The organism is Streptomyces sp. yr375, assembly GCF_900110755.1.
GTDB lineage: Bacteria > Actinomycetota > Actinomycetes > Streptomycetales > Streptomycetaceae > Streptomyces.
Genome location: NZ_FOFF01000016.1, coordinates 1 through 57,671, shown reverse-complemented (window position 1 = coordinate 57,671; position 57,671 = coordinate 1). Strand labels below are relative to the sequence as shown.

The window sequence follows — 57,671 nt, the reverse complement described above, 5'->3', positions numbered from 1 at the left end:
CGACGCGAACACGCTCTACCTGCCGACCGAGGCGAAGAGCGGTCCCAACGAGATCGTGGCGATCGACCTCTCCACCGGCAAGGAGAAGTGGCGCGTCAAGTCCCCGACCGAGGAGGCGATGGTGCCGGTCAAGGTCGAGGGCGGCAACCTCGTCGCGTACGTCGAGCCGTCGTACGACGGGCCCGGCCGGGTGGTGGGCATCCCCACGGCCGGCACCGCCCACACACCGGCCACGCTGCTCCAACTCCCCGAGAGCACGGCCGACATCGAGGACGGCTTCTACTCCCGCGACATCGACTGGGTCGGCGGCCGCTTCTACCTCTCCTCCACCCGGCTGACGGGCAACGACGACACGAAGGAGAAGTTGATGCTCGCCTACGGCAAGTGACTCGCCTGAACGGCCAGTGACCCGCCTACGGCAAGTGAGGCGATCCCGCCACCTTCTCCGCCCGTCGTCCGCCGCCGCCGCGGCCCGTTCTCCCGAGGTACCCACACCATGACCCAGCCGCCTCCGCCACCCCCGAACCAGCCCCCGTCGCAGGGCGGTTTCGGCCCGCCGACGCCCCCACCGCCGCAGGGAGCGCCGCCGCAGCCGGGCTACGGCTACCCGCAGGCCCCGCCCGTGCCGCCGCAGCCCCAGCCGGGCTACGGCTACCCGCAGCAGCCCCCGGCCCCGAACCCCGGCTACCCGACCGCCCCGTACGGCCAGCAGCCCGGGTACGGCTACCCGGGCCAGCCCACGATGCCCATGCAGCCGCAGCCGCACGTCGGCGGGACCGGCGGGGTCGGCCGGAAGATGAACGCGCAGATGGCGATCATCGTCGCCGCCGTCGTCGCGGTCGCGCTGATCATCGGCGGCGGGGTCTGGTACTCGACGTCCGGTGACGGCGGCAAGGACGACGAGAAGAGCACCGCCGGTCCGACCGGCGGCGGCGACACGGGCGGGACGGGCGGCGGCACCGGCGGTACGTCGTCCGGCGGCAGCGAGAAGGTGCCGGCCGACCCCGCCTCCGACGTCCTCTTCAAACTCGCGATGCCCGTCGTCAAGAAGGACGCCAGCGTCAACGTCCGGGGCTCCTGGGTGACCGACAAGGCGTATGTGAAGACCGGCGTCGACGAGATCACCGGCTACGACCTCGCCAAGGGCACCAAGCTGTGGACGGTCACGCTGCCCGGCCCGGTGTGCGAGGCCAGCAAGTTCGCCACCGACGACCACCGCACCGCGATCCTCTTCCAGGCGAGCACGGCCGAGACGTCCCGCTGCGACCAGATCGCGGGCATCGACCTCGCCGCGGGCAAGCAGCTCTGGACGAAGACCGTCACCTCCGGCGACTACGCGATCGACTTCGACAACATCACCGTCAGCGCGAACACGGTCGCCCTGGGCAGCACCGACGGCGGCGCCGCCTTCGACATCGACTCCGGCAAGGTGCTGTGGTCGCCGAAGCCCGCCGACACCTGCTTCGACGCAGGCTACGGCGGCGGCCCGAAACTGGTCGCGGTGCGCAAGTGCGGTTCGTACGACAACCCCGAGCTGCAGATCCAGACCATCGACCCGGCCTCCGGGAAGGTGCTCTCCGAGTACAAGCTCGCCACGGGCATCGACTACGCGTCCGTCGTGTCCAGCGACCCCCTGGTGGTCGCCGCCGACGTCGGCGACAGCGCCGGTGACGGCAGCGGCATCTCGGACTTCTTCTCCATCGACAACAAGACCGGCAAGCTGCGCACCCGCATCTCCGTGCCGGGCGACGACTACGCGGCCGACTGCGAAGGCATCACCAAGGTCGAGGCCTGCACGGGCCTGGCCGTCGGCAACGACCGGATCTACGTCCCGACCGAGGAACACGACGCCGACGACTCCAGCCGCACCAACGAGGTCGTCGCCTTCGACCTCGCCACCGGCAAGCAGACCGGCCAGCGCGCCGACGCCGGCGCCGGCTACACGATCTACCCGCTGCGCATGGACGGCCCCAACCTGATCGCGTACAAGCGCCCACCGTACGACAAGGGCGGGCAGGTCGTCAGCATCGACGGCGGCTCCTTCAAGGCGACGACGCTGCTGGAGAACCCGGCCACGGAGTCGGTGCGCAACCTGGAGACCAGCCTGTCCCCGGAGTACTCCGAGGTCCTCTTCGCCCAGGGTCGCCTGTACATGTCCGAGGTGTACGCCGACGACGACGGCAGCGTGAGCGGCGACCCGCAGTACCTGGCGGTCGCGTACGGACTCGCGGGCAGTTGATCGTCTTAATCGCCGTACCGGCCCCGTCCCTGGTCAGGGGCGGGGCCGTGCGCTTATCGCGCATGACTCTCGCGTACGAGGATTTTCCGCGATCCGGGGCAGTTCTCGCCGGTAGGGGGAGCGCGACGTCGAACAAGCGTGTAGCTTCCGGGGGCATGAAGAACGGGGTGCCGGGGGGCACCCTTTGTTGGTCTTGTCGGTAGGTGGGGGACTGGGGGGTTGGTCGATGGGAGTGCGGCTGATGGTGGTCGACGACCACCGACTGCTCGCGGAGGCGCTGGCCTCGGCGCTCAAACTGCGCGGACACCGGGTGCTCGCCGCGGCGGCCCCGGCCGCGGGCGCGGCCGAGCTGGTGATCACCCGCGCCCCGGAGGTGTGCCTGATCGGCACGGCGACCCCGGCCGAGCCGGGCATCTTCGACCCGGTCGTCCGCATCAAGCGGGAGCGGCCGCAGGTCGCGGTCCTGGTCCTGGGCCCGGTACCGAACCCACGCGGCATCGCGGCGGCCTTCGCGGCGGGTGCCTCCGGGTACGTACGCCACGACGAACGCATCGAGGGCGTGGAGCGCGCCATCATGAAGGCGCGGTCCGGCGAGGCGGCGGTGGCCCCGCAGCTCCTGCAAGGCGCGTTCAGCGAACTCCTCAACCCGGCGGCCCAACCGGACGACGAGGGCCAACGCCTCCTCCAGATGCTCACCCCGAGAGAGGTCGAGGTCCTGGTCCGCGTGTCCGACGGCGAGGACACCCGCCTCATCGCCGCCGGCATGGGCATCGCCCCCTCCACGGCCCGCACCCACGTCCAACGAGTCCTGATGAAACTGGGAGTCGGCTCCCGCCTGGAAGCGGCGGCGCTGGCCGCGCGGACGGGCTTACTGGACCGGGCGGCCCGTTCGATCTAGCGGGCCGCGTCCTGACGTATGCCTGCGAGGAGGTGTGCGAGGGCGGTCGGGCAGGTGGTGAGCACCGTCGCCGGGGCGTCGCTCTCACGGAGGTGGAGGGTGGCGGGGGAGGCGGCCACTTCAACGCAGGTGTTGCCGTTCCCGCCGTCCGAGAACGTGGACTTCTGCCAGGAGACGGCGAGTTCGACGCAGGTATTGCCTTCGCCGCCGTCCGAGAAGGTGGACTTCTGCCAGCGCAGGGTGTGGTCCATGGGGTGCCTCACAGCTCCTTCGTCAGGCGGTGGATGAAGTCCCGTGACGTCACCGGGTCCAACGCCGCGTTCTCCACCTTACGGAAGAGCGTTCGAAGCTGGGTCAGTTGAGGTTCTGCGTCGATGAACGCGGTGCCGGTCGGGGCGTCGCGCAGGCCGGTGTCCAGCCGGGGCACCGGACCGCCCGTGTACATCATCGATGACCCTGCACCGGCGAAACCGTCCTGATCGGTCGGGATGACGCGCAGGGTGGCGTGCCCCTGCTCGATCTGGTCCAGGATGCGCAGGAGTTGAGCATGGGAGGCGCTGCGGTCGGCCACCCGGATGCGCAGGGCGAACTCGTGGACGATCGTCTCGTACGGGGTGGGGCTTTCGCCCTCGATGACGGCCCGCCGCCGCATCCGGTGTTCGACACGAGGCGTCAGCTCGCTCTCGGGCAGGCCGGGCATCATGTACGCGTACACCGCGCGGGCGTAGTCGGCGGTCTGTAGGAGCCCGGGAACATGAGTGATCACGATCTCCCGGAGGAACGTCGCGTGGTGCTCGACCTCGGCGGTGTCCAGGAACACCGGTTCCAGGACGCCCCGGTACTCCTCCCACCAACCCCGCGTGCGGTCGGTTGCCATCGCCACGAGGGCTTCGATCAACGACTCGTCCGTGCACGCGTAATGGGCCGCCAGGCGCTGTACGCGTTCCGCGCTGACTCCTGCGACGCCGGATTCGATCTGGCTCATCTGAACCGCGTCGGCACCGAGCAGCACGGCTGCTTCGCGCGCCTTCATGCCTGTTGCCTCGCGGAGTTTGCGCAGCTCAGCGCCTAGTCGCACCCTGCGAGCCGTGAGATGCCTCTTCGGCGGCAAGCGGCACCTTCCTCGTTTCAACTGCCCTGTCGGTGTACCTCGTTCGAGGGTCAGGATAGGCCAACCGCTTGCGGTTTCCTAATGTTAGGAAATACCGTCGGTGATGCACCGCACACGCTGCGAAGTGTGCATCTCCCCCCAGCCCTCGACTACTTGGAGCTGCCCCATGTCCGACTCCTGGGAGTACTCCCTCTACATCCCCACCGACCCCCGCGCCGTCACCGTCTGCCGCCGTACCCTCCGTCTCGTCCTCACCCTGCACGGGCTGGGCCGGATCGTCGACACCGCCGAGCTTCTGGGCTCGGAGTTGATGTCGAACGTCGTACTCCACACCAAGGGCCCCGCCTGCCTGCGCCTCCGCTTCCGGGACGGCATCTTGCAGATCGGTGCGTGGGACGCCGACCCCGAACCCCCCGCGCCCGCACCCGCGTTGGAGGAGCTCGGCGAGGCGGAGAACGGCCGGGGGATGGCACTCGTGCGGGCCTGTTCGGACCTGTGGCACTGGCAGCCGTTGTCGCGGATGGGGCATCGGGGCAAGTTGGTGTGGTGCGAACTCAACGCGGCGTAGTCCCTGTCCGCTGAAAGCGGGGTGAAGCCGTGGTGAAACCGCGTGGGCGCACGCTCTGGGGCAGAAGGAAAGCCCAGCCGGAATCCAAGGAGCACGCAACCATGTCACTCGCCAACACCAACACCAACACCAACGCCCTCACCCTGACCGACCAGGACAAGGCCACCCTGCGGACCGCCGCGTACGGCGCGGTCTCGCTGCTGGCCGCCGCCGACGCCACCGGCTCGCCGCACCGGATCGCCACCCACGGCAGCATCGCGCTGGCCTCGGCGACCGGCGCGATCGGGCACGTGCTCGCCGAGAAGTCGAAGATCACGGGCCTGGACGGCAAGTCCGTGGCCGAACTCGCCGACCACGTGCTGCCCGCCCTGACGGCCGCCATGAGCCTGCTCGGCAAGCAGGCTCCGGCGGAGGCCGACAACTTCCGCGCCACCGTCGTCGTCGCCGTCGAAGCGGCCACCCGGGCCCGTAAGGGCGAGCCCGGCCCCGTCATGGTTGAGATGAACCGCAAGATCACCGCGGCCCTCGACGCGGCCTGACGGGGCTCACTCCTCCCGCTTGTCCTCGACCGCCTCCGGCGGCAGCGTGGGGATCACCGGCGCGGTGGGCCGTAGCCACAGCCAGGTCAGGAAGAAGAGGCCCAGGGCCAGCATTCCCAGGCCCGTCCACAGGTTGATGTTGATGCCCTGGGCCTTGTCGATCTCCGCGTCGCTGTCCGTGAGGCCGGCGATCGTGACGATCACGCCGTACACGACGAACAGGCCGCCGATGATGCGGCGCAGGTCGAAGATGCTGGCCGCGGTCGCGGACTTCTCCTCCAGCGCGGTGACCTCCCGCTGGACGTCCTTCTCCGAGTACCCGAAATGTTCGGACATGGTCTCTCCATTCTCCCGCAGCGGTCGCTGCTCGTGGCTGCCGGGCTCAGAACGAGAACGGGATGTAGCAGACGGCGGCCAGGATCAGCGCGCCCCAGCCCAGCAGCGCGGGCCGCCGGTACCACGCGTCGTCGCCCGCCGCCGGCGCCTCGGCCATGCCGGGGGAGACCGTGCCGTAGACCAGGCCCTGGAGTTCGTCGGCCGGCTTCGGGGCCGTGAACAGCGACACCGCGACCATCACCACCGCGCCCGCGACGAAGCCCGCGATCGCCGAGACGAAGTTCGCGCCCTGGTCGGTGGGGATGCCGACGACGTCCTGCTTGTAGAGGACGAAGTAGTTGATCATCGCCGCCGTGGTGCCTGCCAGCAGGCCCCAGAAGCCCGACTTCTTCGACGCCCGCTTCCAGAACATGCCGACGATGAAGACGACGAACATCGGCACGTTGAAGAAGGAGAACAGCGTCTGGAGGTAGCTCATGATGTTGGAGAACGAGGACGCCAGGAACGCCGTGCCCACCGACGCCGCCACCCCGATCGCCGTGATCAGGCGGCCGAACCGGACGTAGTACGTGTCCTCCCGCCCCCGCACCACGTACTTCGCCCAGATGTCCGTCGTGAACACCGTGTTGAACGACGAGATGTTCGCCGCCATGCCCGCCATGAACGCCGCCAGCAGTCCGGTGACGGCGATGCCGAGGACGCCGTTCGGCAGGAGCCGGGACATCAGGTACGGGATCGCGTCGTTGTACTGGAGGTCCGAGTCGCTGGTGCCGATCTTCGGCACCAGCACCGCCGCCACCAGGCCCGGGATCATCACCAGGAACACGATGAAGATCTTCGGGTAGGCGGCGATCAGCGGCGTGCGCTGCGCCGCCGACAGGTTCTTCGCCGACAGCGCGCGCTGCACCTCCGCGAAGTTCGTCGTCCAGTAGCCGAAGGACAGGACGAAGCCCAGGCCCAGCACGATCGTCAGCCAGTTCGCGCCCAGCGGGTTCGCGCTGCCGATGCCGGTGCCGCCCCAGGCAGTCACGAAGTTGTCGCCGTGGGTCGCCGTCAGCTTGTCGGTCAGGCCGTCCCAGCCGCCGACCCGCTTCAGACCCAGCACCGACAGCGGGATCAGCGCCGCGAGGATCACGAAGAACTGGAGCACCTCGTTGTAGATCGCCGACGACAGGCCGCCCAGCGTGATGTACGCCAGCACGAAGAAGCCCGCCACCACGATCGCCACCCACTGCGGCCAGCCCAGCAGCGCCTCCACGACGATCGCCAGCGCGTACAGGTTCACGCCCGCGATCAGGATCGCCGCGAACGCGAACAGCGCCGAACTCAGCAGGTGCGCGCCCTTGTCGAAGCGCAGCAACAGGAACTCCGGCACCGACCGGACCTTGCTGCCGTAGTAGAACGGCATCATCACCAGGCCCAGGAACACCATCGCCGGGATCGCGCCGATCCAGTACCAGTGGACCGTGTACGCCCCGTACTGCGCGCTGTTCGCGGCCATGCCCAGGATCTCGGTGGCGGCCAGGTTCGCCGAGACGAACGCGAGACCGGTGATCCACGCGGGCAGGGAGCGGCCGGAGAGGAAGAAGTCGAGGCTCGTCTTCACCGACCGCCGGGCGGCGAAACCGATGCCCAGGACCACGACGAAGTAGATACCGAGGATCGTGTAGTCGAGCCAGTTCGTCGGCAGCCGCAGCTCGGCCGCCAACTGAGGTGCCGGGTATGCCGTATATGTGGGGGTTCGCATGCGCCGCTCACTTCGTTTGGTGTTCTTTGTTCGGTTGTGGGTCCGGTCGTGGGGGTGACCGCCATGGGGGTTTATGGTTTTATGTGTTCGGTTCTGTTTGAAGATTCGCTAGGTGTACGGATGGAGAGTCGCGCGGTGAAGAAGACCTCGACGCGCTTGGCCGACGGTCGTGAGCTGATCTACTACGACCAGCGGGACGACGCGGTGCGCGACGCGGTGGACAAGCGTCCGCTGGAGCCCACGGTCACCACTTCGGAGGTACGCCGGGACCCGCTGCTCGGCGATTCCATCGCCGTGGCCTCGCACCGGCAGGGGCGTACGTACCACCCGCCGGCCGACGAGTGCCCGCTCTGCCCCTCGCAGGGCGACCGGCTCAGCGAGATCCCGGACTCGTCGTACGACGTCGCCGTCTTCGAGAACCGTTTCCCCTCCCTGGCCGGCGACTCCGGGCGCTGCGAGGTGGTCTGCTTCACCTCCGACCACCAGGCGTCCTTCGCCGACCTCACCGAGGAGCAGGCGCGGCTCGTCCTCGACGCGTGGACGGACCGGACGTCCGAGCTGTCGCATCTGCCCTCCGTGGAACAGGTGTTCTGCTTCGAGAACCGCGGCGCCGAGATCGGGGTGACCCTGGGTCACCCGCACGGGCAGATCTACGCCTACCCGTTCACCACGCCCCGCACCGCCCTGATGCTGCGTTCGGTCGCCGCGCACAAGGAGGCCACCGGCGGCGAGAACCTCTTCGACGCCGTCCTCGCGCGTGAACTCGCCGGCGAGCGCGTCGTCCTGGAGGGTGAACACTGGGTCGCGTTCGTGCCGTACGCCGCGCACTGGCCGTACGAGGTGCACCTCTACCCGAAGAAGCGGGTCCCCGACCTGCTCGGGCTCGACGAGGCCGCGCGCACAGAGTTCCCCAAGGTCTATCTGGAACTCTTGAGGCGCTTCGACCGGATCTTCGGGGAGGGTGAGCCCGCCACGCCGTACATCGCGGCCTGGCACCAGGCGCCGTTCGGCGCGCTGGAGGAGTTCGAGGGCGTCAACCGCGACGACTTCGGTCTCCACCTCGAGCTTTTCACCATCCGCCGCACTTCCGGCAAGCTGAAGTTCCTCGCGGGCTCCGAATCGGGCATGAACGTCTTCATCAACGACGTGCCGCCGGAGTCCGCGGCCCGGCGACTGCGAGAGGTAGCGAGTTCATGAGCGGGAAGTACCTGGTGACCGGCGGGGCCGGTTATGTGGGCAGTGTCGTCGCCCAGCACCTGCTGGAGGCCGGCCACGAGGTCGTCGTCCTCGACAACCTCTCCACCGGCTTCCGCGAGGGCGTCCCGGCGGGTGCCGCCTTCATCGAGGCCGACATCCGCGACGCCGGCAAGCACCTCGACGACTCCTTCGACGCCGTCCTGCACTTCGCCGCGTTCTCGCAGGTCGGCGAGTCCGTCGTCAAGCCCGAGAAGTACTGGGACAACAACGTCGGCGGCACCATGGCCCTGCTCGCCGCGATGCGCGAGGCGGGCGTGCGCAAGCTCGTCTTCTCCTCCACGGCCGCCACCTACGGCGAGCCCGAGCAGGTCCCGATCCCCGAGAGCGCCCCGACCCGGCCCACCAACCCCTACGGCGCGTCGAAGCTCGCGGTCGACCACATGATCACCGGCGAGGCGGCGGCGCACGGGCTCGGCGCCGTGTCCCTGCGGTACTTCAACGTCGCGGGCGCGTACGGCGCGCAGGGCGAGCGGCACGACCCCGAGTCGCACCTCATCCCGCTCGTCCTCCAGGTCGCGCAGGGCCGCCGCGAGGCCATCTCCGTCTTCGGCGACGACTACCCGACCCCGGACGGCACCTGCATCCGCGACTACATCCACGTCGCCGACCTCGCCGAGGCCCACCTGCTGGCCGTCGCCGCCGCCGAGCCCGGCGAGCACCTCATCTGCAACCTCGGCAACGGCAACGGCTTCTCCGTCCGCGAGGTCGTCGAGACCGCCCGCACGGTCACCGGGCACCCGATCCCCGAGGTCATGGCCCCGCGCCGGGCCGGCGACCCGGCCGCCCTGGTCGCGTCGGCGGACACCGCCCGCGAGCGCCTCGGCTGGAACCCGTCCCGCGCGGACCTCGCGGGTATCGTCGCGGACGCATGGAAGTTCGCGCAGCACATCGCAAGCAGTGCAGCAGTAAGGGAGCAGTAGGTGGGGGCACAGCAGCAGGCCGTCCGGGACGCGTTCTTCACGCTCTACGGGGCGCAGCCCGACGGCGTCTGGGCGGCCCCCGGCCGCGTCAACCTCATCGGTGAGCACACCGACTACAACGACGGCTTCGTGATGCCCTTCGCGCTGCCGCACATCGCCGTCGCGGCGGTCTCCCGCCGGACCGACGGCGTCCTGCGGCTGCACTCGGCCGACCTCGACAGCGGCGTCGCCGAACTCCGCCTGGACGACCTCGCGCCCGGCTCCGACCGCGCCTGGACGGCGTACCCGGCCGGTGTCGTGTGGGCGCTGCGCGAGGCCGGGCACCCGGTCACCGGCGCCGACGTCCACCTGTCCTCCACGGTCCCGTCGGGCGCGGGCCTGTCGTCGTCGGCGGCCCTGGAGGTCGTCGTCGCCCTCGCGCTCAACGACCTCTACGACCTCGGCCTGGCCCGCTGGCAGCTCGCCCGCCTGTGCCAGCGCGCGGAGAACGTCTACGTCGGCGCGCCCACCGGCATCATGGACCAGACGGCGTCCGCGTGCTGCGAGTCCGGCCACGCGCTGTTCCTCGACACCCGAGACCTCTCCCAGAAGCAGATCCCCCTCGACCTGGCCGCCGAGGGACTGCGCCTGCTGGTCGTCGACACACAGGTCACGCACGCGCACAGCAGCGGCGAGTACGGCAAGCGGCGGGCCGGCTGCGAGAAGGGCGCCGCGCTGCTCGGCGTCGACGCCCTACGGGACATCCCCTACGCCGACCTGGACGCGGCGCTGGAGCGGCTCGGCGACGACGAGGAGGTGCGGCGGCTGGTGCGGCACGTGGTGACGGAGGATCAGCGGGTCGAGCAGGTCGTCTCGCTGCTGGAGTCCGGCGGCGACAGCCGTGCCGTCGGGCCGGTCCTGACGGCCGGTCACGCCTCCCTGCGGGACGACTTCCGGGTCTCCTGCCCCGAACTGGACCTCGTCGTCGACACGGCCCTCGCCGGGGGCGCGCTCGGGGCGCGGATGACCGGCGGCGGGTTCGGCGGCTCGGCGATCGTGCTCGCCGAGGCGACCGATGTCGAGACGTTGACCAAGGCCGTCGAAGAGGCGTTCTCTGCGGCCGGGTTCAAGGCACCCCGGGTCTTCGAGGCGGTGCCTGCGGCGGGAGCCCGCCGTCTGGGCTGAGGCCTGTTCTGGGGGCTGCCGCCCCCAGACCCCCGCTGTCGGCCCTTAAGGGGCCTCGTCCTCAAACGCCGGACGGGCTGGATTGTGCGGGCCGGCGTCGAGATCGCGCCCCCTACGGGTGGGTGGGGGTTAGGGACGGCATCTGTCGCGTCCTCAAACGCCGGACATGCTGGAATTGTGGGCCGGCGTCGAGAAGACATCCGTCTCGTCCTCAGGCATCCCCGGAGGCCAGCCGTTTTGTCAGGGTGTACTCCGTGATGCCCGGGGGGTAGTCCTCGATCGTGCAGATCACCTCGTAGCCGTGGCGGCGGTAGAAGTCCGGGGCCTGGAAGTCCCAGGTTTCCAGGCGGGCGCGGGTGCAGCCGCGTTCCTCGGTGGCGGTGTGTTCCGCCTGGGCGAGGAGGCGGCTGCCCAGGCCCGTGCCGCGGTGCGGGGTGTCGACCCAGAGGTGGGTGACGTGCAGCCAGGTCGTCCAGGTGTGGCCGACCAGGCCGCCGGCCAGGGCGCCGTCGGGGCCGGTCGCCCAGACGTGCAGCGGGGACTCCCGTCCGGCGGGTGTGCCGCGCAGGGCGCGCAGGGTCGGCGAGGCCTCGGTGTTGGTGTCGAGGAGCCGGGAACGGAGAAGATCGCGCCGGGTCCTGTCGACTTCTGTCTCAAGACGAAACATGCGGCACACCATAGACGCCCTGGCCAACCAGTTCTGCGTTTTCCCTTCCGCTGTCAGCCCGCGGCCCTACCCTGTGAACAGCGCCGGTGGGGGCCGGCGCCGATCAGGGGGCGAGACAGTCGGATACGGTGCCCGCGGTGGGGTGGCAGTCTCTGTACGGCGGCGGCCGTGCGGTCATGACACCCCTCCGGGCGTCGTGTCCGCGCCGGTCCCCGGAGGGGGTTTCGTGGTTCGCATCCGAGTTCTCGTCGTCGACGACCACCGTATTTTCGCCGAGTCGCTCGCCGCGGCGCTGGCGGCCGAGCCCGACGTCGACGTGTCCGCGGCCGGCAGCGGCCCGGCGGCCCTGCGCAGCCTGGAGCGCGCGGCCGCCGAAGGGCGCCGGTACGACGTACTGCTCGTCGACGCCGATCTGGGCGCCGCCCTGCCGGGCATACGGCCCGCCATACCCGTGCAGGAAGTGGGGGAGGACGGGCTCGTCGACGGCATCTCGCTGGTCGCGGGCGTGCGCGGCGGGCAGCCGCACATCCGGATCGTCGTCCTCGCCGAGAAGGACGACCCGCGGCGCGCCGCCCTCGCGCTGCAGGCCGGGGCGTCCGGCTGGGTCGCGAAGGACTGCTCGCTGTCGCGGCTGCTGACCGTCATCCGCGGTGTGCTGCGCGAGGAGACCCATCTGCCGCCCGCCCTGCTCACCGGCGTCCTGCGGGAGCTGACGGCCGCCCGCAAGCACCGCACCGAGAGCGAACGGCTCGTCGAGTCCCTCACCCCGAGGGAGCGGGAAGTCCTGCGCTGCATGGTCGCGGGGCTCGGCCGCAAGGCCGTCGCCGACCGGCTGTTCCTCTCCCCGCACACCGTCCGCACCCACATGCAGAACGTCCTCGGCAAACTGGGCGTCCACTCCACCCTCGCCGCCGTCGCCCTCGCGCGCCGGGCCGGCGTCGGACCGGTCGACCTAGCCGGGGATGTTGTCGAACGGGGCGGTCAACTGGCGTAGCAGGGCCGCCAGATCACCCCGCTGCACGTGTGACAGCTCGGCCAGGATCGCCCGCTCCTGGTCGAGCAGCCCGGCCAGCGCCTGATCGGCGCGGTCCTTGCCGTCGTCCGTGAGGCGGACCAGCACACCGCGCCGGTCACTCGGGTCCGGCAGCCGCTCCACCAGGCCCTTCTTCGTGAGCCGGTCGATACGGTTCGTCATCGTGCCCGACGTCACCAGCGTCTGCGTCAGCAACTGCCCCGGCGAGAGCTGGTAGGGGGCGCCCGCGCGCCGCAGCGCCGTCAGGACGTCGAACTCCCAGGGCTCCAACTGGTGCTCGGAGAACGCCAGTCGGCGGGCGCGGTCGAGATGCCGGGCCAGTCTGCTCACCCGGCTGAGTACTTCCAGCGGCTCCACGTCGAGGTCCGGGCGCTCCCGGCGCCACGCTGCGACCAGCCGATCGACCTCGTCCTCCATGACGATCAGTGTAGTGGTTGTGTCGACATGAAGTCTCTTGATGTCGAGTATCTTGACATCGAGAGATGTGGGGAGGGAGGGTTGGGGACCATGACGACGACCAACCCCTCGTGGGACCCCGCCCAGTACCTGCGGCACGCCGGGCACCGCGCCCGCCCCTTCACCGACCTCCTCGCCCGCGTCCCCGACCTGCCCGGCGACCCGCCCCGCATCGGCGACCTCGGCTGCGGCCCCGGCACCCTCACCGCCCACCTCGCCGACCGCTGGCCCACCGCCCGCGTCACCGGCTACGACAACTCACCGCGGATGCTCGCCGACGCGGCGGCGCACGCCGGCGCGCGCCTCGACTTCGCCCACGCCGACCTCACCACCTGGGCGCCCACCGAGACGTACGACCTGCTCGTGTCGAACGCCGCCCTGCACTGGGTCCCCGGCCACCTCGAAGCCCTCCCCGGCTGGCTGGACGGCCTCGCCCCCGGCGGCGCCCTCGCCTTCCAGGTCCCCGACAACCTCGACGCGCCGCTGCACGCGCTGATGCGCGAACTCGGCGACACGCTCCGCTGGAAGAGCCGCGTCGCCGAGGCGCTGCGCTCCGTGGACTCCGTTCACACCCCCGCCGTCTACCTCGACCGGCTCGCCCGCCTCGGCTGCGCGGCCGACGTCTGGACGACCACGTACCTCCACGTCCTCCAGGGCGAGGACCCCGTCCTCGACTGGGCCAAGGGCACCGGCCTGCGCCCCGCTCTCGACGCCCTCGCCGACGACCCCGAGGCCCGCGATGCCTTCGTCACCGAATACCGCGACCTGCTCCGCAGGGCCTACCCGCCCACCCCCTACGGCACGGTCCTCCCGTTCCGCCGCCTGTTCACGGTGGCGACGAAGGGCGTTTGAGCGGTCCGCTCAGGGATACCTGGGAGGCTCGCAGCCGATGTGACGGGAGTGACCCACGATGGCGAAGGACGAGAAGGCCAAGGCCAAGAAGGAACAGGCCAAGGGCAAGGCCAAGGAGATGCTCGGCAAGGCCGTCGGCAACGAGAGCATGGAGGCCGAGGGCCGCGCCGGCCAGGCGAAGGGCGACGCCCGCCAGGCGAAGGAGAAGGCCAAGGACACCTTCAAGCACTGACGGGCGCGGTCGACCGGACGGCGTGCCGGGGCCGGACCCTACGGTGTCCGGCCCGGGTGGGTGACGAGGATGTGGATCACCTCGTCGTCGATCAGGTAGAGGACGCGGTAACCACCGACGCGCAGGCGGCGGATGTTCACCCCATAGGTGAAGGAGTGAAGGGGGCGCGGCGACTCGGCGAGTGCGTCGACGGCTTCGTACACGGCGGCGAGGCCGGTCGGGTCGTCCTTGAGGAACCGTACGGCCGCGTCCGTCGCGGCCGGTTCCCAGACGATGCGATACGTCACGGACGCAGCCCCAGCATGCGTCCGACTTCCTCGTGGGGGATGCCCGCTTCCAGCGTGCCTTCCGCCTTGCGCCGCAGGTAGTCCGCGAGAGCCAGCGAGTCTTCGAGATCCTCTATCACCTGCGGCGAGACGAGCAGCGCGGCCACGTGCCCGTGGTCGGTGAGGGCGATGGTCTCGCGGCTGTGGGCGGCGCGCCGGACCAGGTCGCCGAGCTGGGCACGGGCTGCGCTGATCGTGATCTCAGTCATGAGTCGATGGTGGCACAAGGTTAATCTTGTGCGTGATTGCTTAACTCTTTTATGCGGCGTGAAGAACGTGTGTGCGGGTCACGCCTTGCGGTGGCCTATCAGGCGGGGTCTGGCCTCCAGACCGTCCAGGCCGTGCCAGGCCAGGTTGACCAGGTGGGCCGCCACCTCCGCCTTCTTCGGGCGACGGACGTCCAGCCACCACTGGCCGGTCAGGGCGACCATGCCGACCAAAGCCTGGGCGTACAGCGGGGCCAGTTTCGGGTCGAAGCCGCGGCTCTTGAACTCGCGGCCGAGGATGTCCTCCACCTGCGTCGCGATGTCCGAGATCAGCGAGGCGAAGGAACCCGTCGACTGGGGGATCGGGGAGTCGCGGACCAGGATGCGGAAACCGTCCGTGTACTCCTCGATGTAGTCGAGGAGCGCGAAAGCCGCCTGCTCGCACAGTTCCCGGGGGTGGCCCGCCGTGAGCGACGACGTCACCATGTCCAGGAGGCGGCGCATCTCGCGGTCCACGACCACCGCGTACAAACCCTCCTTGCCGCCGAAGTGCTCGTACACCACCGGCTTGGACACCCCGGCCTTCGCCGCGATCTCCTCCACCGACGTGCCCTCGAAGCCTTTCGCCGCGAACAGGGTGCGACCGATCTCCAGCAACTGCTGCCGACGCTCCGCCCCCGTCATACGGGTGCGACGCGCACGCCGCGGCTTCGCGTCACCGCTGGGACTGGAGGTACTGCTGGAGTCGGTCGCCACGCCGTCAATCATGCCGCCTCGGCGGTCGCCTTCCCCCGCCGGGAGCCGCCCTCACCCGTGTTCCGGCGCGAATCGATACGCGAGCGTGACGGCCAGCGCACGTCGTACGCCCATCCGAGCATCTCGAACCACCGGATGAAGCGCGCCGAGGAGTCCACCTGCCCGCGCTCCACCCCGTGCCGCGCCGACGTCGGGTCGGCGTGGTGCAGGTTGTGCCAGGACTCGCCGCACGACAGGACCGCCAGCCACCACACGTTGCCCGACCGGTCCCGCGACTTGAACGGCCGCTTGCCCACCGCGTGACAGATCGAGTTGATCGACCACGTGACGTGGTGCAGCAGCGCCACCCGCACCAGCGAGCCCCAGAAGAACGCCGTGAACGCGCCCCACCACGACATCGTCACCAGCCCGCCCACCAGCGGCGGCAGCGCCAGCGACAGCATCGTCCAGAAGATGAACTGCCGCGAGATCGCCCGGATCGCCGGGTCCCTGATCAGATCCGGCGCGTACTTGTCCTGCGGCGTCTGCTCCTCGTCGAACATCCAGGCGATGTGCGCCCACCACAAGCCCTTCATCAGCGCCGGCACCGTCTCCCCGAACCGCCACGGCGAATGCGGGTCGCCCTCCGCGTCCGAGAACTTGTGATGCTTGCGGTGATCCGCCACCCAGCGCACCAGCGGCCCCTCCACCGCCATCGACCCCATGACCGCCAGCGCGATCCGCAGCGGCCGCTTCGCCTTGAACGAACCGTGCGTGAAGTACCGGTGGAAGCCGATCGTGATGCCGTGGCACCCGAGGAAGTACATGAAGACCAGCAGGCCGATGTCCAGCCAGCTCACCCCCCAGCCCCAGGCCAGCGGCACCGCCGCCAGCACCGCCAGGAACGGGACGACGATGAAGATCAGCAGCGTGATCTGCTCGATCGAACGCTTCTGCTCGCCACCCAGGGTGGCCAGCGGCGCAGGGCTGTCGTCGGGCGCCTGCGAAGGGTCTTCGATCACGTTGGAGCCTGTGGTCATGCGCGTCCCCTGGGGGGTCTGGGATTGAGGGAGATGCCGTACCGCGGGAACCGTGCCGAAATTCCTACGGTTCCGTAACCTACGGCATCGTAAGTATGGCAGTGCCCGGCCGGGCGGCAAGAGCCCGCCCATCTGCGCGTCCCCGTGGACACCTATCCTTGGAGGCGGTCGGACAGCGCGGTCCGTTCTGTTTTCTTCCCGGATGCCCGGTCCTCATGCGACGACGTCCACGCGATGTCCGCCGCGCCGGACGGCCTCCGGGTTCCCTCCCGGACGAGCTTCAACACTGCAAGGAGCCGCACCTGTGAGCAGTGCCGACGACCTTGGCCAGGCCGCCACGACGACCAGCGCCGAGCTGCGCGCCGACATCCGCCGACTGGGTGACCTGCTCGGCGAGACCCTCGTACGCCAGGAAGGCCCCGAGCTTCTCGACCTCGTCGAGAAGGTCCGCCGCCTGACCCGCGAGGACGGCGAAGCCGCCGCCGAACTGCTGCGCGGCATCGAACTGGAGACCGCCGCCAAACTGGTCCGCGCCTTCTCCACCTACTTCCACCTCGCCAACGTCACCGAACAGGTCCACCGGGGCCGCGAACTGCGCGAGCGCCGCGCCGCCGAGGGCGGCCTGCTGGCCCGCACCGCCGACCGGCTGAAGGACGCCGACCCCGAGCACGTCCAGCAGACGGTCCGCCACCTCAACGTCCGCCCGGTGTTCACGGCGCACCCCACCGAGGCCGCGCGCCGGTCGGTCCTCAACAAGCTCCGGCGCATCGCCGCGCTCCTGGAGACCCCGGTCATCGAGTCCGACCGCCGCCGCTACGACACCCGCCTCGCCGAGAACATCGACCTCGTCTGGCAGACCGACGAACTGCGCGTCGTACGCCCCGAGCCCGCCGACGAGGCCCGCAACGCCATCTACTACCTCGACGAGCTGCACGCGAACGCAGTCGGCGACGTCCTGGAGGACCTCACCGCCGAACTGGAGCGCGTCGGCGTGAGGCTCCCCGAGAACACGCGCCCCCTCACCTTCGGCACCTGGATCGGCGGCGACCGCGACGGCAACCCCAACGTCACCCCCCAGGTGACCTGGGACGTCCTCATCCTCCAGCACGAGCACGGCATCAACGACGCCCTGGAGATGATCGACGAACTGCGCGGCTTCCTCTCCAACTCCATCCGCTACACCGGCGCCACCGACGAACTCCTCACCTCCCTCCAGGGCGACCTGGAGCGACTGCCCGAGATCAGCCCCCGCTACAAGCGGCTCAACGCCGAGGAGCCCTACCGGCTCAAGGCCACCTGCATCCGGCAGAAGCTGGAGAACACCAAGCAGCGCCTCGCCAAGGGCACCCCGCACCAGCCCGGCCGCGACTACCTCGGCACCAGCGAGCTCCTCGCCGACCTCACCCTCATCCAGACCTCCCTGCGCGAGCACCGCGGCGGCCTCTTCGCCGACGGCCGCATGAACCGCACCCTGCGCACCCTCGCCGCCTTCGGCCTCCAGCTCGCCACCATGGACGTCCGCGAACACGCCGACGCCCACCACCACGCCCTCGGCCAGCTCTTCGACCGCCTCGGCGAGGAATCCTGGCGCTACACCGACATGCCCCGCGACTACCGTACGAAGCTCCTCGCCAAGGAGCTGCGCTCGCGCCGGCCGCTCGCGCCCACCCCGGCGCCCGTCGACGCGGCCGGCGAGAAGACGCTCGGCGTGTTCCTCACCGTCAAGCGGGCCCTCGAGGTCTTCGGACCCGAGGTCATCGAGTCGTACATCATCTCCATGTGCCAGGGCGCCGACGACGTCTTCGCCGCGGCCGTCCTCGCCCGCGAGGCCGGACTGATCGACCTGCACGCCGGCTGGGCGAAGATCGGCATCGTGCCCCTCCTGGAGACCACCGACGAGCTCAAGGCCGCCGACACCATCCTCGAGGACATGCTCTCCGACCCGTCCTACCGGCGGCTCGTCGCGCTGCGCGGCGACGTCCAGGAGGTCATGCTCGGCTACTCCGACTCGTCCAAGTTCGGCGGCATCACCACCAGCCAGTGGGAGATCCACCGCGCCCAGCGCCGACTGCGCGACGTCGCCCACCGCTACGGCGTCCGGCTGCGCCTCTTCCACGGCCGCGGCGGCACCGTCGGCCGCGGCGGCGGCCCCTCCCACGACGCCATCCTCGCCCAGCCCTGGGGCACCCTGGAGGGCGAGATCAAGGTCACCGAACAGGGCGAGGTCATCTCCGACAAGTACCTCATCCCGTCCCTGGCCAGGGAGAACCTGGAACTGACGGTCGCCGCCACCCTCCAGGCCTCCGCCCTGCACACCGCGCCCCGCCAGTCCGACGAGGCCCTCGCCCGCTGGGACGCCGCCATGGACGTCGTCTCGGACGCCGCCCACAACGCCTACCGCACCCTCGTCGAGGACCCCGACCTCCCGCCGTACTTCTTCGCCGCCACCCCCGTCGACCAGCTCGCCGACCTGCACCTCGGCTCGCGCCCCTCGCGCCGGCCCGACTCCGGCGCCGGACTCGACGGACTGCGCGCCATCCCATGGGTCTTCGGCTGGACGCAGTCCCGCCAGATCGTCCCCGGCTGGTACGGCGTCGGCTCGGGGCTGAAGGCACTGCGCGAGGCGGGCCTGCGGAAGGAGGGCGACACCGTCCTGGAGGAGATGCACGGCCAGTGGCACTTCTTCCAGAACTTCATCTCCAACGTGGAGATGACCCTCGCCAAGACCGACCTGCGGATCGCCCAGCACTACGTCGACACGCTCGTCCCCGACCACCTCAAGCACGTCTTCGACCGCATCAAGGCCGAACACGCCCTCACCGTCGCCGAAGTCCTCAAGATCACCGGTGAGCGGGAACTGCTCGACGCCACCCCCGTCCTCAAGCAGACCGTCACCATCCGCGACGCCTACCTGGACCCCATCTCCTACCTCCAGGTGACCCTGCTCAAGCGCCAGCGCGACGCGGCGGCCGCCGGCGCCGAACCCGACCCGCTGCTCGCCCGCGCCCTGCTCCTCACCGTCAACGGAGTCGCGGCGGGCCTGCGCAACACCGGCTGACCCACGCGGACACCATCTAGCGGACACCATGTAAGGGGCGGCCTCCTTGGAGGCCGCCCCTTACGTTTCACCGACCGGCCCCGGACCAGCCCGGGACCGTAAGAGCGTCGGACCGTCAGAGCGTCACGAACGCCGCCGTCAGCAGCGCCATCCCCGACCCCGCCAGCACCCACCCGAAGCGGATCCGCCCCAGCCCGCCCGCGACCACCACCGACGCCAGCAGCAGCGCCCCGCCCAGCGGAACCCACGCGAACAGGATCCCCGCCGGACCCGACCGCACCGCCTCGACGCCGCCGGGCTTGAGCACCACCGGGTACGTCCGCCCCGTGCGCACCGCCACCGACTTCTCGAGCACCACGCGCGCGCGTGCCGTCGACCCCGCCGACACCGGCGTGTACGGGCCGGCACAGGTGTCCTCGCCGCACCGCGTCACCGCGACCGTGCCCTGCTCCCGCCCCTTCGTCAGCATCACCTGGTACGCCGTCCCCCAGGACCCCCACACCCCCGCCACCAGGAGCAGCCCGGCGACCGCGCCCATGGCGGCGAGCCGCCCGAACCGCAGCGCGGCGGCGGAAGCCTTCTGACTCCTGCCGGCTCTGCGAGCCCTGTGGGCCTTACGGGCCTTGTGCGAGGAGCCCCTACGGCGATGGGACGGGGATGCTGCTGTGGCAGGCATGGCCGGGATCATTGGCCACGGCCCGGCGGCGCGTCAACCTCGGCGGGCGACAAGGGGGGCGATACATCGGGCGACAAGGCAGGCGATACGGCGGGAGTCGGTCACGAGTTGTACGTGGTCTGCGCCCGTTCCAGGCCCTCCAAAACCAGCGCCTCCACCGCGTCGGCCGCCCGGTCCACGAAGTAGTCCAGTTCCTTGCGCTCGGCCGACGAGAAGTCCTTCAGCACGAAGTCCGCCACCTGCATCCGCCCCGGCGGCCGCCCGATCCCGAACCGCACCCGGTGATACTCCGCGCTCATCGCCTTCGTCATCGACTTCAGCCCGTTGTGCCCGTTGTCGCCGCCGCCCAGCTTCAGCCGCAGCACGCCGTAGTCGATGTCCAGCTCGTCGTGGACGGCGAGGACGTTCGACAGCGGCACCTTGTAGAAGTCGCGCAGCGCGTTCACCGGGCCGCCCGACAGGTTCATGAACGACATCGGCTTCGTCAGCACCACCCGCCGGCTGCCCGTCCCCGGCGGACCGATCCGCCCCTCGACGACCTGCGCCTGCGCCTTGCCCGCCCGCTTGAACCTCCCCCCGATCCGCTCGGCCAGCAGATCGGCCACCATGAAACCGACGTTGTGCCGGTTCATGGCGTACTCCGGACCGGGATTGCCGAGCCCCACGATCAGCCAGGGCGCGTTCGCGTCGGTCGTCACGTCCATGTCTCCTTGATACGCGGATACGCGCCAGCCGCCGCCCCGAAACCGAAGGGGCAGCGGCTGACAGAACTACTGAAGCCCGAGGATCAGGCCTCGGAGCCCTCGCCCTCGGCGTCCGCCGGGGCCTCCTCCGCCTGCGCGGCCAGGACCTGAAGGACGACCGCGTCCTCGTCGATCGCCAGCGTGGTGCCCTCGGGCAGCGGGATGTCCTTGGCGAGGATGGCCGCGCCGGCCTCGAGGCCCGCGATGGAGACGGTGACCGACTCGGGGATGTGGGTCGCCTCGGTCTCGACGGTCAGCGTGCTCAGCACGTGCTCGAGCAGGTACGCGCCCGGGGCCAGGTCGCCCTCGGTGTGCACGAAGACCTCGACGTTGACCTTCTCGCCGCGCTTCACGGTGAGCAGGTCGACGTGCTCCAGGGCGCGCGAGACCTTGCCGCGCTGCACGGCCTTCGGGATCGCGAGCTGGGTCTTGCCCTCGATCTCCAGGCTGAGCAGGACGTTCGGGGTGCGCAGGGCGAGCTGGAGCTGGTGGCCCGGCAGCGTGATGTGCAGGGGCTCGACACCGTGCCCGTAGACCACCGCGGGGACCTGGCCGGCACGCCGGATACGCCGGGAGGCGCCCTTGCCGAACTCGTCGCGGGTCTCGCCGGCCAGCTTGATCTCAGCCATGTTCACTCCTCGTAGAACTGGGGAAAGGTGGTCACCCGGCCAAACCATCGGCCTGCTACGAAGAGCGCGTCGATAACGGACCGCCGCACCCATGGGTACGGCCTCCCTCGCCGAGCAACTGGGGCAGTCTACTCGGCGGGGAGGCCGCAGAAAAATCGATCAAGCAACACGGTCAAGCACGGCCGCTAGAAACGACCGTCGCTCACTGCTCGTCGAAGAGGCTCGTCACCGAGCCGTCCTCGAAGACCTCGCGCACCGCGTTCGCGATCGTCGGCGCGATCGACAGCACGGTGATCTTGTCCACCTCCAGCTCGCCCGGCGTGGGCAGCGTGTTGGTGAAGATGAACTCGCTCACCTTCGAGTTCTTCAGCCGGTCGGCCGCCGGACCCGACAGCACACCGTGCGTCGCCGTCACGATGACGTCCTCCGCGCCGTGCGCGAACAGGGCGTCCGCCGCCGCGCAGATCGTGCCACCGGTGTCGATCATGTCGTCGACCAGGACGCACACCCGGCCCTTGACCTCGCCCACGACCTCGTGGACGGTCACCTGGTTCGCCACGTCCTTGTCGCGCCGCTTGTGCACGATCGCCAGCGGCGCGCCCAGCCGGTCGCACCAGCGGTCGGCGACGCGCACCCGACCGGCGTCCGGCGAGACGACCGTCAGCTTCTCGCGATCCACCTTGCTGCCCACGTAGTCCGCGAGGAGCGGCAGGGCGAACAGATGATCCACGGGGCCGTCGAAGAAGCCCTGGATCTGGTCCGTGTGGAGATCCACGGTCAGGATCCGGTGCGCACCCGCCGTCTTCATCATGTCCGCGATCAGACGGGCCGAGATCGGCTCCCGCCCACGGTGCTTCTTGTCCTGACGCGCATAACCGTAGAAGGGCACGATGACCGTGATCGAACGCGCCGAAGCCCGCTTCAACGCATCGATCATGATCAACTGCTCCATGATCCACTTGTTGATCGGAGCGGTGTGGCTCTGGATCAGGAAGCAGTCCGCGCCGCGGGCCGACTCCTGGTAACGGACATAGATCTCGCCGTTGGCGAAATCGAAGGCCTTCGTCGGGACGACCCCGACCCCCAGTTGGTGGGCGACCTCCTCGGCAAGCTCGGGGTGGGCGCGGCCGGAGAAGAACATCATCTTCTTCTCGCCGGTCGTCTTGATCCCGGTCACAGCACTGTCTCCTCAGAGGTGTTCAGCCAGGGTGTCGAGAGACCGCGCCACTGGGCGTGACGGGGCCGTGTCCTGGCTGGTGGGGTGCGGGTGTGTGCTTATCACGGTACGCCGTGTCCGACGCGCCTGTTTCGGGTCAGCTTCCGCTTTCCTCCGGGCGGGACGCGGGCTCCGCGGCCTTCGCCGCCGCGCTGCCCGGCCGCTTACGCGCCACCCAACCCTCGATATTCCGCTGCTGACCACGGGCCACGGCCAGCGAACCGGGCGGCACGTCCTTCGTGATCACGGAGCCGGCGGCGGTGTACGCGCCGTCCCCGATGGTGACGGGAGCCACAAACATGTTGTCCGAACCGGTCCGGCAGTGCGACCCGACGGTGGTGTGATGCTTGTCCTGTCCGTCGTAGTTCACGAACACGCTCGCCGCGCCGATGTTGGTGTACTCGCCGATCGTCGCGTCGCCCACATAGGACAGGTGCGGGACCTTCGTACCCTCACCGATCGCGGCGTTCTTCGTCTCGACGTACGTGCCGATCTTGCCCTTCGCCCCGAGCCGGGTGCCGGGCCGCAGATACGCGTACGGCCCCACGGTCGCGTGGTCGCCGACCCGGGCGCCGTCGGCGACCGTGTTGTCGACCCGGGCCCCCGCGCCCACGACGGTGTCCTTCAGCCGGCTGTTGGGGCCGACCTCCGCACCCTCACCGAGATGCGTCGCGCCGTGCAACTGCGTACCCGGGTGCACGACGGCGTCCTGCTCGAACGTGACCGTGACGTCGACCCAGGTCGACGCCGGGTCGATCACCGTGACGCCCGACAGCATCGCGGCGGTCAGCAGCCGGTCGTTGAGGATCCGGCGCGCCTCGCTCAACTGCACCCGGTTGTTGATCCCGGCGATCTCACGGTGGTCGGCGGCGACCGACGCCCCGACCCGGTGACCGGCCTCACGCAGAATGCCGAGGACATCGGTGAGGTACTCCTCACCCTGGCTGTTGTCCGTGCGCACCCTCTTCAACGCGTCGGCCAGAAGCTGCCCGTCGAACGCGAACACCCCGGAGTTGATCTCCCGGATCGCCAGCACGGCCTCGGACGCGTCCTTGTGCTCCACGATCCCGGTGACCGCACCGGACACGTCGTCCCGCACGATCCGCCCGTACCCGGTCGCGTCCGGCACCTCGGCGGTCAGCACGGTCACGGCGTTGCCGTCCGCCTGATGGGTCGCGGCGAGCCCGGCCAGCGTCGCGCCGGTCAACAGCGGGGTGTCGCCGCAGACGACCACCACGGTCCCGTCGAGAACCCCGCCGAGCTGCTCCAGCCCCATCCGGACGGCGTGCCCCGTGCCGTTCTGCTCCTCCTGCACGGCGGTGCGTACGGCGGAGTCGACCGCGGCGAGATGCGCGGTGACCTTCTCGCGCGCGTGCCCGACGACGACGACCAGGTTCTCCGGGTCCAGTTCGCCGGCGGCGGCCAGCACATGGCCCACGAGGCTGCGGCCGCAGATCTCGTGGAGGACCTTCGGTATGGCCGACTTCATACGGGTGCCCTCACCCGCTGCGAGTACGACGACGGCTGCCGGGCGAATGGCGCTCACGGAGTTGCCCTTCGGCTGTGGAGAGGTGGGGACACCCGAAGGATACCGGGGCGTTTCATGGCGGACATGAGTGCGGGCCCTGACTGTGCAGTCAGGGCCCGGTCAGCAGCTCCGCCGGCTGGATTCGAACCAGCGTCTCAAGGCTCCAAAGGCCTGCGGGATGCCGCTACCCCACGGCGGATTGCTGCCTCAAACCTTACCGGAGGCGAAGAGGGCATGATCCCGCCCGGCGGATTCCACGATCCCGGACCACCATCCTTCGATGCGGCGGTACAGCTCGGCTCCCTGTAAAACGCCGATCACAAGACAACCCCGGTAGTTCTCGCCCACATTCTTGCGGACGGTCTTGGGGTTGTGTTTCTTGATGGTCGTCCTCTGGAACAGGGAGACGTTCACACCGACGAGGTCGGCCCAGTAGCGATTGGCACCCTCGACGTCAGCCGTCATGTGGATCATCACCCGGTAGCGGAGGCGCTCGCGGTCCACTCCGAGCAGGTCCAGCCAGGCCATGTAGACCCTGATCACCCCAGGGTCACTGTTGACGAACTGCACGCTCTCACGCCTGGCGTATGGCTTGTCCTTGCCGCCCTCGGCCCAGTAGAGGGCGACGCCCGCCATGAACAGGTCACGGTCGGACATCTTGCCGATCTGCTCTGCCGCCGCCGCTTTGGTTTGCTGCCGGGCCTCGTCCCGTACCGCCAGTTCGTGCTCCCATCGCTTTCGGCCGGCCAGCCTGGCCTGCTCCGCAGAGTCCCGTCGCTCCGGCTTCGGCAGATCCCGTACCCAAAGCGAGATCGAACTCTTCGAGCACCCCAGCTCCACCTGGATCTGGTCGTACGTCAAGCCCTGGAGCCGTAGCTCCCGTGCCTTGTCCCTGAGGTCGTCCTTCGCGTTCGGGCGCTTCGTCCAGTCCGGAGGCGGCTCGCCTTCCAGGAGTCGGTTGAGGATGTCGTTGTTGTCGACGTAGAGCCGGTCGCGGATCTGCCGTCGGCTGAGGCCCTCGCGCCGCAGCGCGACCGCCTGTCCCCGCAGTTTCTCGAAGTCCCCGTACTTGCCGAGTGCATGTGTCATACGCATACCGTCCGGCCGGAATGGCGGGTTCCGGCCTTGAACGGGTGTGGTTCACCAGTTCGAGTGATATCGGTGGGTTTCGATGGTGTTCGGTTGCGGCGCGTGGTGTGGGGTGGTGGGGGAAGGTCGCCGGAAAAGGCGGGGGGCGCGCCCGTAGGCTGGGGGCATGACCACGACGGGGGAAGAGGACGCGGCGGCCCGGGGAGGGCCGTTGTGGTGGACCAGGTGGCGCAGCGCGGCGTTCGACTGGAGTTTGGGGGTCGTGTCCGCGGTGGAGTGCGCGGTGGAGGGGATCCCGTTCGCGCGGGACGCGGGGATCCCGACCGTGGTGGGGGTCGTGTTCGGGCTGCTGGCCGGGTCGGTGTTGGTGGTGCGGCGGAAGTGGCCCATCGCCGTGGTGCTGGTGGCGATCGCCGTCACGCCGGCTCAGATGGGCTTCCTGATGGGCATCGTCGGGCTGTACACGCTCGCGGCGTCCGAACTGCCTCGGCGGATGATCGTCTCGCTCGCGGGGATGCAGCTCGTGGGCACGCTGATCGTGACGTTCGTGCGGGTGCGGCAGAGTATGGCGCGGGGGACGTTGACGCTGGGGGACTGGTTCGTTCCGTTCGCCGCGATCGCGACGTCGCTGGGGCTCACCGCGCCGCCGCTGTTGCTCGGGCTGTACATCGGGGCGTGGCGGCGGCTGATGGAGAGCCTGCGGGAGCGGGCGGACAGCCTGGAGCGGGAGTTGCAGTTGCTCGCGGAGCGGGCGGAGGAGCGGGCGGAGTGGGCGCGCGGTGAGGAGCGGACCCGGATCGCGCGGGAGATGCACGACGTCGTCGCGCATCGGGTGAGTCTGATGGTCGTGCATGCCGCCGCGTTGCAGGCGATCGCGCCGAAGGATCCCGAGAAGGCGGTGCGTAACGCGGCTCTGGTGGGGGACATGGGGCGGCAGGCGTTGACCGAGCTGCGGGAGATGCTGGGGGTGTTGCGCAGCGGCGGTCCGCGGGAGCGGTCGGCGTCGGTGCCGTTGGTGGCGGTGGCGGTGGCCGCGGTGGCGGTGGAGGGGGACGGGCCTTCGCTGGGGGAGCTGGAGGAGTTGGTGGGGCAGTCGGCGGCTGCGGGGATGGTGGTGGAGCTGTCGGTGGAGGGGGAGACGCGGTCGTACGCGCCGGAGATCGAGCAGACGGCGTACCGGGTGGTGCAGGAGGCGCTGACGAACGTCCACAAGCATGCGGCGGGTGCGAAGACGCGGGTGCGGTTGGCGCACCGGGTGGCGGAGATCGCGATGCAGGTGGAGAACGGTCCGCCGCCGGAGGTGGGGTCGGCGTCGGCGGCGGGGCTGCCGTCGGGGGGGAATGGCCTGGTGGGGATGAAGGAGCGGGTGGTGGCGTTGGGTGGGGTGTTCGTGTCGGGGCCGACGGAGGCGGGGGGCTACCGGGTGTCGGCGGTGATCCCGGCGGCGGCGTAGGCCGGTTCTCTCGTGTGTGCGTGTGTGCGTGTGTGCGTGGGGGCTCAGCCGGCGGTCAGGCGGACGGGTTCGATGCCGGCGGTGAGGGCGCCGAGGGCCTGGTCGATGTCGGGGCCGAGGTACCAGTCGCCGGTGTGGTCGAGGGTGTAGACGCGGCCGGCGGCGTCGATGGCGAGCAGTGCGTGGGTGTCGGTCTCGGCGCCGAGGGGGCTGACGTCGGTGTCGAGGGCGCGGCCGAGGTCGGCGAGGGTGCGGGCGAGGTGGAGGCCGTGCAGGGGGTCGAGGTGCAGGGTGGTGGGGGCGACCTGGCGGCCGGGGCCGGTGGGGGTGATGGTGAGTCCGCCGAATTCGGCCCAGGCCTCGACGGCGGCGGGGAAGACGGCGTGCCGGTGGCCGGCGGGTGAGGTGTGTTCGCGGAGGGTGTCGGCCCAGATCTCGGCCTGTTTGATGTCCCAGCGTCCGGGTTGCCAGCCGGCGGCGCGCAGGGCGGCGTCGACGGTCACGGGGAAGCGCGTGGTGGAGGTGCGGTCGGGGTGCATCTGCCCTTCGTTCGTCGAGCTGGTGGTGCGGGGCCCGGCGGGGGGCCGTGGTGCTTGAGAGAGCGGGGGGCGGAGGTCAGTCGTTTGTCGTCGGGTTGACGATGCGGACGCCGAAGTGGTCGCTGAGGGCGGTGCAGGCGCGGCAGGGGGTGGCGAAGCTGCCGTGCAGGGGGTCGCCGTCCTCGCGGATGCGGCGGGTGGTGAGTTTGGCTTGTTTGAGGGTTTTACGGGCCTCGCCGTTGGTCATCGGTCGGCGGGCGGCGCGTCTGCTGCGGGCGGCGTCGGCGGCGGCGATGTGACGGGAGATGAGCAGCGCCTCCGCGCAGCGGCCGGTGAAACGGTCGCGCTGGGCGCTGGTCAGGGTGTCCAGGAAGTCCTGGACGAGGGGGTGCAGGGGCGGTGGCTGGTCGCCGCGCGCGGCGGTGCCGGTGAGTGTGGTGGCGCCGCGGACGGAGAGGGCGGCGGCGACGGTCGGGAGTATGCCGTCGCGGCGGTGGCGGAGCGTGGGGGCGTGCGGGGTCTCGGTGGCGGACCAGCCGATCCGGGGGTCGCCGCCGGGACCCGCGTACGGACCGGCGGCGACCGTGCCGACGTACGGGCCGGTGTGCGGGTCGCCCGTGGTGGTGCCGTGGTGCGTGTTGTCGGACCTGCCGGTGTGTGGCCCCGTCTGTGTCGCGTTCATGTTGGTCATCCCCTCCCGAGCATCCCCCGGACGTCACAGGGTGCCAAATCCCGTGCCGGGTGCGGTAGCTGGGGCGGTGCGACACGCCCTGGATCGGCCGGGCCGTCACGGCGGGGTGACGGCTGGTCACGGAAGCGGAGCGCCGATGACCGCCGTCGTCGTACCGCATAGGCTGTCGGCACCGTGAGGCGCGCGGTTGACGCGCGTCCGAGATTGCTGGAGACAGTCGATACGGGCGTGGTGGGTCGGGACCGGAAGCGGAACCGGCCGCTGCGGGCCGTACAGAGTGCCGCAGGGGGCAACCGCCATGACGACAGGTCGGCTCGGGCAACAGGCCGCGCCGCCGAACGCCGCCTATGCCGGGCAGGTCGTGCATTTCCCGGATCCGGTCCGGGCGGCACGGCACCCGAGGGGCGTGCGGGTGGACGAGCGGGGCTACCCGGATTTCTCGCCGTACGCGCGGGCGGTCGCGGAGATCGCGGATCCGCCGGAGGGTTTCGGCGTGGACGAACTGCGGTTGACGGACTACGTGTCGGCGAACGCGGCGCTCGCGGCGTCGGGGCACGAGCTGTGGGACACGGTGCCCGCGGTGGCGACCCCGCACGGCTGGACGTGGCATCACGCGGTCGGTTCGCGGCGGCTGGAACTCGTTCCGGTCGAGGTGAAGGCGCTGCTGCGGCATCACGGCGGGGTGTCGACGGCGGTGGTCGACCAGTCGAAGCGGGGCACGCGGCCGTTGCAGGAGACGCGTCCGGCGCACTTCGGGCTGCCGAAGTCGGGCGTGGCGGTGACGGAGCAGCAGGTGCAGGGCGTCGAGGAGGACCTCGGGTACCGGCTGCCGGGCGCGTACCGGTCGTTCGTGAAGGCGGCGGGCGGCTGCGCGCCGGTGGGCACCGCGTTGGACGCGGAGTTGGGGCTGCTGGTGGACCAGCCGTTCTTCACCGTGCGTGACGAGGCCGCGGTCAACGACCTGGTGTATGTGAACAAGTGCTTGCGTGATCATCTGACGAAGGACTACCTGGGCGTCGGTTTCGTGCAGGGCGGGCTGCTGGCCGTGAAGGTGAAGGGCGAGCGGACCGGTTCGGTGTGGTTCTGCGCGTACGACGACGTGCGGGACGTGGATCCGGGGTGGTCGCCGGCCGAGCGCATGGAGCGGCTGCTGCTGCCGTGCGGCGCGGACTTCGACGTCTTCCTGTCGCGCCTTGCCGGTAATCCGCCGGAGTTGGAGACGGTGGCGAACCTGATGGTGGACGGCGGTTTCGCGCAGGCGGTTCCGGTGTCGTCCGTGTCGTCGTCCGTGGGTGTGGGGGAGTGAGCTGACCGATGGTGACGTTCGCGCAGGCGCAGGAGCGCGCCGAGGAGTGGATCAACGGCGATGTGCCGGCGTACCAGCACCGTGAGGTGCGGGTGCGGGAGTTCGAGCTCGGGTTCGTGGTGTGGGCGGAGGACCGCGCGGAGGGGCCCCGTTCGGACGGGGGCGCGCAGCGGCTGGTGATCGCCCGCGACAGCGGCGAGGCCACGTTGTGGCCCGGGGTGGCGGTGGGCGAGGTGATCCGCCGGTACGAGGAGGAGTACGGCCGTCCCGACGCCCCCGCCGACGCGGCGCCGGCGCCCGCGGCACGGGTGGACCTGAACCAGACGTCGTTCCTGCTGTCGCCGCCGGAGTGGTTGCAGGAGGCGGCGGACAAACTGGGGGTCACGGAGGGGCGGGGGGCTGGTCAGGGTCCCGGTCCGGGTTCGGGTCCGGGTTCCGCTCAGGGTTCGGGTCAGGGGTCAGGTCAGGGGTCGGGAGAGGGCGCTGAGAGTGCCTCGGCCGCCGGGGTGCCTGGGGGCGTGCCCGGGGGGCTCGATCCCTCGCTTCCGCAGACGCAGGCCGGGGTGCCCGTGGGTCCGGGGGCCGGTGCGGCTCCCGCGCCTCCCGTAGGGGCGACGCCGTGGGCGGGTACGGACACCAACGGCGATGCCGGTGACGACCGTTCCGTACCGCTGCCCGCGACCGTGTTCGCGCCGCCGCTGAGCGGTTCCGACGACGAGCCGCTGCCGCCGACGGCAGCGCCGGACGCCAAGACGGCGCTCATGTCGGGCGGCAGCCAACTCCCGCGTACGGCGGTCTCGCCCGCCCTCGACGATCCGGCTGCGCCGCAGTCCCCGCAGTCTCCGCCGCCGGGTGCGCCGTCGTACGGGTATCCGCAGGGTGCGGGTGCTCCGCCGGTGTCGGCTCAGGACGGTCCGGGTGCGCCTGGGCGGTCGCTCGCGCCCAACGCCAGTGACATCGCGGACGCCGCGACCAGCAAGGCCGCGCCGCCGCCGCGTCGTCCGCGTGGTGCGGGTGCGCCGCCGCCTCCGCCGGGCGCGCCGGGAACGCCGGGTGCGCGGCCGGGGAACACGCCTCCGCCGCCGCCTTCGGGACCGGGGGCACCGGGTACTCCGGCGGGCGGCTATGTGCCCACGCAGCTTGTGTCGGCCCTGGGGGGCGAGGGGTTGACGGGTCCGGCGGGGCCTGGGGGTCCGGCGGGGCCTGGGGCGGGGGGTGCGCCGCAGCCTCCCGGTCCGCCCGGTCCGCCGAATCCGCCTGGTCCGCCCGGGGGTACGCCTCCCGGTGGTGTTCACCAGGCCGCGACGATGCTGGCCGACCCCGGTCGGATGGGGCCGCCCGGTGCGGGGGGCGTGCCGCAGCCGCCGCAGGCTCCGGGTGCCCCGGGTGCTCCGGGTGCCCCGGGTGCCCCTGGCGCTCCGGGTATGCCGGGTGCGCCCGGCGTGCACGGCTCGTCGGGGGGCGCGCAGGGTGCCGTTCACCACGCGCAGACCATGCTGGCCGGGCCTCCGGCCGGTGGTCCCGGCGTGCCTCCGCCGACGCAGGCTCCCGGCGCTGCTCCCGGTTTCCCGGGCGCGCCCGGTGCGCCTGGCGCGCCCGGTATGGCTCCCGGTGCTCACCAGCCCCCGATGCCGCCGCCGTCGTACGGGTATCCGCAGCAGCAGGGGCTGCCCACGGTCGGACCTGGCTATCAGGCCGTGTTGCGTTATCGCGCGCAGGACGGTTCCGAGCAGCAGTTGATCCGGCGTTCCGCGCCGGGGACGCCGCACCCGGAGTGGCAGATCTTCCACGAGCTGCGGGCGATGAACGTGCCGCCGGACCAGGTGCTGGAGCTGCACACGGAGCTGGAGTCGTGCGAGCTGCCGGGCGCGTACTGCGCGCGGATGATCCGGGAGCAGTGGCCGCAGGCGCGGATCACGAGCATCGCGCCGTACGGCACGGACCACGCGAGCCGGCAGCAGGGCATGCAGCAACTCCTGGCCCACCAGGGCGAGTTGCACCAGGTCGCCGACGGGCCGGCCCGGCCGGCGCCGGTGCGGGCGCCGTTGCCGCCCGTGCAGCAGGCGCCGCCGGTGCCGCCGGAGGCGATCGGGCAGGAGCTGGCGGCGATGTTCGGGCCGTCGGTGTTCCGGTTCGAGCAGGCCGCGGTGTCCCGGCAGGGCGTGCCGCCGGTCGTCGCGCACACGCTGGTCGTGGCGGGGCTGCCGGCGGACATGGGGCCGTTCTTCTGGGCGCAGGCCCAGCCGGGCCGTCCGGTGCCGACGCTGGCGGAGCTGGCGGCCGAGCGGGGTGTGCGGCCGGCCCCGGACGCGGGCTCGTACCTCGTCATGGGCAGCGACTTCGGCAAGGCGATCTGCGTGCAGTACGGGACGGCGAACATCGTCGCCGTGCCCGTGGAGGCGGGGCCGGGCGGGGCGTCCGTACCGCCGCAGTTCGTGAACACCGGGCTGCCGGAGTTCGCGCGCTGCCTGGCGCTGCTGGGGCGGATGTGGCGGCTGCGGTTCGGGCTGAACCAGGAGCAGGCGGGGCGCTGGACCGTCGACTTCCAGGCGCAGTTGGCCTCGCTGGACCCGGCGGCGCTCGGTTCGCCGGAGAGCTGGTGGTCGGTGCTGCTGGAGCAGATGTGGGACGGGCTGCTGTGAGGCGTACGTCCCGCTGATCCGCGTGGAGCAGTAGAGCAGTAGAGCAGTAGAGCCGTAGAGCGGTAGAGCGGTAGAGCAGTGGAGCAGGGGCCGGACCCGGTCGGAGAGACCGGGTCCGGCCTTTTTGTGTGGGGGGACCATCCGTGATCGCCCGCGATTGCTGGCGATCACCAGCGATCGCTGTGCCGCGTAACCTGCCTGCGGAGTGTCGCGTTATGAACACTTACGCCCGATCCATCAAGATATGCGCGAAATCATCATGTCGTGTCCGTCGGGTGGCGAGGGGTTCCAGGATGAGCAGCGCATCGGTGTCGGCGCCGGGGTTCGTGACCGTTCGCAGGCGCGGTTACCGGCCCGGGCAGGTCGAGGCGTACACCGCCGCGCTCTGCGCCGACCGGGACGCCGCGTGGGAACGGGCCGCCCGGCTCACGGTGCTCGCCCGGCAGATGGCGGAGGAGGCCGACCGGTTGCGCGAGGTCGTGACCGGGCTCGTACCGCAGTCGTACGACTGTCTGGGGGAGCGTGCACGGCGCATTCTCCAGCTCGCGCTCGAAGAGGCGGCGGACGTCCGCGACAACGCGCGGCGTGCGGCGCGCGAGGAGGTCGCGGACGCCGAGACGCGCGCCCTCGGTGTGCGCCAGGAGGCGCAGGAGGCGGCGGACGCGCTCCGCGCGGAGGCCGAGGAACGCGCCCGGCAGCGGTTGCTCGCGGCGCGTGCCGAGGCCGACGAGGTCCGCATCGGCGCCCGGCGCGAGGTGAAGGAGTACCGCGGCGAGGCCCTGGGCTCGCTGCGCGAGGTGCGCCGACGCACGGCCGCCGTGCTCGCCGAGCAGGACCGGGAGCACACCGAGCAGTGGACGGCGGTGGAGGGCGAGGCGGCCGAGCGGGCCGCGGCGCTCGACGCGCTGCACGCCGGGTCGGTGAGCCGCGCGGAGGCGGCGCTGTCCGCGGCGAAGCAGGCGTTCGCCGATGCCGAGGAGTCGGCCCGGCGCGGCCAGGACGAGGCACACGCGCGTGCCGCCGAGATCCTCACCGAGGCGCGCGCCCAGGAGGAGCGCACCGCGCTGGAGACGGAACGGCTGCTGCGCGCGCACGGCGAGCGCTGGGACGACGTCCAGGCCCACATCGACCACGTCCGCGACAGCCTGGCCGCGCTGACGGGTCGCGCGCCCGCGGAGTAGACACCGTCACCCCGTGGAGTAGACACCGTCACTCCGCTCGTACCGGGAACCTGCGTGGGGCGACCAGCAGGAGGACGACGAACGCCACGGCCGCCGCGCCGGACGCGCCCAGGTACACGGCGTGCACGGCGTCGGCGACCGCGTGGCGGGTCGCTTCGGGGGCGGTGCCGGCGTCCAGGTCGCGGGCGAGCGAGTCCAGGTCGCCCGTGCCGCCCAGCCGCGCGGCCAGTACCCCGTTGGCGACCGCGCCGAACAGCGCCGCGCCCATCGTCTGGCCGGTCTGCCGGCAGAACAGCACCGACGCGGTCGTCGTCCCGCGCTGCGACCACCCCACCGTCGACTGCACGCCGACGATGAGCGGGAGTTGGAAGAGGCCGAGCGCCGCGCCGAGCACCAGCATCAGCAGCGTCGGCTGCCAGGCCGCGCCCGGGTAGGGCAGGAACGGGAACGCGAGCAGCACCAGCGTCGCCGTGCCGATGCCGAGCAGCGCGGTGTCGCGGAAGCCGATACGCCGGTAGACGTGCTGGCTGAGGGCGGCCGACAACGGCCAGGACAGCGTCCAGACGGACAGCACGAACCCGGCCGTCACCGGTCCCAGGCCCAGGACCGCCTGCGCGTACGTCGGCAGGAACACCGTCGGGGCCACCATCAGCAGGCCCAGCGCGCCCAGCGCGAGGTTGACCGCCGCGATCGTCCGGCGGCGCCACACCCAGCCGGGGATGATCGGCTCGGCGGCCCGCCGTTCGATGACGACGACGAGCCCGGCGAGTGCGAGTCCCCCGGCGAACAGCGCGAGGGACGGCCCCGACAGCCACGACCAGGCCACTCCGCCCTGCACCAGCGCGGTCAGCAGCACCCCGCCGCACGCGAACACCGCCAGCGCGCCCGCCCAGTCGACACGCGCGCGTGGCGTCGTTTTCGCCGCCGACTCGCTCTGGGTGTCGTGGTCCTCCTGGGCCGCGTGTTCCTTCGGGGTCTCGCGTTCCCTTTGGGGCTCGTGCAGATGACGGACGATCAGCCACAACGCCACCGCCCCGATGGGCAGGTTGACCAGGAAGATCCAGCGCCAGTCCGCGTAGGCCGCGAGCAGCCCGCCCACGCCCGGCCCCGCGACCGCCGACACCGCCCACACCGTCGACAGCTTCGACTGGATCTTCGGCCGCTCCTCCAGCGGGTACAGGTCGGCGGCGAGTGTCTGCACCGTGCCCTGCAACGCCCCGCCGCCCAGGCCCTGCACGATGCGGAACGCGATCAGCGCGCCCATGTTCCAGGCCAGCGCGCACAGCAGCGAGCCGAGCAGGAACAGCGCGGTCCCGGCGATCAGCATCGGCTTGCGGCCGAAGGTGTCGGAGAGCTTGCCGTAGACCGGCAGGGTGACCGTCACGGCCAGCAGATAGCCGGAGAACAGCCAGGAGAAGACGGAGAACCCGCCCAGGTCGCCGACGATCTGCGGGACGGCCGTGGAGACGACGGTGGAGTCGAGCGCGGCCAGCGCCATGGACAGCATGAGCGCGGCGACGACCGCACCCCGCCGCGGCGATGCGCTCCGCCGCGCGGCCTCACGTATCGCGGGTTGTGTGTCCCCCACCGAATGCCCTCCCCAAGGTCGCCTGATCGTCGATGTCCCCTGATGGTCGTCCGGTTCCCGGCGTCTCGGTGCCCCTTGCACCTAACTGCCGGAAGCCAGCTTCCCACTTGTCCTTCACCTAAGGGGAGGCCTCACCGTCATGCGGCGGAAGGGTGGAGCCCGACCGCACCCGAGGGTGGAGGCGACCCCGAGGAGGACTCCACCCAGCGGTGGACGGCCCCTAGGGGTTCCTCCGTACTACGGCTAGGGGAGGGTTCGTACCGGCGGAGGAGGAGAAGGGCCCCGCCCCGTCCTTAACCTGGCTTTAGGCCGCTGGGGGGCGGCCACAGCACCGCCGGGAGGTGGGGTTAACCCCCCTCGCAAGACGGGCCCGAGCACCAGCGCGCCGGACCCCCTCCCGCCGACAGACTCTTCGACGTAGCGACGTAGCGACGTGGCGACGTGGCGACGTAGCGACGTGGCGACGTAGCGCAGTCCAGCTCGCTCGCCACGCACCCGCTTCTGATGACTTCTGATTGCTTCTGATTCCTTCCGACAGAGGAGACGTACCGTGACATCGGCTGTGACCATTCCCAGGCACGGGGGCACTGGAGGGCGTACGGCCGTTGCCGCGCGAGCGCGGCAGGTCGTCAAGGCGTACGGGTCCGGGGAGACCCGGGTCGTCGCCCTCGACCACGTCGACGTGGACATCGCCCGCGGCCAGTTCACCGCGATCATGGGTCCCTCGGGGTCCGGCAAGTCCACCCTGATGCACTGCCTCGCGGGTCTCGACACCGTGTCGTCCGGCCAGATCCACCTGGACGAGACCGAGATCACCGGGCTGAAGGACAAGAAGCTCACCAAGCTGCGCCGGGACCGGATCGGGTTCATCTTCCAGGCGTTCAACCTGCTGCCCACGCTGAACGCGATAGAGAACATCACGCTGCCCATGGACATCGCCGGCCGCAAGCCGGACCGGGCGTGGCTGAGCCAGGTCGTGGAGACCGTCGGGCTCGCCGACCGCCTCAAGCACCGTCCCACGCAGCTCTCCGGCGGCCAGCAGCAGCGCGTGGCCGTGGCCCGCGCGCTGGCGGCCCGCCCGGAGATCATCTTCGGGGACGAGCCGACCGGAAACCTCGACTCGCGCGCGGGCGCCGAGGTACTGGGCTTCCTGCGCCGCTCGGTGGACGACCTCGGCCAGACCATCGTCATGGTCACGCACGACCCGGTGGCGGCCTCGTACGCGGACCGGGTGCTGTACCTCGCGGACGGCCGGATCGTCGACGAGATGTTCAAGCCGACCGCGGACACCGTCCTGGACCGCATGAAGGACTTCGACGCGCGGGGGCGTACGTCATGACCGTCATGAAGACCTCCCTGCGCAACTTCGTCGCGCACAAGGGACGCATGGCGCTGTCGGCGGTGGCGGTGCTGCTGTCGGTGGCATTCGTCTGCGGGACGCTGGTGTTCACCGACACCATGAACACCACGTTCGACAAGCTCTTCGCCGCGACCTCCTCCGATGTGACGGTGAGCGCGAAGGGCGCCTCGGACACCGGTGCGACGACCTCAGGCAACGGCAGGCCGCCGGTCATGCCGGCCGCGGTGCTCGGCGAGGTCCGCAAGGCGCAGGGCGTGAAGTCGGCGGAGGGGACGGTCTTCTCGACCTCCGTGACCGTCGTCGACGCCGACAAGGACAGCCTGTCGCCCTCCAGCGGCGCTCCGACCATCGTCGGCAGTTGGAACGGCAACGACGCCCGCACCATGAAGATCACCGAGGGTGCCGCGCCCAGGGGCGCCGGCCAGATCATGATCGACGCGGACACCGCCGACAAGCACCACCTGAAGCTCGGCGACGAGATCGGCGTGATCACCGCGATCGGCACGCACACCGCGAAGGTCTCCGGCATCGCCGCCTTCCAGGTCACCAACCCCGGCGCGGCGATCTTCTACCTGGACACGAAGACCGCCCAGCAGACGCTGGTCGGCACGGCGGACGTCTACACGAACGTCAACGTCACGGCCGCGTCCGGGGTGAGCGACGCGCAACTGAAGAAGAACGTCACGGCCGAACTCGGCGGCGGCTACCAGGTGCAGACGGCCAAGGAGACCGCGGACGCCAACCGGTCGAACGTGGGCAGCTTCCTGGACGTGATGAAGTACGCGATGCTCGGCTTCGCCGGGATCGCCCTCCTCGTCGGCATCTTCCTGATCGTCAACACCTTCTCGATGCTGGTCGCCCAGCGCACCCGCGAGATCGGCCTGATGCGCGCCATCGGGTCGTCACGCAAACAGATCAACCGGTCCGTGCTCGTCGAGGCGCTGCTCCTGGGCGTCGTCGGCTCGCTCCTGGGGGTCGGCGCGGGCGTCGGCATCGCGGTCGGCCTGATGAAGCTCATGAGCCTGACCGGCATGAACCTGTCCACCGACGATCTGACGGTCGCCTGGACGACGCCGGTGATCGGCATGGTCCTGGGCGTGGTCGTCACCATCCTCGCGGCGTACCTGCCGGCCCGCCGCGCGGGCAAGGTCTCCCCGATGGCCGCGCTGCGCGACGCGGGCGCTCCGGCCGACGCCAGGGCCGGCGCCGTACGGGCCGTCCTCGGCCTGCTCCTGACCGGCGCGGGCGGCTTCGGCCTCTACCTGGCCGCCGTCGCCGACAAGGCCGCCGAGGGCTCGCTGTGGCTCGGCCTGGGCGTGGTGCTGAGCCTGATCGGCTTCGTGGTGATCGGCCCGCTGCTGGCGAGCGGCGTGGTGCGCGTCCTGGGCGCGGCCCTGCTGCGGGCCTTCGGCCCCGTCGGACGGATGGCCGAGCGCAACGCGCTGCGCAACCCGCGCCGTACGGGCGCCACGGGCGCGGCCCTGATGATCGGCCTCGCGCTGGTCGCCTGTCTGTCGGTGGTCGGCTCGTCGATGGTCGCCTCGGCCACCGACCAGTTGGACAAGAGCGTGGGCACCGACTTCATCATCCAGAACGACGGCGGGCAGCTCATCACCCCGCAGGCGGTGCGGGCGGTCAAGTCGACTCCGGGCCTGGCCCGGGTCACCGAGTACAAGGTCGTCGACGCCGACCTGATCACGCCCGACGGGAAGACCTCCGCCAAGGAGACGATCAACGCGGCCGACCCGACGTACGCCATGGACCTGCGCACCGAGACCGTGGCCGGCGAACTGGCCGACGCCTACCGCCCCGACTCGATGGCCGTCTTCGAGGGCTTCGCCAAGGAGCACGGCCTCACGATCGGCTCTCCGGTCAAGGTCGCCTTCAAGGACGGCAGGACGGCGACGCTCACGGTCCGCGCGATCACCAGTGACGACGTCGTCATCGACAAGGGCGCGATGTACGCGTCGATCGCGACGGTCGCGAAGTACGTGCCGGCCGACAGGATGCCCTTGGACGTGCTGCTCTTCGGCACCGCGAAGGAAGGGCAGCAGGACACGGCCTATACGGCCCTCAAGTCCGCCCTGCACGACTACCCGCAGTACACCGTCCGCGACCAGACCGACTACAAGCAGCAGCTCAAGGACCAGATCGGCCAGCTCCTGAACCTGATCTACGGCCTGCTCGCCCTCGCGATCATCGTCGCGGTCCTCGGTGTGGTGAACACGCTGGCCCTGTCGGTGGTGGAGCGCACCAGGGAGATCGGCCTGATGCGGGCGATCGGCCTGTCCCGCCGCCAACTGCGCCGCATGATCCGGCTGGAGTCGGTCGTCATCGCCCTCTTCGGCGCCCTCCTGGGCCTCGGCCTGGGCATGGGCTGGGGCGCCACCGCCCAGCAACTCCTCGCCCTCCAGGGCCTGAACATCCTCGAGATCCCCTGGCCGACCATCATCGGCGTCTTCATCGCCTCCGCGTTCGTGGGCCTCTTCGCAGCCCTGATCCCGGCGTTCCGCGCGGGCCGCATGAACGTACTGAACGCGATCGCGACGGACTGACCACCACGATCCACGGGGGCACGGGGGTACGGCCCGGCGTCGAGAAGTCACGGGGGACTTCTCGACGCCGGGCCGTCTCGTTGCTTTCAGGAACGGGTAGCGGCGGCGGGGGGCGAAAACCGGCCTGTAGGCCCCACCCGAGCCACACCGCCCCGGAGGTTATCCACAGCCCCCGGCGAACGCCCCCGCCCCGTCGTACTCTGGACGCCCCCGGCCCGTGACACGCGTCGGGCCCTTCGCGTTGCCCACCCCGGACCCCGGTGCGCCCGCCCCGGCGCACCCCGGCCCCTCGGACGGAAAGCCCCCCATGAGCCTGCACGGTCTGCTCGACGCCGTCGTCAAGGACACCGCCCTCGCGGAAGCCATCCCCGCGGCCGCGGACGGCAACCGCATGCACGTCGACCTGGTCGGCCCCCCGGCGGCCCGCCCCTTCGCGATCGCCGCCCTCGCCCGCCACAGCACCCGCACGGTCCTCGCGGTGACGGCCACCGGCCGCGAGGCCGAGGACCTGGCCGCAGCCCTGCGCTCCCTGCTCCCGCCGGACGGCGTCGTCGAGTACCCCTCCTGGGAGACGCTCCCGCACGAGCGCCTCAGCCCCCGCAGCGACACCGTGGGCCGCCGCCTCGCCGTCCTGCGCCGGCTGTGCCACCCGCGCCCCGACGACCCGGAGACGGGCCCGGTCTCGGTCGTCGTGGCGCCCGTGCGTTCCGTCCTTCAGCCCCAGGTCAAGGGCCTCGGCGACCTGGAACCGGTGGCCCTGCGCACCGGCGGCCAGGCCGACCTGAACGAGGTCGTGCACGCCCTGGCGGCCGCCGCCTACGCGCGCGTGGAGCTCGTCGAGAAGCGCGGCGAGTTCGCCGTACGGGGCGGCATCCTGGACGTGTTCCCGCCCACCGAGGAACACCCCCTGCGCGTCGAGTTCTGGGGCGACGACGTCGAGGAGATCCGTTACTTCAAGGTCGCCGACCAGCGCTCCCTGGAAGTCGCCGAGCACGGCCTGTGGGCCCCGCCCTGCCGCGAACTGCTCCTCACCGACGACGTCCGCGCACGCGCGCGTGCCCTCGCCGAACAGCACCCGGAACTCGGCGAGCTGCTGAACAAGATCGCCGAGGGCATCGCGGTCGAGGGCATGGAGTCGCTGGCCCCGGTGCTGGTCGACGACATGGAGCTCTTGATCGACGTCCTGCCCAAGGGCGCGATGGCCGTCGTCTGCGACCCGGAGCGGGTACGCACGCGTGCCGCCGACCTGGTGGCGACGTCGCACGAGTTCCTCCAGGCGTCCTGGGCGGCCACGGCGGGCGGCGGCGAGGCGCCCATCGACGTCGGCGCGGCCTCCCTGTGGTCCATCGCGGACGTCCGCGACCACGCGCGCGAGCTGGACATGATGTGGTGGTCGGTGTCGCCGTTCGCGGCCGATCTCCAACTGGAGGCGGACACGCTCCAGCTCGGCATGCACGCCCCCGAGACGTACCGGGGCGACACGGCGAAGGCCCTCGCGGACACCAAGGGCTGGCTCGCCGACGGCTGGCGCGTCGTCTTCGTCACCGAGGCGCACGGCCCCGCGGCCCGCACCGTCGAGGTGCTCGGCGGCGAGGGCGTCGCGGCCCGCCTGGACGCCGACCTGACCGACCTCGGCCCCGCCCTCGTGCACGTCGCGTGCGGCTCGATCGACTACGGCTTCGTCGACTCCGTACTGAAGCTGGCCGTCCTCACGGAGACCGACCTGACCGGCCAGAAGGCGGCCGGCAAGGACGGCGCGCGGATGCCCGCGCGCCGCCGCAAGACCATCGACCCGCTGTCCCTGGAGGCGGGCGACCACATCGTCCACGAGCAGCACGGCGTGGGCCGCTACGTCGAGATGGTGCAGCGCACGGTGCAGGGCGCCACGCGCGAGTACCTGGTCGTGGAGTACGCGCCCGCCAAGCGCGGCCAGCCCGGCGACCGCCTCTACATCCCCACCGACCAGTTGGAGCAGATCACCAAGTACGTCGGCGGCGAGGCCCCCACCCTGCACCGCCTGGGCGGCGCGGACTGGACGAAGACCAAGGCGCGCGCCAAGAAGGCCGTCAAGGAGATCGCCGCCGACCTGATCAAGCTGTACAGCGCGCGCATGGCGGCCCCGGGACACGCCTTCGGCACGGACACCCCCTGGCAGCGCGAACTGGAGGACGCCTTCCCCTACGCGGAGACGCCCGACCAGCTCACCACCATCGCCGAGGTCAAGGACGACATGGAGAAGACGGTCCCGATGGACCGCCTGATCTGCGGCGACGTCGGCTACGGCAAGACGGAGATCGCCGTGCGGGCCGCCTTCAAGGCCGTCCAGGACGGCAAGCAGGTGGCCGTCCTGGTGCCCACGACGCTCCTCGTGCAGCAGCACTTCGGGACGTTCGGCGAGCGGTACGCGCAGTTCCCGGTGAACGTCCGCGCCCTGTCCCGCTTCCAGACCGACACGGAGGCGAAGGCCACCCTGGAGGGCCTGCGCGAGGGCTCGGTGGACGTCGTCATCGGCACCCACCGGCTGTTCTCCTCGGAGACGAAGTTCAAGGACCTCGGCCTGGTCATCGTCGACGAGGAGCAGCGCTTCGGCGTCGAGCACAAGGAGCAGTTGAAGAAGCTCCGCGCGAACGTCGACGTCCTGACCATGTCCGCGACGCCCATCCCGCGCACCCTGGAGATGGCGGTCACCGGCATCCGCGAGATGTCGACGATCACCACGCCCCCGGAGGAGCGCCACCCCGTCCTCACCTTCGTCGGGCCGTACGAGCAGAAGCAGATCGGCGCCGCGATCCGTCGCGAACTGCTGCGCGAGGGCCAGGTCTTCTACATCCACAACCGGGTCGAGTCGATCGACCGCGCGGCGGCGCGACTGCGCGAGATCGTCCCCGAGGCGCGCATCGCCACCGCCCACGGCCAGATGTCGGAGACGGCGCTGGAGCAGGTCGTCGTCGACTTCTGGGAGAAGAAGTTCGACGTGCTCGTGTCGACGACGATCGTCGAGTCCGGCATCGACATCTCCAACGCGAACACCCTGATCGTCGAACGGGGCGACACCTTCGGCCTGTCCCAACTGCACCAGTTGCGCGGCCGCGTGGGCCGGGGCCGCGAGCGCGGCTACGCCTACTTCCTCTACCCCCCGGAGAAGCCCCTCACGGAGACCGCGCACGAACGCCTCGCGACCATCGCCCAGCACACCGAGATGGGCGCGGGCATGTACGTGGCGATGAAGGACCTGGAGATCCGCGGCGCGGGCAACCTCCTCGGCGGCGAGCAGTCCGGCCACATCGCGGGCGTCGGCTTCGACCTGTACGTCCGGATGGTCGGCGAGGCGGTCGCGGACTACCGGCGGCAGTTGGAGACCGGCGGGATCGAGGAGGAGCCGCCGCTCGACGTCAAGATCGAGCTGCCCGTCGACGCGCACGTCCCGCACGACTACGCCCCCGGCGAGCGGCTCCGCCTCCAGGCCTACCGTGCCATCGCCTCCGCCAACTCGGAGGCGGACATCAAGGCCGTCCGCGAGGAACTCGTCGACCGCTACGGCAAGTTGCCGGAACCGGTGGAGAACCTGCTGCTGGTGGCGGGGCTGCGGATGCTGGCACGCGCGTGTGGCGTCGGCGAGATCGTCCTCCAGGGCGCCAACATCCGCTTCGCACCGGTGGAGTTGCGCGAGTCGCAGGAACTGCGCCTCCAGCGCCTGTACCCCGGGACGGTCATCAAGCCGACGGCCCACCAGATCCTCGTCCCCCGCCCGAAGACGGCGAAGGTCGGCGGCAAGCCGCTGGTCGGACGGGACCTGCTGGGCTGGGTGGGCGAACTCCTGGCGACGGTACTGGGCTCGTAAACCGTTCGGCCTGACGTGCCTGACGTGCCTGACGTGCCTGACGTGCCTGATGTGTTTGCTGAGGTGACGTCGGTGGCTCAGCGTCTGTGAGCCACCGACGCCCGTGAGCCTAGATTTCTCGAGTCTTGACTCTTGAGTCTTGAGTCTTCGGGCGGGCTGTGGACGAGTCCGCGGGCTACGGCTTTTCGGGCCGGTCCTCGTCCATGCCGAGCCGCTCATGCAGTTTCTGCTGCGCGGAGTCGACCTGAGACTCGTACTTGTTGCCCGTCTTCTCGTTGGCCTTCCGTTCCGCGGCGTCGGACATGTCCCTGGCCTTGTCCTGGGCCGCCTTGTTGCTCTTGAACCTGTCGAAGATGCCCATCCAGAGCTCCTTCCGGAGGTGACTCACATCGACGATATTCCCGAGATGCGACAGATGCCCACTTGAGCCGCTTGTGGTCTGTACCTCCCGACTGCCTCCGCGCGCCCCCTCGCTACCGTGTGTGCCAGTCCCCGTCGGGGGAATCCGCCCTGTGCGGGCGGTAACGGGCAGGCGAGAAAAAAGGGGTGGGGCGCGTGAGGCGTCTGAGGGGCGGGGCGGCGGCTGCCGTCGTGCTGATATGCGCCGTGACGGCGACCGGGTGCAAGCAGACCACCGGATCCGGCGCCGGTTCGTCCGGCGCGGGGGCGACGGCGGGCGGCTCAGCGGCGACCGGCGGTGCGGCTCTGGCGGCGGCCGAGTCGCTGACGGTGAAGGGGCGGGCCCCCAAGACCGGCTACGCGCGGGACCGGTTCGGCACCGCGTGGGCGGACACGGACTCCAACTCCTGCGACACCCGCGACGACATACTCAAGCGCGACCTGGCCGAGGTGAAGTTCACCGGCGGCACCTGCAAGGTGTCGTACGGCGTGCTGGAGTCGGACCCGTACTCCGGGAAGCACGTGACCTACCGGCGCGGCAGCAGCAAGGTCGACATCGACCATGTCGTCGCCCTGTCCGACGCCTGGCAGAAGGGTGCCAAGTACTGGGACGCCGGCAAGCGCATAGCCCTCGCCAACGACCCGCTCAACCTGCTGGCCGTCGACGCGAGCACCAACCGTTCCAAGGGCGACGGCGACACGGCGACCTGGCTGCCGCCCAACAAGGCCTACCGGTGCACGTACGTCGCGGCGCAGGTCGCGGTCAAGAAGAAGTACGAACTGTGGGTCTCGGCGGCCGAGAAGTCCGCGATGGAGACGGTCCTCAAGACCTGCCCCGCCCAGAAACTCCCCACCGGAGGCAACCCGACTAAGGCACCGGGGCGCTTCCACGCGGGGTGAGCGGGGTGAGCGGGGTGAGCGGGGTGAGTGGGTCGGTCGGCGGGTCACCCAGGCTCGCCCCGGCCGGCCCAGGTGTCTGATCGCTCCACCTGTACGTCGAGCCCACCGTGTGGACGCGGCACCGCCCTTGAGGCGGACGCCAAACATGATCCGCCCATGACATCACCCCGAGTGTGAAGGCCCGGTGTCGCCGGATTGATGTGTTCGCAAAGAATTACATCGGCCGCAAACGGGTGGGTGGCAGCAAATCGGTCAGGTTCGGTAACGACTGGTCAAGGTGGGTGCAAGACCTCACCTTGAAGCTGTGCACAAGTGCTCCACAGCAGGCAGGATCGGCGAGCTTCTGTGCCGCTGTCCCGATTTGTTGGAGTTCTGTCGTGCTGCCTCTCCGGCCGCTGAGCCGTCGCCCGGACCGTCCGCGCCGCACGTCCCTCCTATGCGGAATTCTCCGGCCTCGCCCTGCCAGACGTTCGAGCGGAGCGTTTCGTTCCCGCAGAACCCTGCGCGGACTCTCCGCGCTCCTGCTCACCACACTCGTTCTGATGCTGACGACCGACCAGGCCGTGGCCGAGGGCCTGGAGTTCGGCAGCATCGACCTGCCGAGCATGAGCCTGGCCTCCCTCGCCTCCTGGTTCACGGACCCGCAGTGGGGCAAGCTGCCGCACCAGCAGTCCGGCACCGCGGCCGGCCACCGCCACCGGGTCGGCGCCGCCGCGACCACCGCCCACCGCGGCGCGGGCCGGGCCCCCGGCAAGGGCAGGGGCGAACTCCCCGCCTACCAGGCGCACAAGTCGGCCACGAAGGCAGGCCGGAGCGCCGGCGGCGCCGGCTTCGTCTCCAAGACCAGCAAGCGCAGCGCCGCCAAGTCCACGCGCACGGAGACCGTCTTCGACAACGCCGACGGTTCCGTCACCCGCCGGATCTCCCCGAACCCCGTCAACTACCAGGTCGGCAAGGGCAGATGGGCGCCCATCGACGTGGACGTGCGGGCCGGGCCGGGCGGGCGCTGGTACGAAGCGGCCAACTCCCTCGACGTCGACTTCGCCGCCAAGGCCACCGACCCCGCGCTGACCTCCCTCGCGACCGACGCGTCGCATCGCGTCGCCTACGCCCTGAAGGGCGCCGCTCCCGTCAAGGGCACAGCCGACGGCGCGACCGTCACCTACGACCAGGTTCTGCCCGGCACCGACCTGAAACTCGCGCCCACCGCCACCGGCGTGAAGGAATCCGTCGTCCTCGACTCCGCCGACGCGGCGAACACATGGACCTTCCCCCTCACCCTCGAGGGCCTCACCCCGGTCCAGAGCACCGCCGACGGCTGGATCGACCTGCGCGACTCCTCAGGCAAGACCGTTGAGCGCATCCCTCCGTCGTACGCCTACGACTCCAAGGTGAACCCGCGCTCCGGCGACCCGGCGACCACCCACGCCGTCACCACCGAGCTCATCAAGAACGCCGACGGCTACGCACTCGAGATCACCCTCGACAGCGCCTGGCTGCACAGCAGCGACCGGGCCTTCCCCGTCACCGTCGACCCCACCGTCCAGGACGGCTGGACCACCACCTACGCCGAGTCCGGCACCGGCAACAACGTCGACCACTCCTACGAGCAGACCCTCAAGGTCGGCTCCTACGACTCCGGCGCGCACGCCGCGAACAGCTTCGTCAACCACTGGGACACCGCCTGGGACGACAGTGGCGTCACCGTCACCTCCGCGACGCTGCACCTGTTCGACACCTGGGCCTCCACCTGCACGGCGCCGGAACGTTTCGACGTCGCGCTCGTGACCAGCGCCTGGTCACCCGAGGGCGTCACCAGCTACCCCGGCCCCGCCAAGGGGGCGTCGATCGGCAGCGCGACCCCCACCGTCCCGAACGCCTGCGCCAACACCCTTGCCGACCGCACCGTCGGCGACTGGGTGCCGGTCACCCTCTCCACCTCCGCGATCCAGGGCTGGCTCAGCGGCACCACCGCCGACCACGGCCTCGCCGTCTACGCGGCCACCTCGGACGCCCTGCACTGGAAACAGTTCGGCTCCTTCAACGACCCCGGCAAGGGCCCCTGGATCGAGGTCACCTACACCGGCAACACCGCCCCGCAGCTCTACGAGCAGTTCCCGGCGGACAACGCGGTCGTCGGCACCACCACCCCCGAGTTCACGGCCTGGGCGGGCGGCGCCAACTCCACCTCGGGCAGCACCAACAAGTACCTCTTCCAGGTCTTCGACCCCGCCGGCACCAAGGTCGCCGACTCGGGCCTGGTCTCGACCGGCGACTGGACCGTCCCGGCCGGCAAGCTCGCCTGGGGGAAGAACTACACCTGGAGCGTCCAGGCCTACGACTCCACCACCGCCCTCTACTCGCCCGCCGACCCGTACGAGATATCGATCCAGGTCCCGCAGACCGTGATCACCTCGGGCCTGTCGCAGAACAGCAGCGACCACGGCTTCGACGCGTCCATCGGCAACTACACCACCTCCGACACCGACGCCTCGATATCCACCGTCGGTCCGTCCCTCGACATCGACCGCGACTACAACTCCCGTGACCCGCGCTGGACGGGCGCGTTCGGCGCGGGCTGGGCGAGCATCTTCGACGCGAGGGCGACCGAGCAGTACACGGCGTCCGGCGCGGTCGCGAGCGTGCAGGTCACCTACCCGGACGGTTCGCAGGCGGGCTACGGCAAGAACAGCGACGGCACCTTCACCCCCGGCAACGGGCGGTTCGCCACCTTCCAGACCGTCACCGGCGGCTACACGCTCACCGACAAGGACGACACCCTCTACACCTTCACCCAGTCCCTGGGCTCCGGCGCCTACGGACTGACCTCGGTGACGGACGCCAACGGCCGGGCGCTGAACCTCACCTGGGCCGGCGGCCACATCACCAAGATGACCTCGGCGGTCTCCGGCCGCACCCTGAGCCTCACCTGGTCCACCCCGACCGGCGCGCTCGCCGCGCATGTGGCGACCGTCGTCACCGACCCGGTCACGGCCGGGGACTCGACCACGGCGCAGACCTGGACGTACGGCTACACCGGCGACCAGCTCACCAAGGTCTGCACGCCGCTGTCCTCCACCAAGTGCACGACGTACGCCTACACCACGGGCTCCGGCTACCAGAACGCGGCGCTCGACCTCGACCCGCACACCTTCTGGCCTCTGTCGGAGACCTCCGGCACCACCGCCAAGGACGCCGTCCTCGCAGGCGAGGGCACGACGAACGCGACGTACGAGAACGTCACCGTCGGGCAGAGCGCCGGTCCGCTGACCGGTTCCTCCGCGAAGGCGGCCACGTTCAACGGGACGACCTCCGACGTCTCCCTCCCGAAGAACCTCGGCAACGACACCGACTCCGGCGCGCTCTCGCTCTGGTTCAAGACCTCGGCCGGTCCCGGTGTCCTCTACTCCTACGCCTCGCAGCCCATCGGCTCCGGGCAGGCGTCCGGCTTCTACACGCCGTCGATCTACGTGGGCACGGACGGCAAGCTGAACGCCGAGTTCTGGTACAGCGGCGGCATCAACCCCATCGTGACCTCGGCGTCCGTCGCCGACGGCAAGTGGCACCACGTCGTGCTCTCCGCGGCCGGCAACTCCCAGACCCTGTACCTGGACAGCGCCAAGGTCGGCTCGCGCACCGGCACCATCTCCATCAAGAGCGCGACCGCCTTCGGCAAGAACCAGTCCTTCAACTACCTCGGCACCGGCTTCCTCGGCGGTAGCTGGCCCGACCACCCGTCGTACTCCGACGACGACGGCCACGCCACCTACTTCAACGGTTCCATCGCCGACGTGGGCTGGTACAGCCGCCCGCTCGTCGCCGCGGACGTGAGCGCCCTCTACACGTACGGCACGCACAGCGAGTCCCTGCTGACCTCGATCAAGCGGCCGTCCGGCAAGACGTACGCGGCGATGACGTACGACACCGATTCCACCGTGCTGTCGCAGATGACGGACGAGAACGGCGGTACGTGGGTGCTGGGCACCCCGACCGTCTCCGGGTCCAGCGACACCTACCGGGGCGCGGTGCTCGGCGGTGCGCCGAGCGAGTACTTCCGGCTCGGCGAGGCGGCGGGCGCGACCACGGCCGTGGACCAGGTGCGCGGCGGGAACGGCACCTACGGCGCGGTCACCCTCGGGGCCGCGGGCCCCTTCAGCGACCAGAAGGCCGCGACCTTCGACGGCTCCACCTCCTTGCTGACCCTGCCCAGCGGTTCGCTGCCCACCTCGGGCGCGCAGTCGACGAGCATGTGGTTCAAGACGTCCACGGCGAACGGTGTGCTGCTCGGCGCGAGCAAGGACCCGCTGAGCGCCGGCACCACCACCCTCGGCTACTCCCCCGTCCTCTACGTCGGCAGCAGCGGAAAACTGCACGGCGAGTTCTACTTCTCGGGCGGCTCCACCAAACCGCTCGTCTCCGCCGCCGCCGTCACCGACGGCAAGTGGCATCAGGTCGTCCTCTCCGCCAGCGCCACCAGCCAGTCCGTCTATCTCGACGGCGCCCTCGTCGGCACCCAGACCGGCACCGCCGCGATGGCCGGACAGCCGTACACCTACGTCGGCGCGGGCTTCAACGGCGGCAACTGGCCGGACGAGGGCCACACCAGCTCCACCTCCAACACCGGGTACGCGACCTACTTCAAGGGCTCCATCGCCGAGGCCGCGCTGTTCCGCTCGCAGCTCTCCGCCGCCGACGTGGCCCAGAGTTACGAGGCCGCGCAGAACTCCACCGGCCTCCTCCCGGTCGAGACGGTGAGCGTCACCTCCCCGACCGGCTCGAGCCTGAAGTACACGTACGACGTCACCAACGGAAACCGCGCCCTCACCGAGATCGACGGTCTCGGCAACAAGACCAGCTTCGGCTACGACTCGGCCGGTTTCGAACACACCGTGATCGATCCGAACGGCGTGCAGACCATCACCGGTCACGACGTGCGTGGCAACGTGGTCTCGTCCACGTCCTGCCAGGACCAGGCCGCCAACAAGTGCAACACCGAGTACTACACGTACTACCCCGACGACACGACGGCCCAGCTCACCACCGCCGACCCGCGCAACGACCAGCTCCTGACCGAGCGCGACGGCCGGTCGGCGTCGGCCGCCGACACCACGTACCTCACGTCGTACACCTACGACTCGGCAGGCAACCAGACCGCTATCACCGGCCCTGCCGTGCCCGGCTTCCCCGGCGGGCGCAGCACGACCACCGTGTACAGCGACGGGACCAGCGCCTACGCCTCCGCCGACGGCGGGGTGGTGCCCAAGGGGCTGCCGGTGCGGACCGTCTCGCCGGGCGGGGCCGTCAACCAGGTGTCGTACCTCAAGAACGGTGACGTGGCCGCCACGACGGACGCCGTCGGGCTCGCCACTTCGTACACCTACGACGGTCTCGGCCAGGTCCTCACCGAGAAGGTCGTCTCCGACACCTACCCGGCCGGTCTGGTGACGTCGTATCGGTACGACACCGCGGGTCAGGTGGTCGAGGAGCACGACCCGCAGCTCACCGACCGGGTCACCGGCGCCACCCACGCCGCGGTCTCCACCTCCGTCTACGACGACGACGGCGACGTCACCTCGCAGACGGTCGCCGACGCGAGCGGCGGCGACCACTCACGTGCCCAGAACTGGACCTACGACGGCTACGACCGGGTGCTGACCGAGTCCGACGCCAACGCGGCCGAGGGCGCGAGCAACGGCAACACCACGACGTACACGTACGACACCTCCGGCAACAAGACCAAGGAGGTGACGACCGCCGGCACCGAGACCCGGTACACCTACAACGACAACGGCGACCTGCTCACCCAGGGCCTGATGTACACGGGCGACCCGGTGAACCCGCACTCGGCGGCGCTCCTCACCGAGTCCTCCCGGGCCTACGACCCCGCCGGGCGGCTCGCCTCGATCACCGACGCGATGGGCAACACCACCGCTTACACCTACACCGACGACGGTCTGACCGCGACCGTGAAGCGGACCAGTGCCGACGGAACCAGCACCTACACGCTGGAGTCGGACGTCTACGACGCGGCCGGCAACCTCACCCAGTCGACCACCGACAACGGCGAGACGGTCACCAAGCACACGGTCGACGCGGCCTCCCGGACCACGTCCACCGTGCTGGACCCGACCGGTGTGGACCGGGTGACGACGGTGTCGTACACCCCGGACGACCAGGTCGCCTCCGAGAACGACCACGATTCCTCCGGCTACGACCGCACCACCACCAACAGCTACGACGACATGGGCAACCTGCTCGGCGAGACGCTGTACGGGGATGCCTCCGGTCACCCGGCGGGCTGGTGGAAGCTCGACCAGACGGCCGGCCGCTCGGTCACGGACTCCTCCGGCAGCGGGAACACGGCGACGGCGGGCCCGGGGGTCACCTGGGCCGACGACGCGGCCCGGTTCGCGGGTTCCGCCACCGGTGCCGGTGACCTCGTCGCCACCAACGGCCCGGTCCTGGACACCACCGCCTCCTACACGGTCTCCGCGTGGGTGAACCTCGCCGACGCGTCCACCGTCCGAACCTTCGTCGCGCAGGGCGGCACCAACCGGGCCTCGTTCTCTCTCCAGTACAACAAGAACGCCAACGCCTTCCGCTTCCACGCGGACAACGCCGACGCGACCTCCCCGTCCGCGTCCTTCGACGCCCAGGCCGCCACGGCCGCTCCGCTCGACACCTGGACCCATCTGGTCGGCGTGTTCGACGCGAGCAACGGCGCGATGAAGCTGTACGTCAACGGCGCGGTGGCGGGCTCGGCGACCGACACCTCGCCGTGGACGGGCACCGGGCCGCTGACCGTCGGCGGCGTGAAGACGGCGGGCGGGACGACGTCCGACGTCGTCAACGGCGAGGTCGGGGACGTGCAGGTCTACCAGCGTGCCCTGGCCGCCACCGAGGTCACCTCCCTCTACGGCGAGGGCCGCAGCGGCGGCACGGTCGGCTCCTCCGACGCCCAGACCACCAGGTACACCTACGATCAGCGCGGCCTGCCGACATCCATGACGGACGCCGAGCAGCACACCACGAACTACGCCTACGACGAGGCCGGCAACCTCGCGGTCACCACCGCGCCGGCCGTCCAGGCGGAGCCCGACGGCACCACCGCGTCCACCGTCCGCCCGGTCACGACCAGCGGCTTCAACACCTTCGGCGAGGGGGTGGAGGAACAGGACCCCGACGGCCTGGTCACCAGCACCGTCTACGACGCCGAGGGAAACAAGGTCTCGCAGACCCTCCCCTCGTACACCCCGGCGGGCGCGTCGAATCCGAACGCGGGCACGACCGTGTGGACGTACGACAGCGAGGGCAACCAGACCTCGGTCACCTCGCCAGGCGGCAGGACGTCCTCCTACCTCTACGACCAACTGGGCGACGTCGCCCAGGTCACGGACCCCGACGGCACCAAGACGCACGCCGTCTACGACGCCGACGGCGACCAGCTCTCGGCGACCGACGGCACCGGCGCCCAGGCACAGGCCACGTACGACTACCTCGGCCGCCGGCTCACCTCGTCGACGATGGAGCGCTATCCGTCGACGAAGACCCTGACGGGCACCACGTCCTACGCGGTCACCACCGGCAACCCCTACGGGGCGCACGCCTCCTCGGTGACCTCGCCGGGCGGGGTGACGACGTCCTACGGCTACAACCGGGCCGGTGACGTCACCTCGGTCACCGACGGCGCGGGCAACACCACCCGCTACACCTACGACTTCGAGGGCAACCAGCAGAAGACGATCCTGCCCGACAACACCTGGACCCAGACCGACTACAACGCCGACGGCGACCCGACGGCCACACACGCCTACGACGCGAACAACGTCCCGCTGTGGTCGACGTCCCAGACCTACGACGGCGTCGGCAACCTGACCGCCGCCACCGACGCCCGTGACCACACCAGCCACTTCACCTACGACGCGGCCGGTACGGTCACCCAGGAGATCCAGCCGGTCGACGCCTCGACGTCGATCACCACCACCTTCGGCTACGACGCGGCTGGCAACCGCACCCGCTTCACCGACGGCCGCGGCAACTCCTGGCGCTACACGTACACCCCGTGGGGCCAGCAGGAGAAGATCACCGAGCCGACCACGGCCCAGTACTCCTCGGCCGCCGACTCGACGACGACCTTCGCCTACGACGCGGACGGGCAACTGACGAACGCCACGCTCCCGGGCGGCACGACGACGTCGATGACGTACGACTCGGTCGGTCGGCTGAAGTCCATGGCGGGCACGGGCGCGGACGCGGCGACGGCCAGGCGCAGCTTCACCTACGACGCCGACGGCCGGGTCCTGTCGGCCGACACCGACGAGGCCGGCATCACCGGCGCGGTCGACCACCAGGACGCCACGCACGACGCGTTCACCTACGACGACCGCGGCGACCTGCTGACGACATCGGGTTCGGCGGGCACGTCGAGCTTCGCCTACAACGACGACTCCTCGGTCACCTCCCGCACCGACGCCGCCGGCACGACGGCGTACGGCTACGACACGGCGGGCCGTCTGTCCTCCTTGGACGACCCGGCGACGGGCAGTCAACTGACCTACACCTACGACCAGTTGAGCGACGTCAAGACAGTCAGGTACGGCTCGACGGGCCAGACCCGCACCTTCACCTACAACAGCGCGCACCAGTTGACGAACGACGTCCTCGTCCAGGGCGCCTCGACGATGGCGAGCTTCGCCTACGGCTACGACGAGAACGGCAACCTGACGTCGAAGACGACGACGGGTGTGTCGGGAGCCTCGGCGAACACGTACGGCTACGACTGGGCCAACCGCCTGACGTCATGGAACAACGGCACGAGCACCACCTCGTACGCCTACGACGCGTCCGGCAACCGCATCCGCAACGGCGCCGACGTCTACACCTACGACGAGCGCGACGAGCTGACCTCGGACGGCACGCACAGCTACTCCTACTCGGCGCGCGGCACGATGACCCAGGAGTCGTCGACGGCCGGCGGGACGATCGCGTACAAGACGGACGCGTTCGGCGGGCAGATCGTCGCGGGCGAGCAGTCCTACACGCTGGACGCGACGGGCCGCAACATCACGGACCGCCTCACGTCGACCGGGGCGACGCGCTCCTTCGCCTACTCCGGCGCGGGCAACACCATCGCCTCCGACGGCGACGACACCTACACCTACGACCCGGGCGGCGGCCTGGTCGGCGTCAAGAACAGTGGTGGCTCGGGGGTCTTGGCCCTCACGGACCAGCACAACGACGTGGTGGGCTCCTTCACCTCCGGTGCGACGACGCTGGCGGGCTCGGCGTCCTACGACCCGCTGGGCAAGGTGGTCTCCCCGACGAACACGGTCACCGGCCATCTCGGCTTCCAGTCCGGCTGGACCGAACCGGGCACGGGTGACGTGGGCACGGCGTCCCGCTGGTACGACCCGGGCACGGGCGTGTTCCTGAACAAGGACAGCCTGTCGCTGAACCCGGTCCCGAACTCGGTGTCGGCGAACCCGTTCGCATATGTCGACGACAACCCGATGGCGGGCACGGACGAGTCGGGCAACTGCTCGATGTGGGACATCGTGTGCGACGCGAAGAAGGCCGTCCACAAGGTCGCGCACGCGGTGAAGCACGTGGCGCACAAGGTCTACCACGCGGTCAAGCACGTGGCCCGCAAGGTCGTCCACGCGGTGAAGCACGCGGCGCACAAGGTGGTCCACCACGTGAAGGACGTGTACCACGCGAGTGTGCACGTGGTGCGGCGCGTCTACCACTACACGGCACGGAAGGTGAAACGCGCCGTCCACCGGGTGGTCCATGCGGTGCATACCGCCTACCACAAGGCGTCGAGGGCGGTGCACCGCGTCGTGCACACCGTCAAGAAGGCGGCGCAGAAGGTCACGCACGCCGTGAAGAAGGCGGCGCACGCGGTGGCGGCCGCTTCGAGGACGGCGTACCACGCCACGGTGAAGGCGGCGAAGGCCACCGAGACGTATGCGAAGAACCACGCGGCGGCGATCACCTCTTTCGTGATCTCCACGGCGGTCTTCGCCGGCTGTGAGGCGTTGACCGGCGGTGTCGGCTCGATCGGCTGCGCGGCTGCGGCGGGTGCGGTCGGCTCCCTGATCGACCAGGGCTTCGCCTGCGCGGAGAACGGCGGCGACGACTGCAGCGGTGGCGCCTTCGCGGGCGCGGCGGTGACGGGCGCGATCGCCGGCGCCCTGGGCGGCGCCCTCGGCAAGATCGGCGGCAAGCTGCTGGCGAAGGCGGCCCCGAAGGCGATGAAGGTCGTCGGCGGCCTCTTCGGCAAGGGTGCGACGGAAGCCGAGGAAACGGCGGCGACGGACGCCACGGAGGCAGCGACTTCTCGAGCGGACTCAGAGGGGTCGGGCTCTCGGGCTCAGTCGCATTCGGACGAGCCCGGCGGGGCGGCCGACGAGGAGCCGACCAACTGCCCGGTTCCGCACAGCTTCACCGGTTCGACCCGGGTGCTGATGGCCGACGGCACGACGAAGACGATCGACCGGGTGCGGGTCGGCGACAAGATCGCCAACTCGGTGCCGGGCGTGACGGGCACGCAGGCGCACGAGGTCACCGACGTGATCGTGACGCACACGGACCACGACTTCGTGGACGTCACGGTGAAGGGAACGGCGAAGGCGACGGCGGGGCAGACGACTGAGAAGTCCGGTGTCAAGTCCGGTGTCAAGTCCGGTGCCAAGGCCGGTGTGAAGACGGTCGCCAAGAAGGCGGCGCGCAAGGTGGCGTTCGGTCTGGCGGCGTCGGCGGCGGTGCTGGGTGCGCTGTCGGCCGGCGACGGCAAGGCGCCGGCGACGCAGCCGGTGGCGGCGGTCAGCACGGCCTCCGGTACGGCCGCGCAGGACGCTCACCTGCAGACGACCTTCCACCACCCGTTCTACGACGAGACGCAGTCCGCCTTCGTCGAAGCCAAGGACCTCAACCCCGGCGACGTCCTTCAGACACCGACCGGCACGACCGAGGTCACACGCGTCCGTCTGTACCACGCGGACACGACGACGTACGACCTGACCATCGGTGACCTCCATACGTACTATGTGCTGGCGGGGGCTACGCCGGTCCTTGTTCACAACTGCAATGGTGTCTCTATTTACAGGACGCCGAAGGTTGATGACATGGCGCATGAGTTGGAGCGTGGCCCCAACCCGGCATCGCATCAAGATGGCGATGCTTCGGTCTATCTCGGAGAGAAGAGCGTGGCGAAGGAGTACCAGAATCGCGGCTCCTATGCGAATGGGTCAATTCGCTACGACATGCATGAGGACTTCCTCAAGGAATTCTCGGACACCGCATTCCGGTATGACCGTAAGGGGCCTGGAGGTTCCGCGAGAATCGAGTTCGTGATCCCAGTAGGGCGACTTGATCGATTCAACGAGCTCACGCTACGTAGAGTGTGGGAGCCTGGGGATGGGTGACGGCATGGTGCGGGTTGACGAAGAGCTGGAAGTGGTCGTGTCTGCGACTACGGCATGGGGGGTCAAGGTGACCACTCGAGATGGAGTGGATGGGTTTATCGACAACCTTAAAATTCCGTCATGGCTAGCTCGGGAGGAACTGCCAGTGAGCGGCACATCTCTGATCGTTGTGGTTCTTGACGATGTCCGCAGCCCGTTTAGAGGCAGCTTGCTCGATGAGGACATTGAACTCGCTCGCGACGCGCGCAGGCGAACATAAGTGACTTCGGTTGCAAGTTCCTAGCGCAAACCTGAACCCCCGTCGGATGGGTCCCGACGGGGGTTCTGGACGCTGTGACGGCAGTAGTTGACGGCAACGTCAGCGGACGGAGGCTGCGCAAGGCGGTGGGTAGTCGCCGTCGTCGGGCTGGTCGGCGGTCTCAGCGGGGTTATGGAGGGCGTGGCCGAGGATGTCAATGGCGTCCCGCTGGAGGCGGAGCCTGACGTGGGCGTAGACGGTGGCGGTGACGCCGATGTGGGCGTGGCCGAGGAGTTCCTTGATCACGACGAGTTCGACGCCCTGTTCGAGGAGCAGGGTGGCGGTGGAGTGGCGGACGTCGTGGAAGCGGATGCGGCGGAGGCCGGCCTTGCGGAGGAGCGTGGCAAAGGCACGGGTGAGGTTGGTCGGATCGATCGGCCTGCCCTGCGGTGTGGTGAACACGTACCCGTTGTGCTGCCACTCGGTGCCTGCCATGTGACGGTCGCGCTGCTGCTCCTCATGATGGTGCTTCAGCGACTGGCGGCAGCGGGCGGGGAGGGCGATGCGGCGCTCGGAGGCCCGGGTTTTGGTGGGCAGGGTGGTGAGTCCGCCCGTGCTGGTGCGCTGCAATGTGCGGCGGACGGCAGCCGTGCCCCGGTCGAGGTCGAGGTCTTCCCAGCGGAGGCCGAGGAGTTCGCCTTTGCGGAGTCCGGTGTGGAGGGCAAGTTCGAACAGCGCGTGCAGCCGGTGGCCTTCTGCGGTGGTGAGGAGTTGGCGGGCTTCGTGGGCGGTGAGGGGTTCGAAGCGCCGGGGCCGTGGGGTGCCGGTGCGGACGTTGCGGGCGACGTTGCGCGGGATCTCTTCCTCGCGGACGGCGTGCTCCAGGGCGGACTTGAGCACGGAGTGGATGTAGGTCAGCGTCAGCGGGGAGAGCAGCTTGCGGCAGCACTGGCCGACGGTGCAGCAGCGGGGCTGGTCGCGCCGGGCGTCGAGGCGACGGGTGCAGCACTGGCAGGTAGCGCGGAGCTGGTTGAGCCAGGTGCGGACGTCTTTGGCGGTGAGCCTGGTGAGCTTCTTCTTGCCGAGTCCAGGGATGAGGTAGCGGTAGACGACGGCGGTGTAGCGGGTGTGGGTGTTCTCGCGGAGGTGGTGGACGGCGACGTTCTCCAGCCAGTACGTGAGGTACGCGGTGACGCTGCCCTGCGCGGAGGGGACGGGGAGACCGAGGTTGCTGGCGGCGATCTTCTCGGTGAGCTTGGCCAGGGCTTCTTTGCGGGTGGTGCCGTAGACGCGGACGCGCTTGCGGGTGTTGCCGGGGGCGAGGACGTATCCGGCGGCTTCCCAGCGGCTGTCCTTGCGCTGGTAGACGGTTCCGTCGCCGTTGGCTCGCACGCGGCGGGAGGCGGGGGTGTCTCGGGGTGTGGTCATCAGGCGGCGGCTTCCTGTTCGAGGCGGGTGTGGATGAAGTCGGTCAGGGCGTGGGTGGGGATGCGGCGGGCGCGGCCGAGGGTGAGGGAGGCGAGTTGCCGGGTGCGGATGAGGTCGTAGACGGCGGTGCGGCCGAGTTGGAGGCGTTCCATGACCTGGGGGACGGTGAGGAGTTCCGTGCTGGCGGTCACGCGACGGCCCCCGCCCGGACGGCACTGGTCGGCCGATCAGTGGAGGGACCGACCGGGTGACCGGCGCGGTCACCGGAGCGTTCTGAGTAGCGGGTTCGGGTCGATTGCTTGGGTTGGGTTTGCCGGGTCGCGGCCAGGAGGTCGGCGAGGTGTTCGAGTTCGGGCAGGAGACCGGTTCCGGCGTACTGCCAGTGGGAGATGACCAGCGTGGTGTCCGAGTCCACGCGCTGACCGGCGATGTTGCGGAGATCGGGGGCCAGGTCAGTGGGGTGTTCGGCTCGGTCACCGACCGGACTGCCGTCCGTTTGACCGGCCTGCGTCTGAGCCGACGCCGGGGCTGCGGTCTGGGTGTCTGTGTCGGGTTGACTGGTTCGCCAGGCGGTGCGTTCGGCTCTGAGGTGGGCGAGGGTGGTGGAGTAGTGGCGGGTGCGGGTGGAGAAGTGGCCGCGGAAGCCGAGCATGTGGGCCCATTGGCGTAGGCGGAGGTGGGCGTGCTGGGCTTGGGTGGCGAGGTGCCAGGCGGTGTGGATCATGCGGCGGGCGTGGTCGGTGATGTCGTGGGTGGCGAGTTCGGCGAGGAGTCGGAGGCGGCGGTCGAGGGTGCCGGTGGTGGTCTCGGCTCCTTTGGTGGCGTACTTGGCGATGTAGGCGGCGACGTGCCGCTCGGT

The 57,671-nt window shown here is 70.3% G+C and carries 45 protein-coding genes and 1 tRNA gene (1 of these 46 running past the window's edge); 22 read left to right on the top strand and 24 right to left on the bottom strand.

The annotated features are described in order from the left end of the window. From BMZ82_RS18120 to BMZ82_RS18110, 3 genes are all read left to right on the top strand, one after another. A protein-coding gene (locus BMZ82_RS18120) for an outer membrane protein assembly factor BamB family protein (protein ID WP_093776985.1) crosses the window boundary here: on the top strand, positions 1-388 show its end. 1,532 nt of this gene lie to the left of the window's left edge; only the last 388 of its 1,920 coding nucleotides appear in the window; its start codon lies off the left edge, out of view; the stop codon is at positions 386-388. A gap of 108 nt (positions 389-496) precedes the next feature. Beyond that, positions 497-2,239, top strand: coding sequence for an outer membrane protein assembly factor BamB family protein (locus BMZ82_RS18115; RefSeq protein WP_093776983.1), 1,743 nt, complete (start codon positions 497-499; stop codon positions 2,237-2,239). Between the two features lie 226 nt (positions 2,240-2,465). Next, positions 2,466-3,137 (top strand): helix-turn-helix transcriptional regulator, encoded by a 672-nt coding sequence (locus BMZ82_RS18110; RefSeq protein ID WP_093776981.1) that lies wholly within the window; start codon positions 2,466-2,468, stop codon positions 3,135-3,137. Here the strand turns inward: BMZ82_RS18110 and BMZ82_RS18105 are convergent. Then, positions 3,134-3,388 carry a DUF397 domain-containing protein gene (locus BMZ82_RS18105; RefSeq protein ID WP_093776979.1) on the bottom strand — a complete coding sequence of 85 codons (255 nt, stop codon included), beginning with the start codon at positions 3,386-3,388 and terminating at the stop codon, positions 3,134-3,136. The genes BMZ82_RS18110 and BMZ82_RS18105 overlap by 4 nt on opposite strands. Before the next feature lie 8 nt (positions 3,389-3,396). Next, the gene (locus BMZ82_RS18100; RefSeq protein WP_371271250.1) at positions 3,397-4,215 is read right to left on the bottom strand and encodes a helix-turn-helix domain-containing protein; all 819 of its coding nucleotides are present in this window, start codon (positions 4,213-4,215) and stop codon (positions 3,397-3,399) included. Positions 4,216-4,414: 199 nt separating this feature from the next. Here BMZ82_RS18100 and BMZ82_RS18095 point away from each other — a divergent pair, with 199 nt between their 5' ends. Together BMZ82_RS18095 and BMZ82_RS18090 are read left to right on the top strand one after the other, a co-directional pair. Beyond that, positions 4,415-4,816 (top strand): ATP-binding protein, encoded by a 402-nt coding sequence (locus BMZ82_RS18095; protein ID WP_093776975.1) that lies wholly within the window; start codon positions 4,415-4,417, stop codon positions 4,814-4,816. Positions 4,817-4,917: 101 nt separating this feature from the next. Continuing rightward, a complete protein-coding gene (locus tag BMZ82_RS18090; RefSeq protein WP_093776973.1) occupies positions 4,918-5,355 on the top strand; it encodes a hypothetical protein in 438 nt (145 codons plus the stop codon). Between the two features lie 6 nt (positions 5,356-5,361). On the opposite strand, the gene BMZ82_RS18085 is transcribed toward BMZ82_RS18090, so the two are convergent. Next, positions 5,362-5,691: a hypothetical protein gene (locus BMZ82_RS18085; protein ID WP_093776971.1), complete on the bottom strand. Its 330-nt coding sequence runs from the start codon at positions 5,689-5,691 to the stop codon at positions 5,362-5,364. 46 nt (positions 5,692-5,737) lie between these two features. Then, on the bottom strand, positions 5,738-7,438 hold the full coding sequence (locus BMZ82_RS18080) for a sodium:solute symporter family protein (protein WP_093776969.1): 1,701 nt from the start codon (positions 7,436-7,438) through the stop codon (positions 5,738-5,740). Between the two features lie 135 nt (positions 7,439-7,573). Here BMZ82_RS18080 and galT point away from each other — a divergent pair, with 135 nt between their 5' ends. Genes galT through galK form a run of 3 tightly spaced genes read left to right on the top strand, consistent with a single transcriptional unit; the run spans position 7,574 to position 10,779 of the window. Continuing rightward, positions 7,574-8,635 carry a galactose-1-phosphate uridylyltransferase gene (gene galT / locus BMZ82_RS18075; protein ID WP_093776967.1) on the top strand — a complete coding sequence of 354 codons (1,062 nt, stop codon included), beginning with the start codon at positions 7,574-7,576 and terminating at the stop codon, positions 8,633-8,635. Next, on the top strand, positions 8,632-9,615 hold the full coding sequence (gene galE / locus BMZ82_RS18070) for a UDP-glucose 4-epimerase GalE (RefSeq protein WP_093776965.1): 984 nt from the start codon (positions 8,632-8,634) through the stop codon (positions 9,613-9,615). Before galT ends, galE begins: the two co-directional genes overlap by 4 nt. Continuing rightward, positions 9,616-10,779, top strand: a complete 1,164-nt coding sequence (gene galK, locus BMZ82_RS18065; protein ID WP_093776963.1) for a galactokinase — start codon at positions 9,616-9,618, stop codon at positions 10,777-10,779. A 211-nt stretch (positions 10,780-10,990) separates the two neighbouring features. Here galK and BMZ82_RS18060 read toward each other — a convergent pair whose 3' ends face one another. Next, a complete protein-coding gene (locus BMZ82_RS18060; protein ID WP_093776961.1) occupies positions 10,991-11,458 on the bottom strand; it encodes a GNAT family N-acetyltransferase in 468 nt (155 codons plus the stop codon). A 214-nt stretch (positions 11,459-11,672) separates the two neighbouring features. Here BMZ82_RS18060 and BMZ82_RS18055 point away from each other — a divergent pair, with 214 nt between their 5' ends. Further along, on the top strand, positions 11,673-12,440 hold the full coding sequence (locus tag BMZ82_RS18055) for a LuxR C-terminal-related transcriptional regulator (RefSeq protein ID WP_093776959.1): 768 nt from the start codon (positions 11,673-11,675) through the stop codon (positions 12,438-12,440). Here the strand turns inward: BMZ82_RS18055 and BMZ82_RS18050 are convergent. Next, positions 12,399-12,896 carry a MarR family winged helix-turn-helix transcriptional regulator gene (locus tag BMZ82_RS18050; RefSeq protein WP_093776957.1) on the bottom strand — a complete coding sequence of 166 codons (498 nt, stop codon included), beginning with the start codon at positions 12,894-12,896 and terminating at the stop codon, positions 12,399-12,401. The genes BMZ82_RS18055 and BMZ82_RS18050 overlap by 42 nt on opposite strands. 90 nt (positions 12,897-12,986) lie before the next feature. Between BMZ82_RS18050 and BMZ82_RS18045 the strand changes: the two genes are divergently transcribed. Next, positions 12,987-13,787 carry a trans-aconitate 2-methyltransferase gene (locus BMZ82_RS18045; RefSeq protein ID WP_093776955.1) on the top strand — a complete coding sequence of 267 codons (801 nt, stop codon included), beginning with the start codon at positions 12,987-12,989 and terminating at the stop codon, positions 13,785-13,787. Positions 13,788-13,845: 58 nt separating this feature from the next. Continuing rightward, positions 13,846-14,019: a CsbD family protein gene (locus BMZ82_RS18040; RefSeq protein ID WP_093776953.1), complete on the top strand. Its 174-nt coding sequence runs from the start codon at positions 13,846-13,848 to the stop codon at positions 14,017-14,019. A 38-nt stretch (positions 14,020-14,057) separates the two neighbouring features. Here BMZ82_RS18040 and BMZ82_RS18035 read toward each other — a convergent pair whose 3' ends face one another. From BMZ82_RS18035 to BMZ82_RS18020, 4 genes are all read right to left on the bottom strand, one after another. Beyond that, positions 14,058-14,306, bottom strand: coding sequence for a type II toxin-antitoxin system RelE family toxin (locus BMZ82_RS18035; RefSeq protein WP_093776952.1), 249 nt, complete (start codon positions 14,304-14,306; stop codon positions 14,058-14,060). Beyond that, on the bottom strand, positions 14,303-14,554 hold the full coding sequence (locus BMZ82_RS18030; RefSeq protein WP_093776950.1) for a type II toxin-antitoxin system Phd/YefM family antitoxin: 252 nt from the start codon (positions 14,552-14,554) through the stop codon (positions 14,303-14,305). Before BMZ82_RS18030 ends, BMZ82_RS18035 begins: the two co-directional genes overlap by 4 nt. Before the next feature lie 78 nt (positions 14,555-14,632). Further along, positions 14,633-15,319: a TetR/AcrR family transcriptional regulator gene (locus BMZ82_RS18025; RefSeq protein WP_093776948.1), complete on the bottom strand. Its 687-nt coding sequence runs from the start codon at positions 15,317-15,319 to the stop codon at positions 14,633-14,635. Next, a complete protein-coding gene (locus tag BMZ82_RS18020; RefSeq protein ID WP_093776946.1) occupies positions 15,316-16,326 on the bottom strand; it encodes an acyl-CoA desaturase in 1,011 nt (336 codons plus the stop codon). The genes BMZ82_RS18025 and BMZ82_RS18020 overlap by 4 nt, the downstream gene beginning before the upstream one ends. Positions 16,327-16,630: 304 nt before the next feature. On the opposite strand from BMZ82_RS18020, the gene ppc reads away from it, so the two are divergent. Next, the gene (ppc, locus tag BMZ82_RS18015) at positions 16,631-19,384 is read left to right on the top strand and encodes a phosphoenolpyruvate carboxylase (RefSeq protein ID WP_093776944.1); all 2,754 of its coding nucleotides are present in this window, start codon (positions 16,631-16,633) and stop codon (positions 19,382-19,384) included. A 115-nt stretch (positions 19,385-19,499) separates the two neighbouring features. On the opposite strand, the gene BMZ82_RS18010 is transcribed toward ppc, so the two are convergent. The 7 genes from BMZ82_RS18010 to BMZ82_RS17980 all read right to left on the bottom strand — a co-directional run bounded on the left by BMZ82_RS18010 (position 19,500) and on the right by BMZ82_RS17980 (position 25,265). Beyond that, positions 19,500-20,072 (bottom strand): hypothetical protein, encoded by a 573-nt coding sequence (locus tag BMZ82_RS18010; RefSeq protein ID WP_177244537.1) that lies wholly within the window; start codon positions 20,070-20,072, stop codon positions 19,500-19,502. 89 nt (positions 20,073-20,161) lie between these two features. Further along, positions 20,162-20,764 (bottom strand): aminoacyl-tRNA hydrolase, encoded by a 603-nt coding sequence (gene pth / locus BMZ82_RS18005; RefSeq protein ID WP_093776942.1) that lies wholly within the window; start codon positions 20,762-20,764, stop codon positions 20,162-20,164. 83 nt (positions 20,765-20,847) lie between these two features. Further along, positions 20,848-21,432, bottom strand: coding sequence for a 50S ribosomal protein L25/general stress protein Ctc (locus tag BMZ82_RS18000; protein ID WP_093776940.1), 585 nt, complete (start codon positions 21,430-21,432; stop codon positions 20,848-20,850). Positions 21,433-21,634: 202 nt separating this feature from the next. After that, the gene (locus BMZ82_RS17995) at positions 21,635-22,609 is read right to left on the bottom strand and encodes a ribose-phosphate diphosphokinase (protein WP_062645252.1); all 975 of its coding nucleotides are present in this window, start codon (positions 22,607-22,609) and stop codon (positions 21,635-21,637) included. Positions 22,610-22,745: 136 nt separating this feature from the next. Beyond that, the gene (glmU, locus tag BMZ82_RS17990) at positions 22,746-24,194 is read right to left on the bottom strand and encodes a bifunctional UDP-N-acetylglucosamine diphosphorylase/glucosamine-1-phosphate N-acetyltransferase GlmU (protein WP_093776938.1); all 1,449 of its coding nucleotides are present in this window, start codon (positions 24,192-24,194) and stop codon (positions 22,746-22,748) included. Between the two features lie 109 nt (positions 24,195-24,303). After that, positions 24,304-24,375 (bottom strand) — tRNA-Gln (locus BMZ82_RS17985). Between the two features lie 8 nt (positions 24,376-24,383). After that, positions 24,384-25,265, bottom strand: a complete 882-nt coding sequence (locus tag BMZ82_RS17980; protein ID WP_093776936.1) for a hypothetical protein — start codon at positions 25,263-25,265, stop codon at positions 24,384-24,386. Positions 25,266-25,431: 166 nt separating this feature from the next. Between BMZ82_RS17980 and BMZ82_RS17975 the strand changes: the two genes are divergently transcribed. Further along, positions 25,432-26,718 (top strand): sensor histidine kinase, encoded by a 1,287-nt coding sequence (locus BMZ82_RS17975; RefSeq protein WP_093776934.1) that lies wholly within the window; start codon positions 25,432-25,434, stop codon positions 26,716-26,718. Between the two features lie 44 nt (positions 26,719-26,762). On the opposite strand, the gene BMZ82_RS17970 is transcribed toward BMZ82_RS17975, so the two are convergent. Next, positions 26,763-27,257 (bottom strand): SUKH-3 domain-containing protein, encoded by a 495-nt coding sequence (locus tag BMZ82_RS17970; RefSeq protein ID WP_093776932.1) that lies wholly within the window; start codon positions 27,255-27,257, stop codon positions 26,763-26,765. Between the two features lie 76 nt (positions 27,258-27,333). Further along, a complete protein-coding gene (locus tag BMZ82_RS17965) occupies positions 27,334-27,939 on the bottom strand; it encodes a YwqJ-related putative deaminase (protein ID WP_371271249.1) in 606 nt (201 codons plus the stop codon). A 307-nt stretch (positions 27,940-28,246) separates the two neighbouring features. Here BMZ82_RS17965 and BMZ82_RS17960 point away from each other — a divergent pair, with 307 nt between their 5' ends. The 3 genes from BMZ82_RS17960 (at position 28,247) to BMZ82_RS17950 (ending at position 33,077) form a co-directional block, all read left to right on the top strand. Next, entirely contained in the window at positions 28,247-29,254 is a 1,008-nt protein-coding gene (locus BMZ82_RS17960; RefSeq protein WP_093776930.1) for an SMI1/KNR4 family protein, read from the top strand. 8 nt (positions 29,255-29,262) lie between these two features. Continuing rightward, entirely contained in the window at positions 29,263-31,896 is a 2,634-nt protein-coding gene (locus BMZ82_RS17955; RefSeq protein ID WP_093776928.1) for an SUKH-4 family immunity protein, read from the top strand. A 293-nt stretch (positions 31,897-32,189) separates the two neighbouring features. Then, positions 32,190-33,077: a cellulose-binding protein gene (locus tag BMZ82_RS17950; protein WP_093776926.1), complete on the top strand. Its 888-nt coding sequence runs from the start codon at positions 32,190-32,192 to the stop codon at positions 33,075-33,077. Between the two features lie 28 nt (positions 33,078-33,105). Here the strand turns inward: BMZ82_RS17950 and BMZ82_RS17945 are convergent, their stop codons facing one another. Continuing rightward, a complete protein-coding gene (locus BMZ82_RS17945; protein ID WP_093776923.1) occupies positions 33,106-34,665 on the bottom strand; it encodes an MFS transporter in 1,560 nt (519 codons plus the stop codon). Between the two features lie 550 nt (positions 34,666-35,215). Between BMZ82_RS17945 and BMZ82_RS17940 the strand changes: the two genes are divergently transcribed. The 3 genes from BMZ82_RS17940 to mfd all read left to right on the top strand — a co-directional run bounded on the left by BMZ82_RS17940 (position 35,216) and on the right by mfd (position 42,421). Continuing rightward, entirely contained in the window at positions 35,216-36,004 is a 789-nt protein-coding gene (locus BMZ82_RS17940) for an ABC transporter ATP-binding protein (protein WP_093776921.1), read from the top strand. Beyond that, positions 36,001-38,580 (top strand): ABC transporter permease, encoded by a 2,580-nt coding sequence (locus tag BMZ82_RS17935; RefSeq protein ID WP_093776919.1) that lies wholly within the window; start codon positions 36,001-36,003, stop codon positions 38,578-38,580. Before BMZ82_RS17940 ends, BMZ82_RS17935 begins: the two co-directional genes overlap by 4 nt. A gap of 307 nt (positions 38,581-38,887) precedes the next feature. Continuing rightward, positions 38,888-42,421, top strand: a complete 3,534-nt coding sequence (gene mfd, locus BMZ82_RS17930) for a transcription-repair coupling factor (protein WP_093776917.1) — start codon at positions 38,888-38,890, stop codon at positions 42,419-42,421. Between the two features lie 175 nt (positions 42,422-42,596). Here the strand turns inward: mfd and BMZ82_RS17925 are convergent, their stop codons facing one another. Beyond that, positions 42,597-42,782: an antitoxin gene (locus BMZ82_RS17925; protein ID WP_093776915.1), complete on the bottom strand. Its 186-nt coding sequence runs from the start codon at positions 42,780-42,782 to the stop codon at positions 42,597-42,599. Between the two features lie 194 nt (positions 42,783-42,976). Between BMZ82_RS17925 and BMZ82_RS17920 the strand changes: the two genes are divergently transcribed. From BMZ82_RS17920 to BMZ82_RS40240, 3 genes are all read left to right on the top strand, one after another. Beyond that, complete coding sequence (locus tag BMZ82_RS17920; protein WP_093776913.1) at positions 42,977-43,720, top strand: HNH endonuclease family protein; 744 nt, start codon at positions 42,977-42,979, stop codon at positions 43,718-43,720. Positions 43,721-44,262: 542 nt separating this feature from the next. Next, positions 44,263-55,146 carry a LamG-like jellyroll fold domain-containing protein gene (locus BMZ82_RS17915; protein WP_093776909.1) on the top strand — a complete coding sequence of 3,628 codons (10,884 nt, stop codon included), beginning with the start codon at positions 44,263-44,265 and terminating at the stop codon, positions 55,144-55,146. Beyond that, positions 55,139-55,405 carry a hypothetical protein gene (locus tag BMZ82_RS40240; protein WP_143098871.1) on the top strand — a complete coding sequence of 89 codons (267 nt, stop codon included), beginning with the start codon at positions 55,139-55,141 and terminating at the stop codon, positions 55,403-55,405. The genes BMZ82_RS17915 and BMZ82_RS40240 overlap by 8 nt, the downstream gene beginning before the upstream one ends. A gap of 99 nt (positions 55,406-55,504) precedes the next feature. Here BMZ82_RS40240 and BMZ82_RS17910 read toward each other — a convergent pair whose 3' ends face one another. The 3 genes from BMZ82_RS17910 to BMZ82_RS17900 all read right to left on the bottom strand — a co-directional run. Next, complete coding sequence (locus tag BMZ82_RS17910; RefSeq protein WP_093776907.1) at positions 55,505-56,812, bottom strand: tyrosine-type recombinase/integrase; 1,308 nt, start codon at positions 56,810-56,812, stop codon at positions 55,505-55,507. Beyond that, the gene (locus BMZ82_RS17905) at positions 56,812-57,003 is read right to left on the bottom strand and encodes a helix-turn-helix domain-containing protein (protein ID WP_093776905.1); all 192 of its coding nucleotides are present in this window, start codon (positions 57,001-57,003) and stop codon (positions 56,812-56,814) included. Before BMZ82_RS17905 ends, BMZ82_RS17910 begins: the two co-directional genes overlap by 1 nt. Beyond that, on the bottom strand, positions 57,000-57,671 hold a 672-nt coding region (locus tag BMZ82_RS17900), incomplete at its 5' end, for a replication initiator (protein WP_371271248.1). The genes BMZ82_RS17900 and BMZ82_RS17905, both read right to left, overlap by 4 nt.

Bases quoted from the DNA above. Each gene is read 5' to 3' on its own strand.
- BMZ82_RS18115 (WP_093776983.1), top strand. From the start codon at position 497: ATGACCCAGCCGCCTCCGCCACCCCCGAACCAGCCCCCGTCGCAGGGC.
- BMZ82_RS18110 (WP_093776981.1), top strand. From the start codon at position 2,466: ATGGGAGTGCGGCTGATGGTGGTCGACGACCACCGACTGCTCGCGGAG.
- BMZ82_RS18105 (WP_093776979.1), bottom strand. From the start codon at position 3,388: ATGGACCACACCCTGCGCTGGCAGAAGTCCACCTTCTCGGACGGCGGC.
- BMZ82_RS18095 (WP_093776975.1), top strand. From the start codon at position 4,415: ATGTCCGACTCCTGGGAGTACTCCCTCTACATCCCCACCGACCCCCGC.
- BMZ82_RS18090 (WP_093776973.1), top strand. From the start codon at position 4,918: ATGTCACTCGCCAACACCAACACCAACACCAACGCCCTCACCCTGACC.
- BMZ82_RS18085 (WP_093776971.1), bottom strand. From the start codon at position 5,691: ATGTCCGAACATTTCGGGTACTCGGAGAAGGACGTCCAGCGGGAGGTC.
- BMZ82_RS18080 (WP_093776969.1), bottom strand. From the start codon at position 7,438: ATGCGAACCCCCACATATACGGCATACCCGGCACCTCAGTTGGCGGCC.
- galE (WP_093776965.1), top strand. From the start codon at position 8,632: ATGAGCGGGAAGTACCTGGTGACCGGCGGGGCCGGTTATGTGGGCAGT.
- BMZ82_RS18060 (WP_093776961.1), bottom strand. From the start codon at position 11,458: ATGGTGTGCCGCATGTTTCGTCTTGAGACAGAAGTCGACAGGACCCGG.
- BMZ82_RS18050 (WP_093776957.1), bottom strand. From the start codon at position 12,896: ATGGAGGACGAGGTCGATCGGCTGGTCGCAGCGTGGCGCCGGGAGCGC.
- BMZ82_RS18045 (WP_093776955.1), top strand. From the start codon at position 12,987: ATGACGACGACCAACCCCTCGTGGGACCCCGCCCAGTACCTGCGGCAC.
- BMZ82_RS18040 (WP_093776953.1), top strand. From the start codon at position 13,846: ATGGCGAAGGACGAGAAGGCCAAGGCCAAGAAGGAACAGGCCAAGGGC.
- BMZ82_RS18030 (WP_093776950.1), bottom strand. From the start codon at position 14,554: ATGACTGAGATCACGATCAGCGCAGCCCGTGCCCAGCTCGGCGACCTG.
- BMZ82_RS18025 (WP_093776948.1), bottom strand. From the start codon at position 15,319: ATGATTGACGGCGTGGCGACCGACTCCAGCAGTACCTCCAGTCCCAGC.
- BMZ82_RS18020 (WP_093776946.1), bottom strand. From the start codon at position 16,326: ATGACCACAGGCTCCAACGTGATCGAAGACCCTTCGCAGGCGCCCGAC.
- BMZ82_RS18010 (WP_177244537.1), bottom strand. From the start codon at position 20,072: ATGATCCCGGCCATGCCTGCCACAGCAGCATCCCCGTCCCATCGCCGT.
- pth (WP_093776942.1), bottom strand. From the start codon at position 20,764: ATGGACGTGACGACCGACGCGAACGCGCCCTGGCTGATCGTGGGGCTC.
- BMZ82_RS18000 (WP_093776940.1), bottom strand. From the start codon at position 21,432: ATGGCTGAGATCAAGCTGGCCGGCGAGACCCGCGACGAGTTCGGCAAG.
- BMZ82_RS17980 (WP_093776936.1), bottom strand. From the start codon at position 25,265: ATGACACATGCACTCGGCAAGTACGGGGACTTCGAGAAACTGCGGGGA.
- BMZ82_RS17975 (WP_093776934.1), top strand. From the start codon at position 25,432: ATGACCACGACGGGGGAAGAGGACGCGGCGGCCCGGGGAGGGCCGTTG.
- BMZ82_RS17970 (WP_093776932.1), bottom strand. From the start codon at position 27,257: ATGCACCCCGACCGCACCTCCACCACGCGCTTCCCCGTGACCGTCGAC.
- BMZ82_RS17965 (WP_371271249.1), bottom strand. From the start codon at position 27,939: ATGAACGCGACACAGACGGGGCCACACACCGGCAGGTCCGACAACACG.
- BMZ82_RS17960 (WP_093776930.1), top strand. From the start codon at position 28,247: ATGACGACAGGTCGGCTCGGGCAACAGGCCGCGCCGCCGAACGCCGCC.
- BMZ82_RS17955 (WP_093776928.1), top strand. From the start codon at position 29,263: ATGGTGACGTTCGCGCAGGCGCAGGAGCGCGCCGAGGAGTGGATCAAC.
- BMZ82_RS17950 (WP_093776926.1), top strand. From the start codon at position 32,190: ATGAGCAGCGCATCGGTGTCGGCGCCGGGGTTCGTGACCGTTCGCAGG.
- BMZ82_RS17935 (WP_093776919.1), top strand. From the start codon at position 36,001: ATGACCGTCATGAAGACCTCCCTGCGCAACTTCGTCGCGCACAAGGGA.
- mfd (WP_093776917.1), top strand. From the start codon at position 38,888: ATGAGCCTGCACGGTCTGCTCGACGCCGTCGTCAAGGACACCGCCCTC.
- BMZ82_RS17925 (WP_093776915.1), bottom strand. From the start codon at position 42,782: ATGGGCATCTTCGACAGGTTCAAGAGCAACAAGGCGGCCCAGGACAAG.
- BMZ82_RS17915 (WP_093776909.1), top strand. From the start codon at position 44,263: ATGCTGACGACCGACCAGGCCGTGGCCGAGGGCCTGGAGTTCGGCAGC.
- BMZ82_RS40240 (WP_143098871.1), top strand. From the start codon at position 55,139: ATGGGTGACGGCATGGTGCGGGTTGACGAAGAGCTGGAAGTGGTCGTG.
- BMZ82_RS17910 (WP_093776907.1), bottom strand. From the start codon at position 56,812: ATGACCACACCCCGAGACACCCCCGCCTCCCGCCGCGTGCGAGCCAAC.